Source organism: Pseudomonas sp. EL_65y_Pfl2_R96, from assembly GCF_963970905.1.
Classification (GTDB): Bacteria; Pseudomonadota; Gammaproteobacteria; order Pseudomonadales; family Pseudomonadaceae; genus Aquipseudomonas.
Genome location: NZ_CAXAQH010000001.1, coordinates 56,249 through 112,463, shown reverse-complemented (window position 1 = coordinate 112,463; position 56,215 = coordinate 56,249). Strand labels below are relative to the sequence as shown.

The 56,215-nt window shown below is 59.9% G+C and carries 56 protein-coding genes (2 of these 56 cut by a window edge); 39 read left to right on the top strand and 17 right to left on the bottom strand.

The annotated features are described in order from the left end of the window. The 17 genes from fliR to AACY49_RS00470 form a co-directional block, all read left to right on the top strand. Positions 1-334 carry the 3' portion of a flagellar biosynthetic protein FliR gene (gene fliR, locus AACY49_RS00550; RefSeq protein ID WP_339521356.1) on the top strand. Its footprint begins 449 nt before the window's first position, so 334 of the gene's 783 nt are visible here — the last part of the coding sequence; the start codon falls outside the window, past its left edge; the stop codon is at positions 332-334. 3 nt (positions 335-337) lie between these two features. Continuing rightward, positions 338-1,477: a flagellar biosynthesis protein FlhB gene (flhB, locus tag AACY49_RS00545; protein ID WP_258696947.1), complete on the top strand. Its 1,140-nt coding sequence runs from the start codon at positions 338-340 to the stop codon at positions 1,475-1,477. Between the two features lie 233 nt (positions 1,478-1,710). Next, the gene (gene flhA / locus AACY49_RS00540) at positions 1,711-3,840 is read left to right on the top strand and encodes a flagellar biosynthesis protein FlhA (RefSeq protein ID WP_258696946.1); all 2,130 of its coding nucleotides are present in this window, start codon (positions 1,711-1,713) and stop codon (positions 3,838-3,840) included. Positions 3,841-3,851: 11 nt separating this feature from the next. Next, entirely contained in the window at positions 3,852-5,177 is a 1,326-nt protein-coding gene (flhF, locus tag AACY49_RS00535) for a flagellar biosynthesis protein FlhF (protein WP_339521355.1), read from the top strand. 116 nt (positions 5,178-5,293) lie between these two features. Continuing rightward, complete coding sequence (gene fleN, locus AACY49_RS00530; protein WP_003222917.1) at positions 5,294-6,124, top strand: flagellar synthesis regulator FleN; 831 nt, start codon at positions 5,294-5,296, stop codon at positions 6,122-6,124. Next, positions 6,121-6,861: an RNA polymerase sigma factor FliA gene (gene fliA / locus AACY49_RS00525; protein ID WP_007894214.1), complete on the top strand. Its 741-nt coding sequence runs from the start codon at positions 6,121-6,123 to the stop codon at positions 6,859-6,861. The genes fleN and fliA overlap by 4 nt, the downstream gene beginning before the upstream one ends. A 167-nt stretch (positions 6,862-7,028) precedes the next feature. Then, positions 7,029-7,400: a chemotaxis response regulator CheY gene (locus AACY49_RS00520; protein ID WP_167331167.1), complete on the top strand. Its 372-nt coding sequence runs from the start codon at positions 7,029-7,031 to the stop codon at positions 7,398-7,400. 22 nt (positions 7,401-7,422) lie between these two features. Beyond that, positions 7,423-8,211 carry a protein phosphatase CheZ gene (locus AACY49_RS00515; RefSeq protein WP_258696944.1) on the top strand — a complete coding sequence of 263 codons (789 nt, stop codon included), beginning with the start codon at positions 7,423-7,425 and terminating at the stop codon, positions 8,209-8,211. A 55-nt stretch (positions 8,212-8,266) separates the two neighbouring features. Then, the gene (locus AACY49_RS00510) at positions 8,267-10,522 is read left to right on the top strand and encodes a chemotaxis protein CheA (RefSeq protein WP_339521354.1); all 2,256 of its coding nucleotides are present in this window, start codon (positions 8,267-8,269) and stop codon (positions 10,520-10,522) included. Positions 10,523-10,571: 49 nt separating this feature from the next. Continuing rightward, positions 10,572-11,702 (top strand): protein-glutamate methylesterase/protein-glutamine glutaminase, encoded by a 1,131-nt coding sequence (locus AACY49_RS00505; RefSeq protein ID WP_339521353.1) that lies wholly within the window; start codon positions 10,572-10,574, stop codon positions 11,700-11,702. Next, the gene (locus tag AACY49_RS00500) at positions 11,702-12,442 is read left to right on the top strand and encodes a flagellar motor protein (RefSeq protein WP_030130561.1); all 741 of its coding nucleotides are present in this window, start codon (positions 11,702-11,704) and stop codon (positions 12,440-12,442) included. Before AACY49_RS00505 ends, AACY49_RS00500 begins: the two co-directional genes overlap by 1 nt. A gap of 15 nt (positions 12,443-12,457) precedes the next feature. Then, a complete protein-coding gene (gene motD, locus AACY49_RS00495; protein ID WP_339521352.1) occupies positions 12,458-13,348 on the top strand; it encodes a flagellar motor protein MotD in 891 nt (296 codons plus the stop codon). A 43-nt stretch (positions 13,349-13,391) separates the two neighbouring features. Continuing rightward, entirely contained in the window at positions 13,392-14,180 is a 789-nt protein-coding gene (locus AACY49_RS00490) for a ParA family protein (protein WP_258696940.1), read from the top strand. Between the two features lie 120 nt (positions 14,181-14,300). After that, positions 14,301-15,167 (top strand): CheW domain-containing protein, encoded by an 867-nt coding sequence (locus AACY49_RS00485; RefSeq protein ID WP_339521351.1) that lies wholly within the window; start codon positions 14,301-14,303, stop codon positions 15,165-15,167. 88 nt (positions 15,168-15,255) lie between these two features. Further along, positions 15,256-15,741, top strand: a complete 486-nt coding sequence (locus tag AACY49_RS00480) for a chemotaxis protein CheW (RefSeq protein WP_258696938.1) — start codon at positions 15,256-15,258, stop codon at positions 15,739-15,741. Then, positions 15,742-16,134 (top strand): DUF2802 domain-containing protein, encoded by a 393-nt coding sequence (locus AACY49_RS00475; RefSeq protein WP_105339832.1) that lies wholly within the window; start codon positions 15,742-15,744, stop codon positions 16,132-16,134. A 282-nt stretch (positions 16,135-16,416) separates the two neighbouring features. Next, the gene (locus tag AACY49_RS00470; protein WP_339521350.1) at positions 16,417-16,914 is read left to right on the top strand and encodes a hypothetical protein; all 498 of its coding nucleotides are present in this window, start codon (positions 16,417-16,419) and stop codon (positions 16,912-16,914) included. A 52-nt stretch (positions 16,915-16,966) separates the two neighbouring features. Here AACY49_RS00470 and AACY49_RS00465 read toward each other — a convergent pair whose 3' ends face one another. Further along, on the bottom strand, positions 16,967-17,296 hold the full coding sequence (locus AACY49_RS00465; RefSeq protein WP_258696937.1) for an EscU/YscU/HrcU family type III secretion system export apparatus switch protein: 330 nt from the start codon (positions 17,294-17,296) through the stop codon (positions 16,967-16,969). Continuing rightward, positions 17,293-18,867 carry a flagellar hook-length control protein FliK gene (gene fliK, locus AACY49_RS00460; RefSeq protein WP_339521349.1) on the bottom strand — a complete coding sequence of 525 codons (1,575 nt, stop codon included), beginning with the start codon at positions 18,865-18,867 and terminating at the stop codon, positions 17,293-17,295. Before fliK ends, AACY49_RS00465 begins: the two co-directional genes overlap by 4 nt. A 197-nt stretch (positions 18,868-19,064) precedes the next feature. Between fliK and ccmA the strand changes: the two genes are divergently transcribed. From ccmA to AACY49_RS00410, 10 genes are all read left to right on the top strand, one after another. Further along, positions 19,065-19,700, top strand: coding sequence for a cytochrome c biogenesis heme-transporting ATPase CcmA (gene ccmA / locus AACY49_RS00455; protein WP_339521348.1), 636 nt, complete (start codon positions 19,065-19,067; stop codon positions 19,698-19,700). Then, the gene (gene ccmB, locus AACY49_RS00450; RefSeq protein WP_093225052.1) at positions 19,697-20,365 is read left to right on the top strand and encodes a heme exporter protein CcmB; all 669 of its coding nucleotides are present in this window, start codon (positions 19,697-19,699) and stop codon (positions 20,363-20,365) included. Before ccmA ends, ccmB begins: the two co-directional genes overlap by 4 nt. Before the next feature lie 78 nt (positions 20,366-20,443). After that, positions 20,444-21,199, top strand: coding sequence for a heme ABC transporter permease (locus tag AACY49_RS00445; protein ID WP_320391397.1), 756 nt, complete (start codon positions 20,444-20,446; stop codon positions 21,197-21,199). Beyond that, positions 21,196-21,372: a heme exporter protein CcmD gene (gene ccmD / locus AACY49_RS00440; protein ID WP_339521347.1), complete on the top strand. Its 177-nt coding sequence runs from the start codon at positions 21,196-21,198 to the stop codon at positions 21,370-21,372. The genes AACY49_RS00445 and ccmD overlap by 4 nt, the downstream gene beginning before the upstream one ends. After that, the gene (ccmE, locus tag AACY49_RS00435; RefSeq protein WP_258696933.1) at positions 21,369-21,824 is read left to right on the top strand and encodes a cytochrome c maturation protein CcmE; all 456 of its coding nucleotides are present in this window, start codon (positions 21,369-21,371) and stop codon (positions 21,822-21,824) included. The genes ccmD and ccmE overlap by 4 nt, the downstream gene beginning before the upstream one ends. A gap of 3 nt (positions 21,825-21,827) precedes the next feature. Next, positions 21,828-23,816 carry a heme lyase CcmF/NrfE family subunit gene (locus AACY49_RS00430; protein ID WP_258696932.1) on the top strand — a complete coding sequence of 663 codons (1,989 nt, stop codon included), beginning with the start codon at positions 21,828-21,830 and terminating at the stop codon, positions 23,814-23,816. Beyond that, complete coding sequence (locus tag AACY49_RS00425; protein ID WP_258696931.1) at positions 23,813-24,349, top strand: DsbE family thiol:disulfide interchange protein; 537 nt, start codon at positions 23,813-23,815, stop codon at positions 24,347-24,349. The genes AACY49_RS00430 and AACY49_RS00425 overlap by 4 nt, the downstream gene beginning before the upstream one ends. Further along, complete coding sequence (locus AACY49_RS00420) at positions 24,346-24,819, top strand: cytochrome c-type biogenesis protein (RefSeq protein ID WP_258696930.1); 474 nt, start codon at positions 24,346-24,348, stop codon at positions 24,817-24,819. The genes AACY49_RS00425 and AACY49_RS00420 overlap by 4 nt, the downstream gene beginning before the upstream one ends. Further along, the gene (ccmI, locus tag AACY49_RS00415) at positions 24,812-26,032 is read left to right on the top strand and encodes a c-type cytochrome biogenesis protein CcmI (protein WP_258696929.1); all 1,221 of its coding nucleotides are present in this window, start codon (positions 24,812-24,814) and stop codon (positions 26,030-26,032) included. The genes AACY49_RS00420 and ccmI overlap by 8 nt, the downstream gene beginning before the upstream one ends. A gap of 14 nt (positions 26,033-26,046) precedes the next feature. Next, a complete protein-coding gene (locus tag AACY49_RS00410; protein WP_258696928.1) occupies positions 26,047-26,442 on the top strand; it encodes a hypothetical protein in 396 nt (131 codons plus the stop codon). A 70-nt stretch (positions 26,443-26,512) separates the two neighbouring features. Here the strand turns inward: AACY49_RS00410 and AACY49_RS00405 are convergent, their stop codons facing one another. Then, entirely contained in the window at positions 26,513-27,400 is an 888-nt protein-coding gene (locus tag AACY49_RS00405; RefSeq protein WP_339521346.1) for a LysR family transcriptional regulator, read from the bottom strand. A gap of 164 nt (positions 27,401-27,564) precedes the next feature. Continuing rightward, a complete protein-coding gene (locus AACY49_RS00400; protein ID WP_339521345.1) occupies positions 27,565-28,770 on the bottom strand; it encodes an MFS transporter in 1,206 nt (401 codons plus the stop codon). 235 nt (positions 28,771-29,005) lie between these two features. Between AACY49_RS00400 and AACY49_RS00395 the strand changes: the two genes are divergently transcribed. Continuing rightward, positions 29,006-29,635 (top strand): hypothetical protein, encoded by a 630-nt coding sequence (locus tag AACY49_RS00395; RefSeq protein WP_258696925.1) that lies wholly within the window; start codon positions 29,006-29,008, stop codon positions 29,633-29,635. An 87-nt stretch (positions 29,636-29,722) separates the two neighbouring features. Here the strand turns inward: AACY49_RS00395 and AACY49_RS00390 are convergent, their stop codons facing one another. From AACY49_RS00390 to gcl, 8 genes are all read right to left on the bottom strand, one after another. Further along, positions 29,723-30,721 (bottom strand): sulfate ABC transporter substrate-binding protein, encoded by a 999-nt coding sequence (locus AACY49_RS00390; RefSeq protein ID WP_258696924.1) that lies wholly within the window; start codon positions 30,719-30,721, stop codon positions 29,723-29,725. A 215-nt stretch (positions 30,722-30,936) separates the two neighbouring features. Beyond that, on the bottom strand, positions 30,937-31,761 hold the full coding sequence (locus AACY49_RS00385) for an ion transporter (RefSeq protein ID WP_258696923.1): 825 nt from the start codon (positions 31,759-31,761) through the stop codon (positions 30,937-30,939). Between the two features lie 21 nt (positions 31,762-31,782). After that, the gene (locus AACY49_RS00380; RefSeq protein WP_258696922.1) at positions 31,783-32,697 is read right to left on the bottom strand and encodes an urea transporter; all 915 of its coding nucleotides are present in this window, start codon (positions 32,695-32,697) and stop codon (positions 31,783-31,785) included. Positions 32,698-32,838: 141 nt separating this feature from the next. Beyond that, on the bottom strand, positions 32,839-34,254 hold the full coding sequence (pyk, locus tag AACY49_RS00375) for a pyruvate kinase (protein WP_339521344.1): 1,416 nt from the start codon (positions 34,252-34,254) through the stop codon (positions 32,839-32,841). After that, a complete protein-coding gene (locus tag AACY49_RS00370) occupies positions 34,244-35,524 on the bottom strand; it encodes a glycerate kinase type-2 family protein (RefSeq protein WP_339521343.1) in 1,281 nt (426 codons plus the stop codon). Before AACY49_RS00370 ends, pyk begins: the two co-directional genes overlap by 11 nt. 163 nt (positions 35,525-35,687) lie before the next feature. Further along, on the bottom strand, positions 35,688-36,578 hold the full coding sequence (locus tag AACY49_RS00365) for a 2-hydroxy-3-oxopropionate reductase (protein ID WP_339521342.1): 891 nt from the start codon (positions 36,576-36,578) through the stop codon (positions 35,688-35,690). A gap of 153 nt (positions 36,579-36,731) precedes the next feature. After that, a complete protein-coding gene (gene hyi / locus AACY49_RS00360; protein WP_339521341.1) occupies positions 36,732-37,514 on the bottom strand; it encodes a hydroxypyruvate isomerase in 783 nt (260 codons plus the stop codon). 146 nt (positions 37,515-37,660) lie between these two features. Next, positions 37,661-39,436 carry a glyoxylate carboligase gene (gcl, locus tag AACY49_RS00355; protein ID WP_258696917.1) on the bottom strand — a complete coding sequence of 592 codons (1,776 nt, stop codon included), beginning with the start codon at positions 39,434-39,436 and terminating at the stop codon, positions 37,661-37,663. Between the two features lie 266 nt (positions 39,437-39,702). Here gcl and AACY49_RS00350 point away from each other — a divergent pair, with 266 nt between their 5' ends. Both AACY49_RS00350 and AACY49_RS00345 read left to right on the top strand, forming a co-directional pair. Next, on the top strand, positions 39,703-40,143 hold the full coding sequence (locus AACY49_RS00350) for a GlcG/HbpS family heme-binding protein (protein ID WP_258696916.1): 441 nt from the start codon (positions 39,703-39,705) through the stop codon (positions 40,141-40,143). A 211-nt stretch (positions 40,144-40,354) separates the two neighbouring features. Beyond that, positions 40,355-40,813, top strand: a complete 459-nt coding sequence (locus tag AACY49_RS00345; RefSeq protein WP_258696915.1) for an REP-associated tyrosine transposase — start codon at positions 40,355-40,357, stop codon at positions 40,811-40,813. Positions 40,814-40,938: 125 nt separating this feature from the next. Here AACY49_RS00345 and AACY49_RS00340 read toward each other — a convergent pair whose 3' ends face one another. Beyond that, positions 40,939-41,547, bottom strand: a complete 609-nt coding sequence (locus AACY49_RS00340; protein ID WP_258696914.1) for a TetR/AcrR family transcriptional regulator — start codon at positions 41,545-41,547, stop codon at positions 40,939-40,941. A gap of 134 nt (positions 41,548-41,681) precedes the next feature. Here AACY49_RS00340 and AACY49_RS00335 point away from each other — a divergent pair, with 134 nt between their 5' ends. Continuing rightward, the gene (locus AACY49_RS00335; RefSeq protein ID WP_258696913.1) at positions 41,682-42,596 is read left to right on the top strand and encodes a DUF808 domain-containing protein; all 915 of its coding nucleotides are present in this window, start codon (positions 41,682-41,684) and stop codon (positions 42,594-42,596) included. Positions 42,597-42,771: 175 nt separating this feature from the next. On the opposite strand, the gene AACY49_RS00330 is transcribed toward AACY49_RS00335, so the two are convergent. Beyond that, positions 42,772-43,560 carry an MlaA family lipoprotein gene (locus AACY49_RS00330; protein ID WP_258696912.1) on the bottom strand — a complete coding sequence of 263 codons (789 nt, stop codon included), beginning with the start codon at positions 43,558-43,560 and terminating at the stop codon, positions 42,772-42,774. Then, positions 43,553-44,851, bottom strand: a complete 1,299-nt coding sequence (locus AACY49_RS00325) for a serine/threonine protein kinase (RefSeq protein ID WP_258696911.1) — start codon at positions 44,849-44,851, stop codon at positions 43,553-43,555. The genes AACY49_RS00330 and AACY49_RS00325 overlap by 8 nt, the downstream gene beginning before the upstream one ends. Before the next feature lie 224 nt (positions 44,852-45,075). On the opposite strand from AACY49_RS00325, the gene AACY49_RS00320 reads away from it, so the two are divergent. Beyond that, the gene (locus tag AACY49_RS00320; RefSeq protein ID WP_258696910.1) at positions 45,076-45,444 is read left to right on the top strand and encodes a hypothetical protein; all 369 of its coding nucleotides are present in this window, start codon (positions 45,076-45,078) and stop codon (positions 45,442-45,444) included. 99 nt (positions 45,445-45,543) lie between these two features. Here the strand turns inward: AACY49_RS00320 and AACY49_RS00315 are convergent, their stop codons facing one another. Beyond that, a complete protein-coding gene (locus AACY49_RS00315; protein WP_258696909.1) occupies positions 45,544-47,139 on the bottom strand; it encodes a glycoside hydrolase family 17 protein in 1,596 nt (531 codons plus the stop codon). 286 nt (positions 47,140-47,425) lie between these two features. On the opposite strand from AACY49_RS00315, the gene AACY49_RS00310 reads away from it, so the two are divergent. The 3 genes from AACY49_RS00310 (at position 47,426) to AACY49_RS00300 (ending at position 50,539) form a co-directional block, all read left to right on the top strand. After that, positions 47,426-48,277: a glycine betaine ABC transporter substrate-binding protein gene (locus AACY49_RS00310; protein ID WP_258696908.1), complete on the top strand. Its 852-nt coding sequence runs from the start codon at positions 47,426-47,428 to the stop codon at positions 48,275-48,277. 295 nt (positions 48,278-48,572) lie between these two features. Next, the gene (locus AACY49_RS00305; RefSeq protein ID WP_007939152.1) at positions 48,573-48,884 is read left to right on the top strand and encodes a DUF485 domain-containing protein; all 312 of its coding nucleotides are present in this window, start codon (positions 48,573-48,575) and stop codon (positions 48,882-48,884) included. After that, complete coding sequence (locus tag AACY49_RS00300) at positions 48,881-50,539, top strand: cation acetate symporter (RefSeq protein ID WP_258696907.1); 1,659 nt, start codon at positions 48,881-48,883, stop codon at positions 50,537-50,539. Before AACY49_RS00305 ends, AACY49_RS00300 begins: the two co-directional genes overlap by 4 nt. Before the next feature lie 1,126 nt (positions 50,540-51,665). Here the strand turns inward: AACY49_RS00300 and gltA are convergent. Beyond that, positions 51,666-52,955 carry a citrate synthase gene (gene gltA / locus AACY49_RS00295; RefSeq protein ID WP_105339798.1) on the bottom strand — a complete coding sequence of 430 codons (1,290 nt, stop codon included), beginning with the start codon at positions 52,953-52,955 and terminating at the stop codon, positions 51,666-51,668. A gap of 363 nt (positions 52,956-53,318) precedes the next feature. On the opposite strand from gltA, the gene sdhC reads away from it, so the two are divergent. The 4 genes in view from sdhC to AACY49_RS00275 are tightly spaced (at most 11 nt apart) and all read left to right on the top strand, a layout consistent with a single transcriptional unit that may run on beyond the window. Beyond that, positions 53,319-53,693, top strand: coding sequence for a succinate dehydrogenase, cytochrome b556 subunit (gene sdhC, locus AACY49_RS00290; RefSeq protein WP_015096190.1), 375 nt, complete (start codon positions 53,319-53,321; stop codon positions 53,691-53,693). After that, positions 53,687-54,055: a succinate dehydrogenase, hydrophobic membrane anchor protein gene (gene sdhD / locus AACY49_RS00285; protein WP_003210573.1), complete on the top strand. Its 369-nt coding sequence runs from the start codon at positions 53,687-53,689 to the stop codon at positions 54,053-54,055. The genes sdhC and sdhD overlap by 7 nt, the downstream gene beginning before the upstream one ends. A 3-nt stretch (positions 54,056-54,058) precedes the next feature. Continuing rightward, a complete protein-coding gene (gene sdhA, locus AACY49_RS00280) occupies positions 54,059-55,831 on the top strand; it encodes a succinate dehydrogenase flavoprotein subunit (RefSeq protein WP_258696906.1) in 1,773 nt (590 codons plus the stop codon). 11 nt (positions 55,832-55,842) lie between these two features. After that, on the top strand, positions 55,843-56,215 hold the 5' portion of the coding sequence (locus tag AACY49_RS00275; protein WP_018925107.1) for a succinate dehydrogenase iron-sulfur subunit. It continues 332 nt past the right edge of the window; only the first 373 of its 705 coding nucleotides appear in the window; its start codon is at positions 55,843-55,845; its stop codon lies beyond the right edge, outside the window.

Sequence of the window (56,215 nt, the reverse complement as noted above, 5' to 3'; positions counted from 1 at the left end):
CGAAGTCCTCACCGAAAGCTTCACCACATTGCCGGTCGGTGGCGGGTTGATGGTCAATCATTTCTGGGAGCTGGCCGGCAAGCTTGGCTGGGTACTCGGTGCGGCGCTGTTGCTGGTGTTGCCGGCGATCACCGCGTTGCTGGTGGTCAACATTGCCTTTGGCGTGATGACCCGGGCGGCGCCGCAGTTGAACATTTTCTCGATCGGCTTCCCGCTGATCCTGGTGCTTGGGATGGTCATCCTCTGGATCGCCCTGGCGGACATTCTCAATCAGTATCAACCGCTGGCCTCCGAGGCCTTGCAGTTGTTACGCGAACTGGCACGGGCGCGCTGAGTCATGGCTGAGAGCGAAAGCGGTCAGGACAAAACAGAAGACCCCACGGAGAAGCGCAAAAAGGACTCCCGTGAGAAGGGCGAGATTGCGCGCTCCAAGGAACTCAACACCTTCGCGGTCATGCTCGCCGGTGCCGGCGGGTTGCTGATTTTCGGTGGCGCCCTGGCTCAGGATCTGATGGAGCTGATGCGCATGAACTTCTCGCTCTCGCGGGAGGTGATTCTGGATCAGCGCTCTATGGCGACTTATCTGCTGCACTCGGGGCAGATCGCTCTGTTGGCGGTTCAGCCGGTGATGATCACTTTGCTGTTGGCCGCGCTGATTGGCCCGATTTCTCTGGGGGGCTGGCTGTTCGCGGCTGGCTCCATGGCGCCCAAGTTCAGTCGTATGAACCCCGTCGCGGGCCTCAAGCGCATGTTCTCGACCAAGGCGCTGGTGGAGTTGCTCAAGGCCCTGGCGAAGTTTTTCATCGTGTTGTTCGTGGCGTTGGCGGTCTTGTCGTCGGACATTGACGATCTACTGCGCATCTCCCGCGAACCATTGGACATGGCGATCATTCACAGCCTGCAAGTGGTCGGTTGGAGCACCTTGTGGATGGCGTGCGGGCTGATCATCATCGCCGCGGTCGATGTGCCGGTGCAGCTCTGGGAAAGCCGCAACAAATTGTTGATGACCAAGCAGGAAATACGCGACGAGCACAAGGATCAGGAAGGGCGGCCAGAGGTCAAGCAGCGGATTCGCCAGCTTCAGCGCGAGATGTCTCAGCGGCGGATGATGGCCGCCATCCCCGAGGCTGACGTGGTCATCACCAACCCGACCCACTACGCCGTGGCGCTCAAGTACGATCCTGAAAAGGGCGGGGCGCCGATGCTGATCGCCAAGGGCAGCGACTTCCTGGCCTTGAAGATCCGCGAAATCGCCGTGGCCAACGAAGTGCTGCTGCTGGAGTCGCCTGCCCTGGCGCGTTCTATCTACTACTCCACGGAGCTGGAGCAGGAAATTCCTGGCGGGCTGTATCTGGCCGTGGCTCAGGTATTGGCTTACGTCTACCAGATCCGCCAATACCGCGCGGGCAAGGGCAAGCGCCCGGATCCGCTCAAGGATGATCTGCCGATTCCACCGGATCTGCGGCGCGATTCCTGATAGATCAAACGATCGCAGACTTCGGCAGCTCCTGCACGGATCGTGAGTTACCCGCGATGTTGCGGTGTGAACCTAATCCGTAGGCGCTACCGAAAGCTGCGATCTTTTGATCTTTTTGGGTCTGCATAAACCTCTATTTCAAGCCTCGGCAAAAGTTGGAAGGCTTCTTGCAATAGCCGCCCTGCGCCTGCTTCAGGCGTCAAAAGTTTGCTTTAAAGGAACGGGGAAAACCGGTGGATCGCTCTCAGTTAATCAACAGTGCCCGCACAAACGTTGCCGACCTCAGTCGGGGCAATATGGGTGTGCCGCTGTTGCTGCTGGTCATGCTGGCCATGATGATGTTGCCGGTGCCGCCGTTCCTGCTGGACGTGTTTTTCACGTTCAACATTGCCTTGTCCATCGTCGTGTTGCTGGTCTGCGTGTACGCCTTGCGGCCGCTGGATTTCGCCGTGTTCCCGACCATTCTGCTGGTGGCGACGTTGTTGCGACTGGCGCTTAACGTGGCCTCGACGCGGGTGGTGATGCTCCACGGTCAGGACGGCCATGCCGCCGCCGGTAAGGTGATTCAGGCCTTCGGTGAGGTGGTGATCGGCGGGAACTACGTGGTCGGTATCGTGGTGTTCGCGATTTTGATGATCATCAACTTCGTCGTGGTGACCAAGGGTGCCGGGCGGATTTCCGAGGTGAGCGCACGTTTCACCCTCGACGCAATGCCCGGTAAACAGATGGCCATCGACGCCGACTTGAACGCCGGCCTGATCGACCAGAACCAGGCGAAACTGCGCCGGATGGAAGTGGCTCAGGAAGCCGAGTTCTACGGTTCCATGGACGGTGCCAGCAAGTTCGTGCGCGGTGACGCCATCGCCGGCCTGCTGATTCTGTTCATCAACCTGATCGGCGGTATGGCGGTCGGTATCTTCCAGCACGGCATGAGCTTTGGCGATGCCGGTCGGGTATACGCCTTGTTGACCATTGGTGACGGTTTGGTGGCGCAATTGCCATCACTGCTGTTGTCGACCGCTGCCGCGATCATGGTGACCCGTGCTTCCGGTTCGGAAGACATGGGCAAGCAGATCAATCGTCAGATGTTCGCCTCGCCAAAAGCCTTGGCGGTGGCTGCTGGCTTGATGGCGGTGATGGGCCTGGTGCCTGGCATGCCGCACGTCTCCTTTCTGTCCATGGCGGCCCTGGCGGGCGGTGGCGCTTACTTGTTCTGGAAGAAACAGAACGCGGTCAAGGTCCAGGCTCTGCAAGAGGTCAAGCGTCAGCAGGAACTGCTGCCATCGCCGGCCCGTGCTCAGGAAACCAAGGAGCTTGGCTGGGACGACGTGACGCCGATCGACATGATTGGCCTGGAAGTCGGTTACCGTCTGATTCCGCTGGTGGATCGCAACCAGGGGGGGCAGTTGCTGGCACGGATCAAGGGGGTGCGTAAAAAGCTCTCACAGGACCTGGGCTTCCTGATGCCGACAGTGCATATCCGTGACAACCTCGACCTGGCGCCTAGCGCCTATCGCCTGACCCTGATGGGCGTGATCCTGGCCGAGGCCGAGATTTACCCGGACCGCGAACTGGCGATCAACCCGGGGCAGGTCTACGGTACGCTCAACGGCATCACCGCCAAAGATCCGGCTTTTGGTCTGGAAGCGGTCTGGATCGAAATCAGCCAGCGTGCCCAGGCGCAATCGCTCGGTTACACCGTGGTCGATGCCAGTACGGTAGTGGCGACCCACTTGAACCAGATTCTGTACAAGCACTCCAGCGAGCTGATCGGCCACGAAGAAGTCCAGCAACTCATGCAATTGCTGGCCAAAAGCTCACCGAAGCTGGCCGAAGAGCTGGTGCCGGGGGTGGTTTCGCTGTCGCAACTGCTCAAAGTCTTGCAGGCGTTGCTGGCCGAACAGGTGCCGGTACGGGACATTCGCAGCATCGCCGAAGCCATCGCGAACAACGCCGCCAAGAGTCAAGATACTGCCGCTTTGGTGGCGGCGGTGCGCGTCGGCGTATCCCGTGCAATCGTGCAAAGCATTGTAGGCACTGAGTCTGAGCTGCCTGTGATCACCTTGGAGCCAAGGTTGGAACAAATATTGCTCAATAGTCTTCAGAAGGCAGGACAAGGCTCGGAAGAGGGTGTTCTGCTGGAGCCAAGCATGGCAGAGAAACTGCAACGCTCGTTGATCGACGCGGCGCAGCGTCAGGAAATGCAAGGTCAACCGGTGATTCTGCTGGTAGCCGGCCCGGTTCGCGCGATGCTCTCGCGATTTGGCCGACTGGCAGTCCCGGGTTTGCATGTGTTGGCTTACCAGGAAATTCCTGACAACAAGCAAGTGACCATCGTTGCGACAGTAGGGCCCAACGGCTGAGGTAGTGGTTTATGCAAGTTAAGCGTTTTTTCGCCGCCGATATGCGTCAGGCCATGAAACTGGTTCGTGATGAGCTGGGCGCCGATGCCGCCATCATTGGCAACCGCCGGATCGCTGGCGGTGTCGAGCTGACGGCTGCCCTGGATTACAAATTGTCGGCGCTGGCCCCGCGTGTTCCGAACATGGAACTCGAGGATGAGCTGCGCAAGACCCAGTCGCGGATCGTCACCGCCCAGGCCGAACTGAGCCTGCGTAGCGATGGCGAGAGCGACAAGACCACCAACCGCCAGTTGTTCGCCGGTTTGCCGTTGACCGCCGCCGAGCCGCTGATCGAACCGACGCTGGCCGAGCCTCGGCGCCCTGCGCCCGCACCTGCCGCGGCGACCGGCGTGGACCCGCGTGCGTTCGATTCGATGCGTTTCGAACTCAATAGCCTGCGTGAACTGATGGAAGTGCAACTCGGTTCGCTGGCCTGGAATCAGCTGCAAGGCAGCCGTCCGGCCCAGGCCAACCTCTGGCGTCGCCTGCAGCGCATCGGCTTGTCCGGCCCGTTGTCGCGGGATCTGCTGGCGCTGATTACCGACATTGAAGAACCACGCCAGGCCTGGCGCATGTTGCTCGCGCACCTGGCGAGGATGATCGCCACCCCGGAAGTCGAGCCACTGGAAGAAGGCGGTGTGATTGCCATGGTCGGCCCGGCCGGCATGGGCAAGACCACCACGCTGGCCAAGCTCGCGGCCCGTTACGTGCTCAAGTACGGCGCGCAGAACATCGCACTGGTGAGCATGGACAGCTATCGCATCGGTGCTCAGGAACAGCTCAAGACCCTTGGTCGCATCCTCAATGTGTCGGTCACCCACGTCGATCCGGGCCAATCCCTGGTGCAGGCGCTGGAACCCTTGTTGCGCAAACGCGTGGTGCTGATCGATACCGCCGGCCTTCAAGCCAGCGACCCGGCACTGCGCATGCAACTCGAAAGCCTGGCCGGACGGGGCATCAAATCAAAAAATTATCTGGTCCTGGCAACCACCAGCCAGAAACAGGTTCTAACCGCCGCTTATCACAGTTACAAACGCTGCGGCCTCGCCGGCTGCATCCTGACTAAACTGGATGAAACGGCAAGCCTGGGCGAGGTGTTGAGCCTGGCCATCAGCCATGAGTTGCCGGTGGCTTACCTGACCGATGGCCCGCGGATTCCGGATGATTTGCATCTGCCGCGTCGTCATCACTTGGTCAGCCGCGCCGTTAGCGTGCAAATGCAGGAAGAACCCAGCGAAGAAGCCATGGCTGACATGTTCGCTGATATTTACCACAGCCCGACCAAGCGGGTTGGCTGAGGTATTAATGAACAGTTTTTGTACCTACATCGATGGTCTGCCATGCATTGTTCCAATGGTGAACGCGCAGCCAGTAATGTGGCCTCCGTCTAAGTAAGACAAGGTAAAGAAATAACATGGGCAGCATGCATCCCGTACAGGTGATCGCGGTGACCGGCGGCAAAGGTGGCGTCGGGAAGACTAACGTGTCAGTGAACTTGTCCCTGGCTCTAGCTGAGCTCGGCCGGCGCGTCATGCTGCTGGATGCCGATCTGGGGCTGGCGAACGTCGACGTCCTGTTGGGGCTGACACCCAAACGCACCCTGGCCGACGTGATCGAAGGCCGCTGTGAACTGCGCGACGTGCTGTTGCAGGGGCCTGGCGGTATCCGCATCGTCCCGGCCGCGTCCGGCACCCAGAGCATGGTTCATCTGAGCCCGGCCCAGCACGCCGGCCTGATCCAGGCCTTCAGCGACATCGGCGACAACCTCGACGTATTGGTGATCGACACCGCTGCGGGCATTGGTGACTCGGTGGTCAGCTTCGTGCGCGCAGCGCAAGAAGTCTTGCTGGTGGTGTGCGACGAACCGACCTCGATCACCGACGCCTACGCGCTGATCAAACTGCTTAACCGCGACTACGGCATGAATCGGTTTCGCGTCCTGGCCAACATGGCGCAGAGCCCGCAGGAAGGCCGCAACCTGTTCGCCAAGTTGACCAAGGTCACGGATCGTTTCCTCGACGTCGCGTTGCAATACGTCGGTGCGGTGCCTTACGACGAAAGCGTGCGCAAGGCCGTGCAGAAGCAGCGTGCCGTCTATGAAGCCTTTCCGCGTTCCAAGTGCGCCCTGGCGTTCAAGGCCATTGCGCAGAAGGTCGATACCTGGCCGCTGCCGGCCAACCCGCGTGGGCACCTGGAGTTTTTCGTCGAGCGCCTCGTGCAACAAACGGCAGGACCCGTGCTATGACAGCCAGCGGTTACAACCTTTACAAGAAGTCGGCGCGTGACGCGCAGTACGAACTGATCGAGCGTTACGCGCCACTGGTCAAACGCATTGCCTACCACTTGCTGGCCCGTTTGCCGGCCAGTGTCCAGGTTGAAGACCTGATCCAGGCCGGGATGATCGGCCTGCTTGAAGTATCGACCAAATACGACGCCAGCAAAGGCGCGAGTTTCGAGACGTACGCGGGCATACGAATCCGCGGCGCAATGCTTGATGAAGTGCGCAAGGGGGACTGGGCGCCACGTTCGGTTCACCGCAATACCCGCATGGTCAGCGACGCGATTCGCTCGATTGAAGCTAAAACCGGCCGTGATGCTAAAGATCACGAGGTTGCGGCCGAACTCCAATTGAGTCTCGACGATTATTACGGGATTTTGAACGACACCCTGGGCAGCCGGTTATTCAGTTTCGACGATCTGTTGCAGGACGGCGAACACGAAGGGCTGCATGAGGATGGCGCGAGTGCTCATCTCGAGCCGTCACGCGATCTGGAAGATGAACGCTTCCAGGCGGCGCTGGCGGACGCGATTGCCAATTTGCCGGAGCGTGAGCGACTGGTGTTGGCGCTGTACTACGACGAAGAGTTGAATCTCAAGGAAATCGGTGAGGTCCTGGGGGTCAGCGAATCGCGGGTCAGCCAGTTACACAGCCAGTGCGCGGCCCGTTTGCGGGGGCGTTTGGGGGAGTGGCGAGCGCGCTGAAGGCAGTGTGGGGACACTGCGAATGGAGCCTGTGTGGTGTTGAACTGCGCCGGTCTCGATCTGTTGTGCTCCAGACAGTCATTGAGTGCTTTGCCGGATTGATTGAAATGGCGCGTCCAGGTGCTGGGCGCGTTTAAGACTGCTTGGAGGTCGAATTGGACAAGAACATGAAAATCCTCATCGTTGATGACTTCTCAACGATGCGGCGGATCATAAAAAACCTGTTGCGTGACCTTGGGTTCACCAACACCGCCGAGGCCGATGACGGGCTGACCGGGTTGCCGATGCTGCAAAGCGGTAACTTCGATTTTCTGGTCACCGACTGGAACATGCCCGGTATGACCGGCATCGATCTGCTTCGTGCGGTGCGCGCCGATGAAAGGCTCAAGCACCTGCCGGTGCTGATGGTGACCGCTGAAGCCAAGCGCGAGCAGATCATCGAAGCGGCCCAGGCCGGTGTTAACGGCTATGTGGTCAAACCCTTCACGGCCCAGGCGTTGAAAGAAAAAATCGAGAAGATTTTCGAACGCATCGGTTGAGAAACTGCGCCACGGGGGAGCTATGGAGCATATCGAATCTTCACAGGGCGATTTTGAGTCGACCCTGAAAAAACACGCGGTCGAACTGGTCGAAAGCCTTGAAAAAGGCAAGTTCGGCGACGCTGTTCAACTGATCCATGAGCTCAACCAGACCCGTGACCGTGGCCTGTATCAGGAAGTGGGCAAGCTCACCCGCGAGCTGCATAGCGCGATCGTCAATTTCCAGATTGACCCGCACATGCCGCAAGCCGAGGAAGTGTCTCAGATCACGGATGCCACCGAGCGTCTGGGTTATGTGGTCAAGCTGACCGAGGCCGCGGCCAACCGCACCATGGACCTGGTGGAAAACGCCACGCCGCTGATCAACAGCCTGAGCGACGAAGCTCAGGCACTGAGCACGGATTGGGGACGGTTCATGCGTCGCGAGGTCGGGGCTGAAGAGTTCCGCGAACTGGCCCGGCGGGTCGACGGTTTCCTGACACGCAGCAGCGAAGACAATCGCGTTGTGTCGAGCAACCTCAACGACATTCTGCTGGCTCAGGATTACCAGGACCTCACCGGTCAGGTGATCAAACGCGTGACCCAATTGGTCACCGAAGTTGAAAGCAACCTGCTCAAGCTCGTGCTCATGGCCAGTCACGTCGACCGCTTTGCGGGTATCGAACATGACCGTGAAGCGATGCTGGCTGAAAAAGATCCGCAAAAACATCTCTCTCAGGGTGAAGGTCCGCAGATTCATGCCGATAAAAGAGAAGACGTTGTGTCCGGTCAGGACGATGTGGACGATTTGCTATCCAGCCTGGGATTTTAGAGTTTTAGAATTTTAGGTTTTTTAGGTTTTTAGACCTGTTAGGAGCACCCCCTTAATGAGCTTCGGCGCCGATGAAGAGATCCTTCAGGATTTCCTGGTTGAGGCCGGCGAGATTCTAGAGCAACTGTCCGAACAGCTGGTCGAGCTTGAAAGCCGGCCGGATGATGCGGACTTGCTCAATGCAATTTTTCGCGGTTTTCACACTGTAAAAGGGGGCGCCGGCTTCCTCCAGCTCAACGAGCTGGTGGAGTGCTGTCACATCGCCGAGAACGTGTTCGACATCCTGCGAAAGGGTGAGCGTCGCGTCGACTCGGAATTGATGGACGTGGTTCTCGAAGCGCTGGACGCGGTGAACAGCATGTTCAGCGAAGTCCGCGAACGCAGCCCGATCACGGCTGCCACGCCTGAATTGCTGGCCGCTCTGGCCCGTCTGGCCGAGCCGCAAACCGGTGATGAAGTGGCACCTGTCGCTGAGGCGGTGCAAGAGCCTGCCGCCGAAAGTGAATCCGGTGACATCACCGATAACGAATTCGAACAGTTGCTGGACTCGCTGAATGCCGTCAAGGCTCAGGCCGAGGCACCCGCCGCTGTTCCAGTACCGGCGCCGACCAGCGATGCGGCGGCCAGTGACGAAATCACCGATGCCGAATTCGAGTCGTTGCTCGATCAACTGCACGGCAAAGGCCAGTTCGCCGCCGATGCAGTGGCCGCGGCGCCCACCGCACCGGCAGCCCCGAAAGCGGCAGGCGATAGCTCCGACATCACCGATGACGAGTTCGAAGCACTGCTCGACCAGTTGCACGGCAAAGGCACCTTTGCGGTCGATGCGCTGGAATCGGCGATCGCTTCGGTCCCGACCCCGGCTGCGCCAACCGCTAAAGCGGCCGGCGGCGATCTGATCTCCGATCACGAATTCGAATCGCTGCTCGACGAATTGCACGGTAAAGGCAAGTTCACTGAAGTGGGCGCCGCTGTCGGGGCGACTGCCTCGGTCGCTGCACCCGTGGCCAAGGCTGCTGCGCCTGCACCTGTCGCCAAAGCGCCCGAGCCAAAAGCCGAAGCGCCAAAGCCTGCTGCTGCCGCGGCACCGGCTGCTGCTCGTGCCCCGGCCGCGCCGCCACCGGAAAAACCGGCCAGCGAAGCCGAGACCACCGTGCGGGTCGATACCGCGCGTCTCGACGAGATCATGAACATGGTCGGCGAGTTGGTACTGGTGCGTAACCGTCTGGTCCGTCTGGGCCTCAACAGCGGCGACGAAGCCATGTCCAAGGCCGTGTCGAACCTCGACGTGGTCACGGCCGACCTGCAAACCGCGGTCATGAAGACCCGGATGCAGCCGATCAAGAAAGTCTTCGGGCGCTTCCCGCGCCTGGTTCGCGACCTGGCGCGCCAGCTCAAGAAAGAGATCAACCTGGAACTCGTCGGCGAAGAAACCGACCTTGACAAAAACCTCGTCGAGGCCCTGGCCGACCCGCTGGTCCACTTGGTGCGCAACTCGGTCGACCACGGTATCGAAGAGCCGACTGATCGCGAAGCGATGGGCAAACCCCGCAGCGGCAAGGTGATCCTGTCCGCTGAACAGGAAGGCGACCACATCCTGCTGTCCATCTCCGATGATGGCAAGGGCATGGATGCCGATGTTCTGCGCGGTATCGCCGTGAAGAAAGGCCTGATGGACAAGGATGCAGCGGACCGTCTCAGCGAGTCCGATTGCTTCAACCTGATCTTCGCGCCGGGTTTCTCGACCAAGACCGAGATTTCCGACGTGTCCGGGCGCGGCGTGGGCATGGACGTGGTGAAAACCAAGATCGCCCAGCTCAACGGCACCATCAATATCTACTCGACCAAGGGCAAGGGCTCGAAGATCGTCATCAAGGTCCCGTTGACCCTGGCGATCATGCCGACGCTGATGGTCATGCTCGGCAACCAGGCGTTCGCGTTCCCGCTGGTGAACGTCAACGAGATTTTCCACCTCGACCTGTCGCGCACCAACGTGGTGGACGGCCAGGAAGTGGTGATCGTGCGGGACAAGGCGCTGCCACTGTTCTACCTCAAGCGCTGGCTGGTCAGCTCCGCCGCTCACGAAGAGCAGCGCGAAGGCCATGTGGTGATCCTTTCGGTGGGCACTCAGCGGATCGGCTTCGTCGTCGATCAACTGGTGGGTCAGGAAGAAGTGGTCATCAAGCCATTGGGCAAAATGCTCCAGGGAACCCCGGGCATGTCGGGCGCCACCATCACCGGTGACGGCCGTATTGCGCTGATTCTCGATGTTCCGAGCATGCTCAAGCGTTACGCCGCACGGCGTATTTGATTCTGGGGGAGCGGGGCGACTGAGCCTCGCCCCGTCTAATGGAGTGTTTATGGTAGTCAAGGTCCTGGTGGTGGACGATTCGGGGTTTTTCCGCCGCCGCGTCTCGGAAATTCTTGCAGCGGATTCGAATATCCAGGTCGTCGGTACGGCGACCAACGGAAAAGAGGCAATCGATCAGGCACTGGCCCTCAAGCCCGACGTGATCACCATGGACTACGAGATGCCGATGATGGATGGCATCACGGCGGTGCGGCACATCATGCAGCGCTGCCCGACCCCGGTGTTGATGTTCTCCTCGCTGACCCACGAAGGCGCCCGGGTAACCCTCGATGCGCTGGACGCCGGCGCGGTGGACTTCCTGCCGAAGAATTTCGAAGACATCTCCCGTAACCCGGAGAAGGTCAAGCAACTGCTGTGCGAGAAGATTCTCAGCATCTCGCGCAGTAACCGTCGTGTCAGTGCCTACACCCCTCCGGCTCCAGTAGCCGCGCCAGCCCCGACACCTGCGCCTTCGAGCGTCGGCAGTTACGGCAGCAGCGCGCCTGCGCGTCCGGCACCGGCACCGATTCCGGCTCGCAGCCATGCCGCGACGCCATCGTCGCCAGCGCCGAAACGCAAAGCCTACAAACTGGTCGCCATCGGCACCTCCACCGGTGGCCCGGTTGCGCTGCAACGGGTGCTGACGCAGTTACCGGCCAATTTCCCGGCACCGATCGTGTTGATCCAGCACATGCCGGCAGCCTTCACCAAGGCCTTCGCCGAGCGTCTGGACAAGCTGTGCCGCATCAGCGTCAAGGAAGCCGAGGATGGCGACATCCTGCGTCCGGGCCTGGCGCTGCTGGCACCGGGTGGCAAGCAGATGATGATCGACGGCCGTGGCGCGGTGAAAATCCTGCCGGGCGACGAGCGTCTGAACTACAAACCGTGCGTGGACATCACTTTCGGCTCCGCGGCCAAGTCCTACGGTGACAAAGTTCTGGCGGTGGTACTGACCGGCATGGGCGCCGACGGTCGTGAAGGCGCGCGTCTGCTCAAGCAGGGCGGCAGTGCGATCTGGGCTCAGGATGAAGCCAGCTGCGTGATCTACGGCATGCCGATGGCCATCGTCAAAGCCGAGCTCGCGGACGCGGTGTACAGCCTGGATGATATCGGCCGGCACCTGGTTGAGGCCTGCATCTGATGGATGTGCTCAGCCTGATCGGGATCATCATGGCGTTCGTCGCCATCATTGGCGGCAACTACCTTGAAGGCGGTCACCTCGGCGCGCTGGCCAACGGCCCGGCGGCGTTGATCGTACTCGGTGGGACCATCGGTGCGGCGCTGCTGCAATCGCCGATGAGCGCCTTCAAGCGCGCCATGCAGATTCTCGCCTGGATTCTTTTCCCCCCTCGCGTGGATCTGGCTGGTGGTATCGATCGCGTAGTGAACTGGAGCCTCACCGCCCGCAAGGAAGGTTTGCTCGGCCTGGAAGGGGTGGCCGACGCCGAACCCGACAGCTACTCGCGAAAAGGTCTGCAACTGCTGGTGGACGGCGCCGAGCCGGAAGCGATTCGCAGCATTCTGGAAGTGGATTTCTACACCCAGGAAAGCCGTGACATCGAGGCCGCCAAAGTCTTTGAAAGCATGGGCGGCTATGCGCCGACCATTGGCATCATCGGTGCGGTGATGGGCCTGATCCATGTCATGGGCAACCTGGGCGATCCGTCGCAACTGGGCAGCGGCATTGCCGTCGCCTTCGTCGCCACCATCTACGGCGTGGCCAGTGCCAACCTGATGCTGCTGCCGATTGCCGCCAAGCTCAAATCCATCGCGTTACGGCAGTCGCGTTATCGCGAGATGTTGCTGGAGGGGATTCTGTCGATCGCCGAAGGTGAAAACCCTCGCTCTATCGAGTTGAAGCTTCAGGGCTTCATGGATTGATGGGGGAAATGGATTATGGCTCGTCGCAGGCAACCTGAAGAACACGTCAATCACGAACGCTGGCTCGTTTCCTACGCCGACTTCATTACGTTGCTGTTCGCTTTCTTCGTGGTGATGTACTCGATTTCGTCGATCAACGAAGGCAAGTACAAGGTCATTTCCGAGGCGTTGATCGGGGTGTTTACCGACTCCGACCGCGCCCTCAAGCCGATTCCCATCGGCGAAGAGCGACCGCAGACCGTGACCCCGGCCAAGCCGCTGGTCAAGGACAGCGAACAGATCGACGCCGGCATTGCCGGTGCCAGCGACCCGCTCAAAAGCATTGCCGATGACATCAGCGCGGCGTTCGGCGACCTGATCAGCTCCAACCAGATGACCGTGCGCGGCAACGAGTTGTGGGTCGAGATCGAGCTCAATTCCAGCCTGTTGTTCGGCAGTGGCGACGCCATGCCCAGCGACATCGCGTTCAACATCATCGACAAGGTCGCCGCGATCCTCCGGCCGTTCGACAACCCGATCCACGTCGAAGGCTTCACCGACGATCAGCCGATCCGCACCGCGCAATACCCGACCAACTGGGAGCTGTCCTCGGCCCGTTCGGCGAGCATCGTGCGCATGCTGGCGATGCAGGGCGTGAACCCTGGCCGCTTGGCGTCGGTGGGTTATGGCGAATTCCAGCCAGTGGCCAATAACGCCACTGCCGAGGGTCGGGCGCGCAACCGTCGGGTGGTGCTGGTGGTGTCACGAAACCTCGATGTACGCCGCAGCCTCACCGGCACCGGAACCGCCAATGCGAAACCGGATGCCGCGTTGAAGCGTGCTGGCACACAAACTGCACCGACCCCGGTCAAGTCGCCGGGACGAGAGAGTGCCGTCAATTCTCCGTCACCCGCATTAATACGTTGAGCTATTTCTCGGTCGACCATTTCGACCGGGAGGAACAATCCGAATGAGAGTCTGGGCAGTCGCCAATCAAAAGGGTGGTGTCGGTAAAACCACTTCCTCCATCGCTTTAGCCGGTTTGCTGGCTGAGGCGGGCAAGCGTGTGGTCATGGTCGATCTCGATCCCCACGGCTCCATGACCAGCTACTTCGGTTACGACCCCGACAGCCTGGAACACAGCAGCTACGACCTGTTTCTGCACAAGGGCAGCGTGCCGCAAGGCTTGCCCGGTCAGTTGCTGATGCCCACCAGTGACGAGCGCATTTCCCTGTTGCCGTCGAGCACGGCGCTGGCAACCCTTGAGCGCCAGTCGCCGGGCCAGAGTGGTTTGGGCCTGGTGATCGCCAAGAGCCTGGCGCAACTCTGGCAGGACTTCGATTACGCCGTGATCGACAGCCCGCCGTTGCTCGGCGTGCTGATGGTCAATGCCTTGGCGGCGAGCCAGCAGTTGGTGATCCCGGTGCAGACCGAACACTTGGCCGTCAAAGGTCTGGAACGCATGGTCAACACCTTGGCGATGATCAACCGCTCGCGCAAACTGGCGCTGCCGTTCAACATCGTGCCGACCCTGTTTGACCGCCGCACCCAGGCTTCTCTCGGCACCCTTCGTGTGCTGCGCGACAAGTACCCGGAAGAAATCTGGCAAGGCTACATTCCGATCGATACCCGCTTGCGTGACGCGAGCCGGGCGGGGCTGACGCCTTCGCAATTCGACGGCAAGAGCCGTGGTGTCCTCGCGTACCGTGCACTGCTCAAGCATCTGCTGGCGCAGCAACTTGTTCCGCAGGTGGCTTGAGATGAACCCAATTATCCCTGTAGGAGCTGCCGCAGGCTGCGATCTTTTGATCTGGCTTTGTGGCGTCTTCGAAACCGTTAAAAGATCGCAGCCTTCGACAGCTCCTACGGAAGTGTTCCAGTGAATCGGCCGGTGCAGATCACCTCGCGCCCGCAACTGGCCCTCCAGTCCTATCTGGACGGCTTGCTGCAGGAAGCGACCGAAGAGTTGTTGCCAGAAATCGAGGTATTGCCCGAGGTTGTCGAGCCGCAAGCCTCTCTGAACGAGTTCCAGGCGGCGGTGCTCGAAGAGCAGGCTCGCGATGCGCAGAAACCCGCCGTGGTGGCAGCGCCAATCGTCGAGCCAGCGGTGAAAGCACCAGTGGCCGTGATCGAAGCGCCGACACCGATTCTGGCGCCCGTGTCGACGATTGCACCGTTGCTGCAAGCGTTGGTGCCGCCGGTGGTCGAGGTTCATCTGCCGCCGAGCAACACGCCGCCTCCGGTGGAAACCGATGGCCGTCCGGCCTGGGCTGCCGAGCCGTTCGAATGCCTGTTGTTCGACGTCGCCGGGTTGACCCTGGCGGTGCCGCTGGTGTGCCTGGGCTCGATTTATTCCCTGGCCGGGCACGAGCTGACGCCGCTGTTCGGTCAGCCGGAATGGTTCCTCGGGATCCTGCCGAGCCAGGCCGGCAACCTGAAAGTCCTGGACACCGCGCGCTGGGTCATGCCGGACCGCTACCGTGATGATTTCCGCCAGGGCCTGCAATACGTTATTTCGGTTCAGGGCTACGAATGGGGGCTGGCGGTGCATCAGGTCAGCCGCTCGTTGCGCCTGGACCCGAACGAAATCAAATGGAGAAGTCACCGGGGGCAGCGGCCATGGCTCGCCGGCACGGTGATTGAACACATGTGCGCTTTGCTCGATGTCGCCGCACTGGCCGAATTGATCGCCAGCGGCGGGGCGAAGCACATGGGCGGCAGTAAGCCGCTACACAAATCGACGTAACAGCCGACATAACAAGCAGGCGACGGCATTGTTGAATGCCGCCACACAGAACACACACCGCCAAGAGCGGTTTTTCGAGGGGTCAGGTATGAGCAGTCAAGCGACGAATGCAAAAGGTTCTGAAGATCCGATCCTGCAATGGGTGACCTTCAAACTGGACAATGAAACCTACGGCATCAACGTGATGCGCGTTCAGGAAGTCCTGCGCTACACCGAAATCGCTCCGGTGCCGGGTGCCCCGAGCTACGTGCTGGGCATCATCAACCTGCGCGGCAACGTGGTCACCGTGATCGACACCCGCCAGCGTTTCGGCCTGGGCACGGTCGACGTCAGCGACAACACCCGTATCGTCATCATTGAAGCCGACAAGCAAGTGGTCGGGATCATGGTCGACAGCGTGGCTGAAGTGGTTTACCTGCGTCAGTCGGAAATCGAGACCGCGCCGAACGTCGGTAACGAAGAGTCCGCCAAGTTCATTCAAGGCGTGTGCAACAAGAACAACGAATTGCTGATCCTGGTCGAGCTGGACAAGATGATGAGCGAAGAAGAATGGTCGGAACTGGAGAGTATCTGATTGATTCTTGAGGTGGCTGTGATTGTCCTGTTCCTCTTGTGGGCAGGCACGCTGGCGATGTTCCTGGCGTACATCCGCGCTCAAAGGCAGATCGCCGCGCAACAGGCCCAGGGCGATGCGTTGCGCGATCAGCGCATCAAGGACTTGGCCAAGCGCGTCGACGACTACCAGAACGGTAACGTGCGCATGGGTGAAGACCTGCACGAACTGCGCGCGGTCGTCGGCCCGTTGCCGGACAAACTGGCGCAGTTGGAGCAGCGTGATCCGTCGAGCCTTTCCTTCGCCCAGGCCGCGCGCCTGGTGGGGATGGGGGCCAGCGTCGATGAACTGACTCAGTCTTGCGGGTTGACCCAGGCTGAGGCGGAGTTGATGAGTAAGTTGCACAGAAACTGAGAAGAGCAAAAGATCAAAAGATCGCAGCCTTCGGCAGCTCCTACATGGGTTTACGTATTCCTGTAGGAGCTGCCGAAGGCTGCGATCTTTTGCTTTTAAACGCCAATGAATAATCCGTCCTCAGATAGGGATTACGTTGCCGTAGTCCTCTGCCTATAGTTTTTCCGGATTCCTCCGGCTTGTGATCGCGCCCCGCCATCGGTAACTTGATCATCAATTCAATGTTCCATCGCCGCTGGACAACGACGCTTGTTCCAGGCATGTACGGTGCCAAAGAGGCCTATGCTCGATATTCTACGTGGTACACCGCTGTGGGTTTATGCGGTCTTTTTTATTCTGACTTATTACGGTGTTCTTGCCTGCTTCAAGAATCATGAATCGAAAAGGTCTTTGCAGATTACCCCCGCGATATTCGTCGCCATTTCCTTGGCGTCGCTGAAACTCTCTCAAGGCGTTGCAATCCCGCTCTCGGCATATGCACTAGGTTTGTTGGCAGGGTGGATGCTGGCATTGCGCTTTTACTCGTACCACAACGTGGAACGCGAGGGGGAAAGTCTGGTGCTGGGTGGCACCATCAAGGTGCTAATTGTGTATTGGTGTTTCTTTGCCTGGCGTTACTACTGTGGATACCAGGCGGCTATATATCCAGAGCAGGCCAATGAGGTGCCGGTGGTGGCATGGTCTGGACTGGGGGCTGGGCTTATTAACGGGTTGATTGTCGGTCGTAGTCTCAGGCTGTTGTCTTTTTTTAAGTCCGCTAACGTGAAGGCGGGGAGTTGATGAGTAAGTTGCACAGAAACTGAGAAGAGCAAAAGATCAAAAGATAGCCCTGTCAGTAATCGTCCCCGCGATCGGTGACATCCTTCTCGACCATTGGTACATGCGGATCATGCCCCGCCGGAAACTTGCCCTTCAAATTCCACGCAAACGCAATAATCTCGGCAATCGTGCGATACAACTCCTCCGGAATGCTGTCCCCCAGTTCCATCCGCGCCAGCAGTTTCACCAGCTCGGCGTTTTCATAGATCGGCACCTCATAATCCCGGGCGATCCGCAGAATTTCTTCGGCCAGTTCTTCATCACCTTTGGCCGTGAGGGTCGGGGCGTGGGTGCCGTCGTATTTGAGGGCGATGGCCTGGCGTGGTGCGGTGGAATCGTTCATGCGGTTTCGTCGACCCAGCGTTGTTCGAGGCGGGTTTGAGGGCCTTGTGGCGGTGTGCCGAGGCGGCAGTCCAGATCGCCGACGTTCAGGCCTGACGCCAGCAGGCGTTCGCGCAGCCCGGCCAGATTGCTTTCGATCAGGCTTGCGGTGTACGGTCGTTCGGCCCAGAGCTGACTGGAGAGGCTGCCTTTGATCAACTGGGCCTGAATCTGCAACGGCCCCAACGGTTCCATGTCGAATGCCAGCTCGACGCGCCACAGCTGTTGCTTGGGTTCGCGTTCGTCGCGGCGTTCGTGCGGTTGTTCTTTCTCGGGCGCTTCTTCGCGCTGGAATTTGACCTGCAACGGCACGATGTCCTGCAGGTTGCGCATGGGGATTTCCAGCTGCCAGGTGCTGAGCAGTCGACCGTCGTCGGTGACGCCAGTCTGTTCCAGGCTCGACAGTTGATGGCTTTGCAGGCGCGAGACGGCCGCCGCGGCCAAACGCAGCAAGTGCTCCAGATCGCCTTCTCCGTCCTGGCTTTGCAGCAAGCGCGCGGGCAGGGGGAAGCTGGTCGGCTGCGGCTTGGCGCTGACTTGCCCGAGCATGCCGAGGGCGCTGCGCACGAAACTCGGCAGCGCCTGCGCCAGTGTATTGGCGGCGATGATTGCGTTGAGGTTGGTGTTGGCTGGCAGGCCCGGCGTCAGTTGTGCGATCAGCTTGAGCAGGTCGCCTTTCATGTCAGGCGTCAGCGTCGGGTTTTGTCCGGTCAGCAATTTGGCTTCGAGGAACAGGCCGCTGTTGGCCAACGCCTGGGCCAGGCCTTTAGGCGTACTCAGTTGCTGGACGTCCGGCAGGCCGGCGAGCAGTTTGTCTACGGCGGCGCGCAGGTCGCTGGAGGTCTGATCCGACGGCGGCAGGTTTTGCAGGACTTTGATCAAGCCATCCAGAGAACCCTGGCGACTTTGCTGGCTGACCAGTTGTTGGGTCACCGCCAGCTGCTCCTGACGGCTGCTCAATGGCACGAATTTCAGTGTCTGGGTGTCCTGCACCAAGGCGCTCAGCAAGGTGCCGATGCGCAGCGGCGTCGGGCTGTCGATGCTCAGCGTGCTGCCGCTCAGTGCGGTGTTGAGCAGGCTCACCATCGAACGAAACACCGTCGGCTGGCCTGGCACTTGCGGCATCACCTGAGAGGTCAGCACTTTGCCTTGCAGCAGGGTGCCGACCGGCAGTTGCGCCGTGTCGATGCGGGTGAGGGTGGCGACGCTGGAGGCGATGGCCTGTTGCACCGTGACCGCCAGATTACCCGCCGACGGCTGGGTAATCGCCAGGCTGGTGCCTTGGGGCAGCGGCTGGGTGCTGGTGGCCTGAACGGTAGCTTGGCGGCCGCTGTCGAGGGTGACTTTGAGTAACAGTTGAAAAGTCTGATCCGTCTGCTTGAGCGAGAGCACTTCAGCCTTGGCGGTTTGCCCAACGGAGATCAGGCCCTCCATCGGCGTCAGCAGCTTGAGTAGATCACCGCTCACCACCAGCGGCCGCGATGTCGCGGGCGTGGTCTGCGGCAGCGGGAGGATGTTCATTTCGCCTGTCATACGCGGACACAACCTGAGGAAATTGCACTCTTGAGAGTAAGGGACGGCATGTATAATGCCGCCCGTCTTTCGCTGAGTGGCGAAAACATTGCAATTGTTTGACGCAGCTCTCTAGAACAAGCCGTCATTGCATCTATGCTGCATCTCTTTAACGGCCGTGCCCGAGCCGACTTGAACCGTATAAGGCCCGTGATCTCTTGACCAGTCCTGTCCTGCAAACCGTTGCCCTTGCCTGTGAGCGAGACCTTCGGCTGCTCTTCGAAAATCTCGAATTGCGACTGGCCAGTGGCGAAATGTTACAGATCAGCGGCCCTAACGGCAGTGGCAAAACCAGCCTTTTGCGCCTGCTTTGCGGTTTGATGCACCCGACCGCCGGTCAAGTATTGCTCAACGGCCAGCCATTGAACGAGCAACGCGGCGAACTGGCGCGCAACCTGTTGTGGATCGGCCACGCCGCCGGGATCAAGGACCTGCTGACCCCCGAAGAAAACCTCAGTTGGCTTTGCGCCTTGCATCAACCGGCCTCCCATGAGGCGATCTGGCAGGCACTGGCGGCGGTGGGACTGCGCGGTTTCGAGGATGTTCCCTGCCACACCCTGTCTGCCGGCCAGCAACGTCGCGTGGCGTTGGCGCGGTTGTATCTGGACAGCCCGCCGCTGTGGATCCTCGATGAGCCGTTCACCGCGCTCGACAAACAAGGCGTGGCGCAACTCGAAGAACACCTGGCCGCGCACTGCGAGAGCGGAGGTATGGTCGTTCTGACCACTCACCACACCCTGACCCGGATGCCGGCCGGCTATCGTGACATTGATTTGGGGAACTGGGCCGTATGAGTGTTTTCGGCCTGTTGGTCGCCCGCGAGGCACGTTTGCTGTTCCGCCGTCCTGCGGAACTGGCCAATCCGCTCGTATTCTTCGCCATCGTCGTTTCGCTGTTCCCATTAGCGGTCGGCCCCGAGTCTCAATTGTTGCAAACCTTGTCTCCGGGACTGGTCTGGGTGGCGGCGCTTTTATCGGTTCTGCTCTCGCTGGACGGGCTTTTCCGCAGTGATTTCGAAGACGGATCCCTTGAACAGTGGGTCCTTTCGTCGCACCCTCTGCCTCTTCTGGTGCTGGCCAAGGTACTGGCACACTGGGCCTTTTCCGGCCTGGCACTGGTTTTGCTCGCGCCCTTGCTGGCGTTGATGCTCGGTTTGCCTGCCGCCTGTCTGCCGGTGTTGCTGCTTTCCTTATTGCTGGGTACACCGGTGCTGAGCCTGCTCGGCGCGGTGGGCGCGGCGCTGACGGTAGGATTGAAACGTGGTGGCCTGTTGCTGGCGCTGCTGATTCTGCCGCTGTACATCCCGGTGTTGATTCTTGGCAGTGGCGCCTTGCAGGCGGCATTGCAGGGCATGCCGGCGACTGGTTATCTCTTGTGGCTTGGTAGCCTGACCGCCCTGGCGATAACCCTTACACCTTTTGCAATAGCTGCTGGCCTGAAGATCAGCGTCGGCGAATAATGAGGTCTGGTCAATTATTGATCAGTAAAGACCCTTGGCTGCTTGGGACAACGAGCAGCACCCGTGATGGAAACAGCAATGAACTGGACCTGGTTTCATAAGCTCGGCTCACCCAAATGGTTTTACGGCATCAGCGGCAAACTGCTGCCGTGGCTGAGCGTCGCGGCGTTGCTGCTGATCGGCGTCGGCGTGGTCTGGGGCCTGGCCTTCGCGCCGCCGGACTACCAGCAAGGCAACAGCTTTCGCATCATCTATATCCACGTTCCCGCCGCCATGCTGGCGCAGTCCATCTATGTGATGCTGGCCGTGTGCGGCATTGTCGGGCTGGTGTGGAAAATGAAACTGGCCGACGTCGCCCTGCAATGCGCGGCGCCCATCGGTGCCTGGATGACCGCCGTGGCGCTGGTCACAGGTGCGATCTGGGGCAAACCGACCTGGGGTTCGTGGTGGGTCTGGGATGCGCGACTAACGTCCATGCTGATTCTGCTGTTTCTGTACTTCGGTCTTATTGCGCTGGGCAACGCCATCAGCAATCGTGACAGCGCGGCCAAGGCCTGCGCGGTGCTGGCGATCGTCGGCGTGATCAACATCCCGATCATCAAATACTCGGTGGAGTGGTGGAACACCCTGCACCAGGGCGCGACGTTCACCCTCACCGAAAAACCGGCGATGCCCGCCGAGATGTGGCTGCCACTGCTGCTGACGGCGCTGGGTTTCTACTGTTTCTTCGGCGCGGTGCTGTTGCTGCGCATGCGCCTTGAAGTGCTCAAGCGCGAAGCTCGGGCGAGCTGGGTGAAAACCGAAGTGCAGAACAGTCTGGAGGCCGCTCGATGAGTTTTGCTTCATTCGGCGACTTCCTCGCCATGGGCCATCATGCCCTGTATGTCTGGTCAGCCTATGGCATCTGCCTGGCGGTGCTGGCCCTCAACGTGGCGGCGCCGATCCTGGCCCGCAAGCGGTATCTGCAACAAGAGGCGCGTCGTTTGCGCCGGGAGAACGGCCAGTGAATCCGCTGCGTAAAAAGCGTCTTATCATCATTTTCGCGATCCTGCTCGGTGTCGGCGCCGCCGTCGGCCTGGCCTTGAGCGCCTTGAAGCAGAACATCAATCTGTTTTACACCCCGACCCAGATCGCCAACGGCGAAGCCCCGCACGACACGCGCATTCGCGCCGGCGGCATGGTCGAGAAAGGTTCGCTGCAACGTTCCGGCGATTCCCTGGACGTGAAGTTCATCGTCACCGACTTCAACAAATCCGTAACCATCAGCTACCGCGGCATCCTTCCGGACCTGTTCCGCGAAGGGCAGGGCATCGTTGCCCTCGGCAAGCTCAACGCCGACGGCGTGGTGGTGGCCGACGAAGTGCTGGCCAAGCACGACGAGAAGTACATGCCACCGGAAGTGACCAAGGCGTTGAAAGATAGTGGTCAATCCGCCCCTACACCCGCGAAGGAGGGTTGATCCATGACTTCCGGCATCTTCATACCAGAGCTGGGCCACCTGGCCATGATCCTCGCGCTGTGTTTCGCGCTGGTTCAAGCGGTGGTGCCATTGCTCGGTGCCTGGCGTGGCGATCGCTTGTGGATGAGCCTGGCCCAGCCGGCCGCGTGGGGGCAGTTCGCGTTTTTGCTGTTCGCCTTCGGTTGCCTGACTTACGCGTTCATGGTGGACGACTTCTCCGTCGCCTATGTGGCCAGCAACTCCAACAGCGCCTTGCCGTGGTATTACAAATTCAGCGCGGTATGGGGCGCTCACGAAGGTTCGTTGCTGCTGTGGGCGTTGATCCTCGGCGGCTGGACCTTCGCGGTGTCGGTGTTCTCCCGGCAGTTGCCGCAAGTGATGCTGGCCCGGGTGCTGGCAGTGATGGGCATGATCAGCACCGGTTTCCTGCTGTTCCTGATCATGACGTCCAACCCGTTCGCCCGGATCCTGCCGCAGATGCCGGCGGATGGGCGCGACCTTAATCCACTGCTGCAAGACATCGGCCTGATCGTTCACCCGCCGATGCTGTACATGGGCTATGTCGGTTTCTCCGTGGCGTTTTCCTTCGCCATCGCCGCGCTGCTGGGCGGTCGTCTCGATGCGGCGTGGGCGCGCTGGTCCCGTCCGTGGACCATCGTCGCCTGGGCCTTCCTCGGTATCGGCATTACGCTGGGCTCCTGGTGGGCCTACTACGAACTCGGCTGGGGCGGCTGGTGGTTCTGGGATCCGGTGGAAAACGCGTCCTTCATGCCTTGGCTGGTGGGCACGGCGCTGATTCACTCGTTGGCGGTCACGGAAAAACGTGGCGTGTTCAAGAGCTGGACGGTGTTGCTGGCCATCGCTGCGTTCTCGTTGAGCTTGCTCGGAACCTTCCTGGTGCGTTCCGGCGTGCTGACCTCGGTTCACGCCTTTGCGTCCGACCCTGAGCGCGGCGTGTTCATCCTGATATTCCTGCTGTTCGTGGTCGGTGGTTCGCTGACGCTGTTCGCTCTGCGCGCTCCGGTGGTCAAGAGCCATGTCGGCTTCAACCTCTGGTCCCGGGAAACCCTGCTGCTGGGCAATAACCTGGTGCTGGTGGTGGCCGCTTCGATGATCCTGCTGGGCACCTTGTACCCGCTGATTCTCGATGCGCTGACCGGCGCCAAGCTGTCGGTCGGCCCGCCGTACTTCAACGCGCTGTTCATTCCATTGATGGCGTTGCTGATGGTGGTGATGGCGGTCGGCATGCTGGTGCGCTGGAAAGACACCCCGGTCAAATGGCTGATGAGCATGCTGACCCCGGTGTTGCTCGGCAGTGCTGCGTTGGCCGTGGTGGCGGGCGTCGCTTATGGCGATTTCAACTGGGCGGTGCTGGCGACCTTCATGCTGGCTGCCTGGGTGTTGCTGGCCGGTGTGCGGGATATCTTCGACAAGACTCGCCACAAGGGCCTGATCAAAGGCCTGCCGACCCTGACCCGCAGCTATTGGGGCATGCAACTCGCCCATTTGGGTATCGCCGTGTGCGCGCTGGGTGTCGTGTTGTCGAGCCAGAACAGTGCCGAGCGTGATCTGCGCCTGGCGCCGGGTGAGTCCATGAGCCTGGCCGGTTATCAATTTGTGTTCGAAGGCGCCAAGCACTTCGAAGGGCCGAACTTCACGTCCGACAAGGGCACCGTACGGGTGATCAAGGGCGGCAAGGAAGTCAGCGTGCTGCACCCGGAAAAACGCCTCTACACCGTGCAGAACTCGGTGATGACCGAAGCCGGGATCGACGCCGGTTTCACCCGTGATCTTTACGTCGCCTTGGGCGAGCCGCTGGGCGAGGGCGCCTGGGCGGTCCGCGTGCACGTCAAACCGTTCGTGCGCTGGATCTGGTTCGGCGGGTTGCTCACTGGCTTGGGCGGGTTACTGGCGGCGCTGGATCGTCGTTATCGGGTCAAGGTGAAAAGCCGCGTGCGTGAAGCGCTCGGCATGACGGGAGCCACTGCATGAGACGTTGGTTGATGCTGTTGCCACTGGCGATTTTTCTGGTGGTTGCTGTTTTTCTGTATCGCGGGCTGTACCTGGACCCGGCCGAGTTGCCCTCGGCGATGATCAACAAACCGTTCCCGGAGTTTTCCCTGCCGTCGGTGCAGGGCGACAAAACCCTGAGCAAAGCAGACATTCTGGGTAAACCGGCACTGGTCAACGTCTGGGGCACCTGGTGCATTTCCTGCCGGGTCGAGCACCCGGTGTTGAACAAACTGGCCGAGAAGGGCGTGGTGATCTACGGCATCAACTACAAGGACACCAACGCGGACGCCTTGAAGTGGCTGGCCGAGTTCCACAACCCGTATCAACTGGACATCCGTGACGATGCCGGCACCCTGGGCCTGAACCTTGGCGTGTACGGTGCACCGGAAACCTTTTTCATCGACGCCAAGGGCATCATCCGCGACAAATTCGTCGGCGTGATCGACGAACAAGTCTGGCGCGAAAAACTGGCGGCCAAATATCAGGCGCTGGTCGACGAGGCCAAGCCATGAAGCGCTGGATTGCCGCCGCCGTGCTGGGTTTGAGCATGGCCGGTGTGGCCCACGCGGCCATCGACACCTATGAGTTCGCCAAAGAAGGCGACCGCGAGCGTTTTCGTGAGCTGACCAAGGAGCTGCGTTGCCCCAAGTGCCAGAATCAGGACATCGCCGACTCCAACGCACCGATCGCCGCCGACCTGCGCAAAGAGATTTTCCGCATGCTCGGCGAGGGCAAGGACAACCAGCAGATCATCGATTTCATGGTCGACCGCTACGGTGATTTCGTCCGCTACAAACCCGCGTTGAACGCTAAAACCGCATTGCTCTGGTTCGGCCCCGCTGGCCTGTTGCTGGGCGGTTTTGTAGTCATCGCCGTGATTATCCGCCGTCGTCGCGTGCAACGCACTGACAGCCCGGATGCGCTTTCCTTTGATGAGCGCGAGCGCCTCGACCACCTGTTGGATAAAACCAAGAATGATTGATTTCTGGCTCGCTGCAGGCCTGCTGCTCCTGATTGCCCTGAGTTTTCTGCTGATCCCCGTTCTGCGTGGTCGCCGCGCTCAGCTTGAAGAGGACCGCACGGCACTGAACGTCGCGCTTTATCAGGAGCGCGTGGCTGAGTTGCAGACTCAGCAGGAAGAGGGCGTGCTCAACGCCGAACAAATGGACACCGGCCGCGCCGAAGCTGCCCGTGAACTGCTCGCTGACACCGAGGGCGTCGAGGCGCCGCGTGTGTCGCGTCTGGGCAAACCATTGCCATTGCTGGCGGCGATTCTGGTACCGGTGCTGGGCCTTGGGCTGTACCTGCATTTCGGCGCCAGCGACAAAGTCGAGCTGACCCGCGAATTCGCTCAGGCGCCGCAGTCGATGGAAGAGATGACCCGTCGCCTGGAACGTGCGGTTGCCGCCCAACCGGATTCGGCCGAAGGCCTGTACTTCCTCGGCCGCACTTACATGGCTCAGGACCGTCCGGCCGATGCAGCGAAGATCTTCGAACGCACCGTGACGTTGGCCGGTCGTCAGCCGGAACTGCTCGGGCAGTGGGCTCAGGCCCAATACTTCGCCGATGGCAAGAAGTGGTCGGACAAGGTCCAGGCCCTGACCGACGAAGCGCTGAAAACCGATCCAAAGGAAGTCACCAGTCTCGGTCTGCTGGGCATCGCGGCCTTCGAAGGCGAGCGTTACCAGGCAGCCATCGACTATTGGAGTCGCCTGCTGGCGCAACTGCCGCCGGATGATCAATCCCGTGTCGCGCTGCAAGGCGGCATCGCTCGGGCCGCCGAGAAGCTGGAAGCCAGCGGTGGCAAGGTGGCTCAAGTTCAGGCTGAGGCTCCCGCTTCAGCCGCGAAGGTCGCCGCACTGCTCAAGGTCCGTGTCGATCTGGCGCCGGACTTGAAAGCCAAGGTCCAGCCCGGCGACAGCGTGTTCATCTTCGCCCGCGCCATCTCCGGTCCACCCGCACCACTGGCCGCCAAGCGTCTGACCGTTGCCGACCTGCCGGTGACCGTCGAGCTGGGCGATGCCGACGCAATGATGCCGCAGTTGAAACTGTCGAACTTCCCTGAAGTCCAACTGGTTGCGCGCATCTCCCGCGCCGGCCAACCGACTGCCGGCGAATGGATCGGTCGCAGCCAGCCCTTGGCCACCAGCACCACCGCGCAACAAAACCTGACCATCGACAGCCCGGATAAATAACAGGAAACGCGACCATGACCGCCATCGCTCGTATCACTCTCCTCAGTATGGTTTTGGGGCTAAGCGCTTGTGCGGTCCAGGAGCACGAACCCGAACGGTTGCCGCCGATTCCGCCCTCGCAGCCGAGCACCAAACCGACTACACCGAGCAAGCCGGGCACGCCGATCAAACCATCGAAACCGGTACCACGCACCTCCGCCAGCTTCGCCCCGCCACCGGGGGGTAATAGCCATTGGGACGCGAAACTCGGCGTTTACGTCCTCGACAATCAGACCAACACCTTCTACCGCCAGCGCACCTACTACCGCTGGAACAACGGCTGGAGCCGCTCGATCAGCCCGAACGGGCCGTGGGAAGAGACGGACATCCACGGTGTGCCGGGTGGGTTGGGTAGGCAATTCGGGCAGTGAATGGAAACGGCGATCCGAGGATCGCCGTTTTGCTTTTTGGGGTTTGAAAAGATCTTGATTGAGTGCCTCCTCAGGCTTCTTTTATCAGCAAGGTCTGGACGTAATCGACAAACGCCCGAGCCTTCGCGCTGGCCATTCTTCCCGTCGGAAACACCGCCCAAAGGTCCAGACTCGGCAAAGACCAATCGCTCATTATTGCCTTGACCGCACCGCTGGCCAGCTCCGGTGCAAACATCCACTCAGACGCCATGGTCAGCCCCTGATGCGCCAACACCGCTTCACGCAATCCCTCGGCGGCGTTTACGCGAATTCTGCCGTTGATGATCACCGATTGTTCTTCGCTGTCCTTGCTGAACTGCCAATGGGCGCCGCCGCCCAAGGTATAGACCACGGCCTGATGTTGGGTCAGGTCGGCAGGACAAGTGGGTTCGCCGCGTTCTTCGAAGTATGCCGGCGTACCCAGCACCACGCGCCGGCATTCGGCGATCTTGCGGGCGGTGAGGCCGGAGTCGTTCAAGGTGCCCATACGCAGGGCAACGTCGACGCCTTCTTCCACCAGATTGACGTTGCGATCATCCAGCATCAGGTCGATGTTCAACTGCGGGTTTTGATCGAGAAACGGCCCCAGGTGCGGAACGATGTGTAGCCGGCCAAAGGTTACCGCGGCGCAGATCCGCAGGTTACCGCTCAGGCCGGTGGCGGCACCGCGAGCTGCATTGTCGGCCTCGTCGGCTTCTTCGATGGCGCGTTTGGCCCGCTCGAAAAAGGCCAGCCCGGCCTCGGTGGGTGTCAGGCCGCGCGTCGAGCGCAACAGCAGCCGCACAGCGAGCCGTGTTTCCAGCTGCGCGATGGCTTTCGATACGGCGGGCTGGCCGATATTCAGGCGCCTGGCCGCAGCGGAAAACGAACCGGTTTCCACCACGTAGACGAAGGTTTCCATTGCGGCGAGGCGGTCCATCGTAAGTCCTTATGCAGGTCGTGTTAGTGCCGCAGATCGCGTGTGGGAGCGGCGGCTCGCGAAGATAGTGTGACATTCAGCGCAGAGGTTGACTGACCTGGCGCTTTCGCGAGCAAGCCCGCTCCCACGGGGTTTTGCGTTTGATCGCGGTGCTTTTAACGTTGTTACGCCGTCGCCAGTGCAGGCTTCCCTGAAGCACTCAAAAACCGTAACAGCGCCAGCAATGGAAACGCACTGCCGACAATCACGATCCACAACCAGCCGCCATGTTCGTACACCGCACTGGCCACCGATGAGCCAAACGCGCCGCCGATGAAGATGCTGGTCATGTACAGCGCATTCAGACGGCCGCGGCTTTTGGCGTCGAGGGCATAGACCGCACGCTGGCCGAGGACCATGTTCATCTGCACGCAGAAATCCAGCACCACCCCCGTCACCGCCAGGCCGATAACGCTGTAGGCCGGGTGGATGAAGGCTGGCAGAAAGCTCAGGCTGGCGAACAGCATCGCCAGCAGCGAGGCGAGGCGGGTATGGCCGGCATCGGCCAGTCGACCGGCGATGGGCGCGGCAATCGCGCCGATGGCACCGACCAAAGCAAAGATCGCGATCTGGGTTTGCGACAGGCCATGATTGCGCGCCAGTTCCAACGGTACAGCGGTCCAGAACAGGCTGAACGTGGCGAACATGCAACCCTGATAAAACGCCCGCTGACGCAAAACCGGTTGCTGGCGCAGCAGCGTCCAGAGCGAACCCAGTAACTGGCCATAAGAGGCGTTGTGATCAGGCTGGCGCTTGGGTACCGTCAGGGCCAGGACGATGCTGATCGCTGCCATCAACACCGCTGCAATGACGAACATTGCGCGCCAGCCGAAGTGGTCGGCCACTACGCTGGACACCGGCCGGGCCAGCAGAATTCCCAGTAGCAAACCACCCATGATGCCGCCGACCACGCGGCCGCGCGACGCTTCCGGCGTCAGGTGGGCGGCCAGCGGAATCAGGATCTGTACCGACACCGAACTGAACCCCACCAGCAGCGAAATCAGCAGGAAAACGTTCGGCTGATCGGTGAACGCCGCGCCCAGCAGACTGGCAATCGCCACCACGGTGGTGATGATCATCAAGCGACGGTTTTCCAGCAGATCACCCAGCGGCACCAGGAAGAACAGACCCAGCGCATAACCAATCTGCGTCAGCGAAACGATCAGGCTGGCCATGGTGTCGGTGAGGCCGATGTCCGGCGCGATCAGGCCGATGATCGGCTGGGCGTAGTAGATGTTGGCCACGATGGCGCCGCAGCAGAAGGCGAAGAGCAGCACCATGCCTCGGGTCATTGTCGCGGCACCGTGGGATACCTGAGTCGCTGGATTCATAACGTGGCTCGCTGAACAAGAAGGAATGCGCAGAGGCTAATTGGCTGGCTAGAGCGGCGGAAGAGGGTTTGGAGTGATAGTAATCATTCCTTTGCGGAATGAGTGACGCACGTGTGCGCTGCCTGTCGATGAACCATGCGTCCGAACACTGGGATCCGATGATACATTCACTTACATCCTCTTCGATAGCGTGCTTATGTTCTCTTATGCTCGATAAACTGGAAGGCACTCCAATATGAATGCGATGTTCCGACACCTGATCCGCGGCGCTTCAGTTGTTACCTTGATCGGCGTGTTCACGGCAGGTTTCGCTCAGGCCGCCGACGCACCGGGGATGCGCATAGGCGTGCGCGGCGAGATCACCGGCATCAGCGCAGACGTCATGAAAATCCACGTCAATAGCGGCGAAAATGTGGTGATCAACCTGACCAGGGACACCAAAACCCACGCCGTCACCCTGGCCAATATCGAAGACATCAAGCCCGGCAGCTACATCGGCTCGGCTGCCGTGCCCCAGGAAGATGGCACCCTCAAGGCCCTGGAAGTCCATGTGTTCCCGCCGGAGCTGGCCGGCAGCGGCGACGGCCATCGGCCTTTTGATCTGGTCAAGGGCAGCAGCATGACCAACGGCAGCGTGGGTGATCTGGTGGTCAGCAACGGCCGGGTTCTGACCGTCAACTACAAGGGTGGGCAGCAGACGATTCTGGTGCCGGAGGATGTGCCGATTGTGAACGTGGTGCCGGGTGATCGGAGCTTGCTGAAGGTGGGCGTGAAGATCGTGACGTTTGTGACCCAGAGTGCCGACGGGACACTCACCGCCCAATCGATTGCAGCGGGCAAGGACGGCATAACCCCGCCAATGTAACGGCATGACGCAATACCCCTCGCCACACAAGCATGCACCCACAAAAAAGGCGACCTTCACAGGTCGCCTTTTCGTTGGGTTCAGGCATTACTGACCGCTGTATATCTGATCGAAGATCCCACCATCATTGAAGTGAGTCTTCTGCACAGTGCGCCAGTCACCAAAGGTCTTCTCCACCGAAAGGAAGTCCACTTTCGGGAAGCGATCGGTGTACTTGGCCAACACGGCCGGATCACGTGGGCGCAGGTAGTTGGCAGCCGCAATCTCCTGACCTTCCGGCGACCACAGGTACTTCAAATATTCCTCAGCGGCAGCGCGAGTGCCTTTCTTCTCGACGACTTTGTCGACCACGGACACCGGTGGTTCAGCTTCAGCGGAAACACTCGGGTAAATCACTTCAAACTGATCACGACCAAACTCACGCGCAATCATTTCCGCTTCGTTTTCGAAGGTCACCAGCACGTCACCGATCTGGTTGGTCATGAACGTGGTGGTGGCTGCTCGGCCACCGGTATCCAGCACTGGCGCTTGTTTGAACAGTTTGCCGACGAAAGCTTTTGCCTTGTTTTCGTCACCGCCGTTTTTCAGCACATAGCCCCAGGCCGAGAGGTAGGTGTAGCGGCCGTTGCCCGAGGTTTTCGGGTTGGGGACGATCACCTGCACGCCGTCCTTGAGCAAGTCCGGCCAGTCTTTCAGGGCTTTCGGGTTGCCTTTGCGCACGATGAACACGGTCGCCGAGGTGAATGGCGCGCTGTTGTTCGGCAGGCGCGTGACCCAGTTGTCCGGGACCAGTTTGCCGTTATCCGCCAGGGCGTTGATGTCGGTGGCCATGTTCATGGTGATGACGTCAGCCGGCAGGCCATCGATCACTGAACGGGCCTGTTTGCTGGAACCGCCGAAGGACATCTGCAGCGTGATGTTCTCGTTGTGCTCGGCTTGCCAGTGTTTCTGGAAGGCAGCGTTGTAGTCCTTGTAGAAATCTCGCATCACGTCGTAGGAAACGTTAAGCAGGGTCGGTGCAGCCTGAGCCACGCTGCCCAAGGCCAGGCCAGCGGCCAGAAGTGAGGCGCCAAAGAGTTTTTTCACTGCGCATTCCTTGTCTTTTGTAGGAGCTGCCGCAGGCTGCGATCTTTTGATTTCGTTCTTGATCTTGAATAGCCGACACAAATCAAAGTCAAAAGATCGCAGCCTGCGGCAGCTTCTACGGGTTAGTTGTCAGTCATTGAAGAGCGGTTGCCACCGTTTTGCCAGCGACTATAGCCGGGCTCGCATAGTCGTTTAAAGATTAAAAAGCACTTTGCTTATTCCAGTTTCTTAAACAGCGCATTGCCGCAGCGGGAGCAGAACGCCGCGTTGTGTTCGTGACTGTTTTTCTGGCAGGTCGGGCAATCGTGTTGCAATTGTTCACCGCGCATGGCGTTGGCCAGTTCCGCGGTAAAGATCCCTGTTGGCACGGCGATGATCGAGTAACCGGTGATCATCACCAGCGACGAAACCACCTGACCCAACGGCGTCCTGGGCACGATGTCGCCAAAACCCACGGTAGTCAGCGTGACGATGGCCCAATAGATGCCTTTGGGGATGCTGGTGAAGCCGTGCTCCGGGCCTTCGATCACGTACATCAAGGTGCCGAACACCGTCACCAGGGTGCTGACGCTGAGCAGAAACACCACGATTTTCTGCTTGCTGCCGCGTAGCGCCAGCATCAGGTAGTTGGCTTGCTTCAGATACGGGCTGAGCTTGAGCACGCGGAAAATCCGCAGCATCCGAATGATCCGGATGATCAGCAGGTACTGTGCATCGCTGTAATACAGCGCGAGGACCCCGGGTACGATCGCCAGCAAATCCACCAGCCCGTAGAAGCTGAACGCGTAGCGCAGCGGCTTGGGCGAGCAGTACAGGCGCAGGCCGTATTCGATGACGAAAATGACGGTGAAGCCCCATTCGATGTACGCCAGCACAGCGGCGTAGTTCTGGTGAACGCTGTCGATACTGTCCAGCACCACGATCACCAGGCTGGCGAGGATGATCAACAGCAAGATGCTGTCGAAGCGCCGACCGGCCTGGGTATCGGTCTGGAAAATCATGACGTAAAGCGCTTCACGCCAGTTTTTGCTGCTGTCCATGGATAACGCCTGAATCGAGAATCAGCGAAGCCTAGGGTGATTCTCCCCGGTAGCGCAAGGCGCGCTGTCTATGGCGGCCTGACGCAGCACTCTGCAGCCTGCGCGAATCAGCCAGCAGGCAAGGATGAAGGGCGCGGTCAGCGCTGCCAGACCCAGTGCGGCAAATCCCGGCGTGAGCAACACTGCCAGCAGAATGCCGAGCAGCGGCAGCCACGGTTGGCGGCGTTGCGGGCTTAAGGCGAGGGCGGCGAGCAGCGGGTTGTAGCCGCTCAAGCCCTGCAAGGCGCTGGAGGTGTCGTGATGCAGCAAGGCGAAGCCAAGGCCGGCAGCGGAGCCGAGCAGCGCCCACAGGAAGGCGCGGCGGTCAGCGATCAGCAACCCGGCGGCAATCAGCGCGCCGGCCAGGGGATGACCGAGAAACATGACTTGCCCCAGGCCTTTCAATTCGGCGGCGAGCAGGTTGAGGGTGTTCAGTTCGATCAGCGGAGCGGGTTGCTGCGGTGCGGCAAAGCCGAGCAATAACCAACTCAACCCAACGAAAGGTGCGGTATAGGCCGGTAGACATTGATGATCGTCAGCGTCTTTGAGCCATTGCCGGGTGAGCATCGCGCTCAGGCCGCCACTGGCGATGATCAACGGTGGTAGCAGCGCTGACCAAGGGAAATAAAGGCTCAGCAGCAAGCCGAGCAAAACACCGTTGTAACTGAACAGCCCGGCCTGACGATCAGCCTTGGCATACCCGCGACGTTGCGCGGTGAGCAACCCGGCGACTCCTCCCAGTAACGCACCGCCGAGCAGGGCCGGCGCACTGAACAGGATCGCCAACAGACACAGCAGGCCGCACAGCGGATGGCGCTGGAGGAAGATCTGGCTGAAGCCGTTGAGCAGGGCGGTGGCCCAGTCGGGGCAGTGGGTGTGGAAGTGGTTGGCAGGCATGATGGGGGCAGTCAGTACAGATCGTTCCCACGCTCTGCGTGGGAATGCCTCAATGGACGCTCTGCGTCTGCTCTTGGGACGCGGAGCGTCCCGGGCTGCATTCCCACGCAGAGCGTGGGAACGATCATTGTGTGGGGGGAGTTAGATTAATGTCTCGATGCGCAACGAATTGGTCGACCCCGGCTGCCCGAACGGCACCCCAGCAGTAATCAGCAACGTATCCCCCCGCTGAGCCATCCCCTGTGCCTGGGCAATCTCCAGTGCCGTCGAGCACACTTCGTCCACCTGGCGCAGTCGATCATTGACTACCGAATGCACGCCCCACGCCACCGTCAAGCGTCGCGCGGTTTGCAAGTTCGGCGTCAGGTTGAGGATCGGCACCGTCGGCCGTTCCCGCGCCGCCCGCAGACTCGACGCGCCGGACTCGCTGTAATTCACCAGCACCGCCACCGGCAGTACGTTACTGATGCGGCGGATCGCGCAGCTGATCGCGTCCGACACCGTGGCTTCAGCCTTCGGCCGACTCACGTCCAGTTGGGTCTGATAGTCCGGACCGTTTTCCACCTGACGGATGATCTTGCTCATCATCTGCACAGCTTCCAGCGGGTACTCGCCGGACGCGGTTTCCGCCGACAGCATCACCGCGTCCGCACCTTCGGCCACCGCGTTGGCGACGTCAGTGACTTCGGCGCGGGTCGGGGCGGGAGAGAAGCGCATCGACTCCAGCATCTGCGTCGCCACCACCACCGGTTTGCCGAGTTGGCGGCAGGTGCTGATGATGTTTTTCTGAATCTGCGGCACGCTTTCGGCCGGCACTTCCACACCCAGGTCACCGCGCGCGACCATGATCGCATCGCTCAATTCGGCGATTTCCCGCAGTTGAGTCACGGCCGATGGCTTCTCGATCTTCGCCATCAAATAAGCCTTGTCGCCGATCAGTGCGCGAGCTTCGCGGATGTCTTCCGGGCGTTGCACGAACGACAGTGCGACCCAATCCACACCCAGCTCCAGACCGAAACTCAAGTCGCGACGGTCCTTGGCGGTCAGGGGGCTCAGGTCCAGCACGGCTTGCGGCACGTTGACGCCTTTGCGATCCGACAGCTCGCCGCCATTGAGCACCGTGGTGTCGATGGCGTCGGCGTACTTGGCCACCACTCGCAGGCGCAGCTTGCCGTCGTCCAGCAGCAGGTCCATGCCGGGCTCCAGAGCGGCGATGATTTCAGGATGGGGCAGGTTGACCCGGCGTTCATCCCCCGGTGTCGCATCCAGATCCAGACGCAATGCCTGGCCGCGATGCAGCTGCACTTTGCCCTGGGCGAATTTGCCGACTCGCAGTTTCGGGCCTTGCAGGTCCATCAGAATCCCCAAGGGGTAATTCAGCTGGCGCTCGACTTCACAAATCCACTGATAGCGCTGCGCGTGGTCGGCGTGATCGCCATGGCTGAAGTTCAGGCGAAAGATATTGACCCCGGCCTGCACCAATTCACGGATATCGTCGATCCCGTCGGTGGCCGGGCCAAGGGTAGCGAGGATTTTGACCTTCTTGTCAGGCGTCATGTTTAGGGCTCTCGAGAATCAAAATGGCGCGGAAGTCGTTGACGTTGGTGCGGGTCGGCTCGGTGACGATCAGGGCGTCCAGTGCCTCGAAATAACCGTAGCCATTGTTGTTGTCCAACTCGTCGCTGGCGCTCAAGCCAAGGGCGATGGCGCGGGCGTAGCTGTCCTGGGTCATGATCGCGCCGGCGTTGTCTTCGGAACCGTCGATACCGTCGGTGTCACCGGCCAGGGCGTAGACGCCGGGCAAGCCTTTGAGGCTGTCGGTCAGGCTCAGCAGGAATTCGGCGTTGCGCCCGCCACGACCATTGCCGCGCACGGTGACGGTGGTTTCGCCGCCGGACAGAATCACGCACGGTGCTGCCAGCGGCTGGCCGTGCTGGACGATCTGCCGGGCAATGCCGGCGTGGACTTTTGCCACGTCCCGGGATTCGCCTTCCAGGTCGCCGAGAATCAACGGACTGAAACCGGCCTGACGGGCTTTCACCGCTGCCGCTTCCAGCGATTGCTGTGGGCGGGCGATCAATTGGAAATGACTGCGGGCCAGGCTCGGATCGCCGGGTTTGACCGTTTCCGATTCCGGGCTTTGCAGCCAGTTGCGCACCGAGACCGGGACTTCGATGCCATAGCGCTTGAGGATCGCCAGCGCTTCGGACGAGGTGCTCGGGTCGGCCACCGTAGGGCCGGACGCGATGACCGTGGCGAGGTCGCCCGGTACATCGGAAATCGCATAGGTATAAACCGTGGCGGGCCAGCAGGCTTTGCCCAGACGACCGCCCTTGATCGCCGAGAGGTGCTTGCGCACGCAATTCATCTCGCCGATGGTCGCGCCGGATTTGAGCAGGGCTTTGTTGATCGATTGTTTGTCGGCCAGAGTGATACCGGCGGCGGGCAAGGCGAGCAGGGCAGAGCCGCCGCCGGACAGCAGGAAAATCACGCGGTCGTCTTCGCCCAGGTTGCTGACCAGCTCCAGCACCCGCTTGGCCACGGCCAGACCTGCGGCATCCGGCACCGGGTGCGCGGCTTCGACCACTTCGATTTTTTTGCACGGGGCGCCGTGGCCGTAGCGGGTCACCACAAGGCCAGACACTTCACCCTGCCAGCAGCGCTCGACCACCTGGGCCATGGCGGCTGCGGCTTTACCGGCGCCGATGACGATCACCCGGCCGCTGCGATCGGTTGGCAAATGAGCTTCGAGGACGTGCTGCGGATGGGCCGCGTCGATGGCTGTGGCAAACAGCTCGCGCAGCAGTTGTTGCGGATCGACCGACATGGCGGGCTCCCAGTCTTATTGTTTTGTTTAGCGCAAATGATCGTTCCCACGCTCTGCGTGGGAATGCCTCAACTGGACGCTCCGCGTCCGCTCGGCAGGGACGCGGAGCGTCCCGGGATGCATTCCCACGCAGAGCGTGGGAACGATCAGTAGGGGGCAGGTGTTATTTATCGCGAATCGAGAAATTCGCCATGTGTTCCAGGCCCTTGATCAGCGCCGAGTGGTCCCAGTTGCTGCCACCGATGGCCGCGCAGGTGCTGAACACTTGCTGGGTATTGGCGGTGTTTGGCAAGTTGATGCCCAATTCGCGTGCGCCGGCCAGGGCCAGGTTCAGGTCCTTCTGGTGCAGGCTGATACGGAAGCCCGGGTCGAAGGTGCCTTTGATCATGCGTTCGCCGTGAACTTCAAGGATCTTCGACGAGGCGAAGCCGCCCATCAGCGCTTCGCGTACTTTGGCTGGATCGGCGCCGTTTTTCGAGGCGAACAGCAGGGCTTCGGCCACAGCCTGGATGTTCAGCGCGACGATGATCTGGTTCGCCACTTTCGCGGTTTGCCCATCGCCGTTGCCACCGACCAGGGTGATGTTCTTGCCCATGGCCTGGAACAGCGGCAGGGCGCGTTCGAAGGCATCGGCTTCGCCGCCGACCATGATGCTCAGGGTCGCCGCCTTGGCGCCGACTTCACCGCCGGACACTGGCGCGTCGAGGTACTGCGTGCCTTTCTCGTTGATCTTGGCAGCGAAGGCTTTGGTGGCGGTCGGCGAGATCGAGCTCATGTCGATCACGATTTTGCCTTTGCTCACGCCTGCGGCAACGCCGTCGGCGCGGAACAGCACGTCATCGACCTGCGGGGTATCCGGGACCATGACGATGATGAATTCGGCTTCCTGGGCGACTTCTTTCGGGTTCGCCAGCGCGATGGCGCCAGCGGCCATCAGGTCGGCAGGGGCGGCGTCGTGGTGCGCCGACAGGAACAGGCTGTGACCGGCTTTCTGCAGGTTCAACGCCATTGGGTGGCCCATGATGCCGGTGCCGATAAATCCGATTTTAGCCATGAGAAAATCCTCTTGTTTTTGTTGCTGCTTCAAGCAAATAGGGAGACCGCTTTCTGTGGGAGCGAGCCTGCTCGCGATAGCGGTGTGCCAGGCAACATGGATGTTGAATGTGCCGGCCTCTTCGCGAGCAGGCTCGCTCCCACAGGTTTTGCGTCAAATCGCGTTATGGGTTTTCAACCAGCCCAGACCCGCTTCGGTGGTGGTCAGCGGCTTGTATTCACAGCCAACCCAACCCTGATAGCCGATGCGGTCCAGGTGTTCGAACAGGAAGCGGTAATTGATTTCACCGGTGCCCGGTTCGTTGCGCCCTGGGTTGTCGGCCAACTGGATGTGGTTGATCTCGTCCAGGTGCGCAGCCATGGTGCGGGCCAGGTCACCCTCCATGATTTGCATGTGATAAATGTCGTATTGCAGGAACAGGTTGGCGCTGCCGACCTGTTCGCGAATCGACAGGGCTTGCGCCGTGTTGTTCAAGTAGAAGCCCGGGATGTCACGGGTGTTGATCGCTTCCATCACCAGTTTGATGCCCGCCGCTTGCAGCTTGTCGGCTGCGTACTTGAGGTTGGCGACAAAGGTCTTTTCCACGGTGGCATCATCGACACCTTGTGGACGAATACCGGCCAGGCAGTTGATCTGGGTGTTGCCCAGCACGTTGGCGTAAGCGATGGCCAGATCGACACCGGCGCGGAATTCTTCGATCCGATCCGGCAAGCACGCGATACCGCGCTCGCCCTTGGCCCAGTCACCGGCCGGCAGGTTGAACAGCACCTGGGTCAGGCCGTTGGCATCGAGCCTGGTTTTGATTTCGGCGGAGCTGAAGTCGTAGGGGAACAGGTATTCGACACCACTGAAGCCGGCCTTGGCGGCAGCGTCGAAACGGGCAAGAAAATCCTGCTCGGTGAACAGCATGGACAGGTTGGCTGCGAAACGCGGCATGGTGGTCTCCCGTATATGTGTGAGGGCTGATCGTTCCCACGCTCTGCGTGGGAATGCCGCCCCGGACGCTCTGCGTCCAGCCGTTATGTGACGCGGAGCGTCACTGGATGCATTCCCACGCAGAGCGTGGGAACGATCAACGATCATCAATCGAGCAACGAAATCGCCGTTGGCGCGTCGTTGCCAACCAGCGCCAAGTCTTCGAATTCGTTGACGGCGTTGATCTCGGTGCCCATGGAAATGTTGGTCACGCGCTCCAGAATGATCTCGACGATCACCGGCACCTTGAACTCCTCGATCAGTTCCTGAGCCTTGCGCAGGGCAGGCTGGATCTGGTCCGGTTCGAATACCCGCAGCGCCTTGCAACCCAGGCCTTCGGCGACAGCGACGTGGTCGACACCGTAACCGTTGAGTTCCGGAGCGTTGAGGTTGTCGAAGGACAGCTGCACGCAGTAGTCCATGTCGAAGCCGCGCTGAGCCTGACGGATCAGTCCCAGGTACGAGTTGTTCACGACAACGTGGATGTACGGCAGCTTGAACTGCGCGCCCACTGCCAGTTCTTCGATCATGAACTGGAAGTCGTAGTCGCCCGAGAGCGCCACCACTTTGCGGGTCGGCTCAGCCTTGACCACACCGAGGGCTGCCGGAATCGTCCAGCCCAACGGGCCGGCCTGACCGCAGTTGATCCAGTGACGCGGTTTGTAGACGTGCAGGAACTGCGCGCCGGCAATCTGCGACAGACCGATAGTGCTGACGTAGCAAGTGTCCTTGCCGAACACTTGGTTCATCTCTTCGTACACGCGCTGCGGCTTGACCGGCACGTTATCGAAGTGAGTCTTGCGCTGCAGGCTGGCTTTACGCTGCTGGCAGTCTTGCAGCCAGGCGCTGCGGTTTTTCAGCTTGCCGGCGGCTTGCCATTCGCGAGCGACTTCGATGAACACGGTCAACGCGGCAGCGGCGTCGGAAACGATGCCCAGGTCCGGGGTGAACACGCGACCGATCTGGGTCGGTTCGATGTCGACGTGAATGAACTTGCGACCCTCGGTGTAAACGTCGACCGAACCGGTGTGACGGTTAGCCCAACGGTTACCGATACCCAGCACCATGTCGGACTTCAGCATCGTCGCGTTGCCGTAGCGGTGCGAGGTTTGCAGACCGACCATGCCGACCATCAGCGGGTGATCGTCCGGGATAGTGCCCCAGCCCATCAGGGTCGGGATTACCGGAATACCGGTCAGCTCAGCGAACTCCACCAGCAACTCGCTGGCGTCGGCATTGATGATGCCGCCACCGGCGACCAGCAATGGGCGCTCAGCCTGATCAAGCATGGCCAGAGCCTTCTCGATCTGCACGCGATTAGCCGTCGGCTTGGCCAGCGGCAGCGGCTCATAGGCGTCGATGTCGAATTCGATTTCAGCCATCTGCACGTCGAACGGCAGGTCGATCAGCACTGGGCCTGGGCGGCCGGAGCGCATTTCATAGAACGCTTTCTGGAACGCATAAGGCACCTGGCCCGGCTCCATGACGGTGGTCGACCACTTGGTGACCGGCTTGACGATGCTGGTGATGTCGACGGCCTGGAAGTCTTCCTTGTGCATGCGGGCCCGTGGTGCCTGGCCGGTGATGCACAGGATCGGGATCGAGTCGGCCGAGGCGCTGTAGAGCCCGGTGACCATGTCGGTGCCGGCCGGGCCGGACGTGCCGATGCACACGCCGATGTTGCCGGCCTTGGTGCGGGTGTAGCCCTCGGCCATGTGCGAGGCGCCTTCAACGTGGCGAGCGAGGACGTGATCGATGCCACCGACCTTCTGCAAGGCGGAGTACAGCGGGTTGATCGCGGCGCCCGGGATGCCAAAAGCGGTATCGACCCCTTCACGGCGCATCACCAGAACGGCGGCTTCGATTGCTCTCATTTTGCTCATGGTTTTGTGCCTCTTACGTTTTGTAATTGTATACAAGTGGCTTTGCGCAGAGTGTATTCACGGCGGACGGCGCAGGTCAATCCATTTTCTCAAGCAGCTGTTTCATTCGTCGGAAGCCTCGTGAAGTGTGGTTTTTCGTCGAAAATGGCGTTTTTCTAGAATTATTGTATACAAATAAACTACTTATTGTGCTCTATTTGTCGCATCGGATTGCGCAATACAAAACAGTCCAACGGCTTTCCCAATAACAAAATGAGGACGGCACCATGAGCGCTTTAACCTTGAACATCGCAGTCAACCTGGCCAATCAGGCCATCTCCGCAGGCCGTGCAATCTCTGCCGCGCCATTGACCGTTGCGGTGCTGGACGCCGGCGGGCACTTGATAACGCTGCAACGCGAAGACGGCGCGAGCCTGCTGCGCCCGCAGATCGCCATTGGCAAAGCCTGGGGCGCGATCGCCCTGGGCAAAGGCTCACGGCTGCTGGCTCAAGACGCCCAACAACGCCCGGCCTTCTTCGCCGCGCTGAATAGCCTGGGGCAGGGCAGCGTCGTCCCGGTACCGGGCGGCGTGTTGATTCGGGATCAGGACGGGAGTGTGTTGGGGGCGGTGGGCATCAGCGGCGATTTGTCTGATGTTGATGAGCAGTGTGCGATCAGGGCGATCGAGGCGCAGGGGTTGAGGGCGGATGCGGGGGTGGTTGGTTGATCTTCAGGGTCTGATCGAATGTCATCGCGGGCAAGCCCGCTCCCACAGGTTCCTGCTGGTGAACACAGAATCTGTGAACACCTTCGATCCTTGTGGGAGCGGGCTTGCCCGCGATGGCGGCCTCATGGACACATCCAGATAACGGATTGTCGCGGTCTATGGGCCGCTCAGGTCTAGTCTTCCGATGAATCCATCATGAAGGGGCAACGGATTGCCTGATCTTCCTGCTTCACATCGCCTGCGAACGGGCCGCTATGCCGAACCCAATCGAATCTACTTACTGACTACCAATACACTTGATCGCGAGCCGGTTTTTGCGGATTTCGCATTGGGCAGATTGGTTGTTCATCAATTTCGCCAAGCACAAAACACAGGGTTAGTGAACTCACTGGCATGGGTCGTTATGCCTGATCACTTCCACTGGCTTGTCGAATTGAAAAAATGTTCGCTCAGTAATCTGATGCGTCAAACCAAGTCATTGATTGTTCGAGAGGTGAATCTTTCCAGCAATCGAAATGGGCCACTTTGGCAGCAGGGCTATCACGATCGGGCATTGAGGCGAGAGGAGGACTTGGTGAAGATGGCGCGGTATGTTGTCGCTAACCCTTTGCGGGCAGGGCTCGTTGAACGACTGGGCGACTATCCGCTGTGGGATGCTATTTGGGTTTGATCGAGTTCCTAGTCGCCTTCATCGCGGGCAAGCCCGCTCCCACAAGAATCGAGAGTGTTCACAGATTTTGTGTACACCAAGAGATTCTGTGGGAGCGGGCTTGCCCGCGATGGCCGTGCCGCGATTTATCGGTCGGGCTCACACCCCTTGAGCACCAACCGGATAATCGTCTGCGCCGCCGCTTCATAGTCGGCTTCATCCAGCTTGGCCTTGCCGGTCACCGCAGAGATCTGCCAGTCGAAGTCGGCGTAGGTCTGGGTCGCGGCCCAGATGCTGAACATCAAGTGGTTGGGGTCGATCGGGGCGATCTGGCCGCGGTCGATCCAGGTCTGGATGCAGTCGATGTTGTGCCTGGCCTGGCCGTTGAGCTGCTCGACCAGGTCGGGGCTCAAGTGCGGGGCGCCGTGCATGATTTCGCTGGCGAATACCTTGGAGGCGAAGGGCAGATCACGGGAGATGCGGATTTTCGAGCGAATGTAGCCGCTCAGCACTTCGCTGGGCACACCGTCGGCGTTGAACGGTGTCGAGGCCTGCAGGATTGGCTCGATGATGCTTTCCAGGACCTCGCGGTAGAGGTTTTCCTTGGATTTGAAGTAGTAGTAGACGTTGGGCTTGGGCAGCCCCGCCTTGGCCGCGATGTCACTGGTTTTGGTCGCAGCGAAGCCCTTGTCGGCAAATTCTTCACTGGCGGCACGCAGGATCAGTTCTTTGTTGCGCTCGCGGATAGTGCTCATAAACCAGGGGGTTCCTTGCCTGTTCTGGCGGTTGCGCATGGTAGCACCGGCCTCGCGCGGCGCTCAAGAATGCCCCGTGTGGCCTCGGGTCGCGTTATGCTGCGCGCCATTCACTCAAGAAGGAAACCCGATTCATGGCAGGAAGCAGTTTGCTGGTGCTGATCGACGACATCGCCACCGTACTGGACGACGTGGCGTTGATGACCAAAATGGCCGCGAAGAAGACCGCCGGTGTACTGGGCGACGATCTGGCGCTCAACGCCCAGCAGGTTTCCGGCGTGCGTGCCGAGCGGGAAATCCCGGTGGTATGGGCGGTGGCCAAGGGCTCGTTCCTCAACAAGCTGATCCTGGTGCCGTCGGCGTTGGCCATCAGCGCGTTCATTCCGTGGCTGGTCACGCCGTTGTTGATGGTCGGTGGCGCGTACCTGTGCTTCGAAGGCTTCGAGAAACTCGCCCACAAATTCCTGCATAGCCAAGCCGAAGATCAGGCCGAACACGCAGAGCTGGTCGAGGCTGTGGCCAACCCGGCGGTGGATCTGGTGGCGTTCGAGAAGGACAAGATCAAAGGGGCGATCCGTACCGACTTCATTCTCTCGGCGGAAATCATTGCCATCACCCTGGGCACTGTGACTGATGCATCGCTGACCCAACAAGTGATCGTGCTCTCGGGCATCGCCATCGTCATGACCATCGGCGTGTACGGGCTGGTGGCGGGCATCGTCAAACTCGACGACCTCGGTCTGTGGCTGACCCGGAAGCCCGGCCAGATGGCCAAAAGCATCGGCGGCGGGATTCTGCGTGCGGCGCCGTACATGATGAAAAGCCTGTCGGTAATCGGCACGGCGGCGATGTTTTTGGTCGGCGGCGGGATTCTGACCCACGGCGTGCCGGTGGTTCATCACTGGATCGAGGGTATCACCGCAGGTGCTGGTGGGGCCGGATTTATCGTGCCGACGTTGCTGAATGCGGTGGCCGGGATTGTGGCGGGTGCGGCGGTGTTGGTTGGGGTGATGGCTGTCAGCAAGATCTGGAAAACGGTAAAGGCCTGAACCTGTGGGAGCGAGCTTGCTCGCGATGAGGTCATAACATTCGCCATCAATGTTGACTGTTAGACCGCTATCGCGAGCAGGCTCGCTCCCACAGTAGGTTGGCGGTGCTTGGAACATCGCGCATAAAAAAGGCCATTCGATCTGCATCGAATGGCCTTTTTTGTTGCCGACGACGTTACTCGGCGATCTGCAGTTTGCGTGCCTCGGTATACACGTAACGCACTTTTTCATACTCGAACGGTGTGTTCAGCTGGCCGTAGCGGAAGCCGTTCTGATAGCGCTTGTCGATACCGCGCAGTACCCAGATTTCCGGGTGGTTGGAGCTGACTTCGGAAACGTTCAGGAAGTTGATCGCCGATTCGCCGGTGTAATCGACCGCCAGGCCCGCGGTGTCACGCAGGTTCGACGGGCCGAGGATCGGCAGCACGAAGTAGGCGCCGCCCGGTACGCCGTAGAAACCCAGGGTCTGGCCGAAGTCTTCGCTCTGGCGCGGCACCCCCATGGCGGTGGCCGGGTCCCACAGGCCGGCGACACCGATGGTGGTGTTGAGCAGCAGGCGTGCGGTAGTTTCCATCGAGCGCTGCCCCTTGAATTGCAGCAGGCTGTTCACCAGGTTCGGCACGTCACCGAGGTTGTTGAAGAAGTTGCTGACGCCGGTGCGCAGGAAACTTGGGGTGACGTAGCGATAGCCGTTGACCACGGGCAGGAACACCCATTGGTCGAAACGGTAGTTGAAGTGGTAGACGCGGCGGTTCCACTCTTCCAGCGGGTCATAGACGTTCAGCGCATTGAGCGTCGAGCGTTCGAATTCGCGCTGATCCAGCCCCGGGTTGAATTTGAGTTTGCTCAGCGGTTCCTTGAAACCGTCTTTATCGACCACCACCGGGGCGTTGGCTTTGCTGTTGTCGGCATTGGCGACGCCTGCACAGAGTAACGCTGCGATCAGCAGGGGGTATTTAGCCACGGAAAAACTCCAGCATGGCGTCGCTGTTGACGCGATAGTTGAGGTTGCCGCAATGGCCGCCCAATGGATAAACAGTCAAGCGGTCGCCAAAGGTCCGGCGCAGAAACCCTAGGTCGCCAGGGCCGAGAATCACGTCGTCGGCGTTGTGCATGACGGCGATTTTCGGGCTGTCGTGCAGGTAGTCCTTGAGCGCATACAAGCTGACCTGATCGATCAGTTGCAGCAGGCTGCCGCCGTCAGTGCGGGCGCGCCACATCGGGATGACCTGCTCGGTGATGTAGCAGTCGAAGTCGCATTGCAGTGCGCGTTTGAGGAACGGTGTGAGGGTGGTGCCTTCGGTGATCGGGTATTTCGGTGGCGTGATCAGGCCGCGACGGTTGATCAGGTCCGAGGTGAAGGCGATGTCCGCCGCCGAGAAACGGAACGAGGTGCCGATCAGCATGGCCATCTGTTCGTTGCTCAGGTGCTGCTTGGACTGCTGGAAGTCGTAGAGCAAGGCATCGTTGAGGTCGATGTAGCCCTTCTGCTGGAAGTAACGGGTCAGTTTGTCCAGCACCAGCTCATAGAAAGTGGTGGTGTTATTGATGCCCTTCACCTCTGTCTGTACCAGTTTGTCCAGGTTGGTGACCGAGGTGTAAAGGTTGACCGGCGGGTTGAGCAGCAAGACTTTCTTGAAATTGAAGCTGCGACGGGTTTCATCCAGATGCGCAACAAACGCCGCATCCAGTGCGCCGAGGCTGTAACCGGTCAGGAAATAATCGGTAACCGGCAATTTCGGGTTCTGCGCCCGCACAGCCTGCATCACCCGGTACATGTCTTCGGCATCTTCCTTGGTCACGCCCGGTGTAGCGAAGCGCGAGGCGGCGGTCATGAAGTCGAAGCTGGTGGGCGACGACAGCTGCACCACGTGATAGCCGGCCTTGTAGTAGAGCTTTTTCAGGTACTCGTTAAGGGTACTGTCATAGCGTGCACCAGTGCCGGAGATCAGGAAGATCAACGGAGCAGCTTTATCTTGCGTGGCGATGCGGTAGGTGAGCTTCTTTACCGGCCAGAAGTTGTCCGGCAGGCTGAATTCACGCTCCGGGCGCAAGGTGACACTGCGGTCCGACTGATTGATGTCTTCGTCCAGCGGCAATTCCGGGCGCAAATCCGGTGGTGTCGTGGCAATGGTCGCCTCGAACGGATTGGTCAGGGGATAGCCATAGCTGGCGGCGTCAATGTCGGCCGCCAGTACGGACGCACTTAAAATCAAGCCGCCAAACAGGGCGGCGAAGCGCAAGGAACGGAGCATGACTAGATCCCTTAGAGGAAGGTGCCGGATGAAGTTCGCAGGCTATGACCATCGGATTTGCGTCAAAGTGCCATGCATCGGCACCAAAACAGGCTGATTTCGGAGCAACGGTAGCGGGACGATACACTTTGCAGTGATTGGCTGGCCAGTTAACTGTTGTTAGCGCTTGCGTAAGGCTGTCGGGAGATTAAGCTGGCCGCCGATTTCGTTTATTGGAGTGTTTCATGTCCCGCCGTCTGCCCGTGATTCTGCTGCTCGTTCTTCTGCCATTGTGGCTGGCCGCCAGTTATGGCGCCCGTTATGGCTTCATGGAGGATGCTCAATGGGTCGGCATCTGCGTTGACGAGGCCAGTCGCTGGGAATGTCAGATTCGTTCGAATCTGGGCTTGATGATTCATTTCAAGGTGCTGGGCTGGACGGCAGTGGCCGCCGCCGTGATCGGTTTTGTGCTGCCGGAGCGAGCGGGGTGGTGGTTGGCGGTGCTGGCGCTGGTGTTCGGGTTTCCGGCGCTGGCGTTGTACACCACCACGTTGGCGGTGTTTGCGGTGGTGATTGCTGCTTTGCGTTTGGTCCGGGCGTCCCGCGGGGTTTGATAGTCCGTCATCGCGAGCAGGCTCGCTCCCACATTCGACCGCATCCAGCATGAGAACGCGGTTAACGGTGGGAGCGAGGGCCGGTTGCCGCGCTGAAGATCAGCCCTTGCGAACCCGCAGGCTGCGCCACAACGCCGCCACCATCAACACACTCACCAGCGCCCAGCCCCAGGCCTGCTGGTTCTGCAAACCTTCTTGATACAGCTGCGGCGCAATGCCGGCGCCTATGATAAAGGTCAGCAGGGCGATTTCCCGACGTGGCACGCTCACCGGACGGCACAGGTACACCAGCGCCGGCAGGATGAACGCGACACTCGGGAAGCTGCGATAACGCGGGTCGAACACCAGCTCCAGCATCATTACCGCCGCGGCAAAACCTGCCGCTGCCAGCCACCAGCCGGCTCGACGTTCCAGTGCATTGAAGGCGCGTTCACGCCAACCGGTGCGGGCGCTCAAGGTCAGCGCGGCATGGGCCAGCACCAACAGATTCAACCCCGTCAGCAAGGCAACCCACAACCATTCACTGGCAAACCGGGTGGTAACGCGGGCCAGATCACCCCAGGCGCCAATCGAACAGGCCGCCAACGCACCGAGCAGCGGCAGAACCAACGCCGCGCGGGTGCTGCGAACGCGACCGCCGAGGATCAGTGTGCCGATGAAGATCAAGCCACCCAGCGCCAGCCATTGCGACCAGTACGGTACGTTCGAGACCGGCCCGGCGAGCACGCCCTTGTCCTGGCGATCGGCATCGAACAGTCCCCAATAACCGCCCACCGCACCTTCGCTGGCGCGTTTCCAGGGCTGGTCGAACGCCTCGATCAGGTTGTAATGCCAGCCTTGCTGCTCAGCCATGGCGACAAAACCGCGAATGAACTTGGCTTCATTGACCCGGCTCGGCAAGGCGGTTTCGCGCTGACGGCCTTCGCTTGGCCAGCCGGTTTCGCCAATCAGCACGTCCTTGGGCGCAAATTTGTTGCCGAACACCTGACGTACTTCGGCCACATGCTGTAGCGCGGCGTCGATGTTCGATGGCTCGTCTTCCCAGTACGGCAGCAAATGAATGGTCAAAAAGTCCACCGCCGGGGCGACTTCCGGGTGCTTGAGCCAGAACTCCCAGACGTCGGCGTAGGTCACCGGTTGTTTGACCTGGCTTTTGACTTTGTTAATCAGCGTCGCCAACTGCGCGCCGGTGACTTCCTTGCGCAGCAGGGTTTCGTTGCCGACGATTACCGAGGTCACTACATCCGCGTTGGCATTGGCCGAGGCGATCAGCAGATCGACTTCCTTGGCGGTGTCCACCGGGTTGCTGTTGACCCAGGCGCCGATCATCAGCTTCAAGCCGTGTTTGCGTGCCAGATCGGGCAGAGCCTCGAGGCCGGTCATGGAATAGGTGCGAATGCATTCGAAACGGGTTGCCAGCAGCGCGAGGTCAGCGTCCATGCGCTCGGGGCGCAGTTTGAACGGCACATCGAATGGCGATTGGTCTTTGTCGAACGGGGTGTAGGAGGCGCATTGCAGCTTGTGCGTCGCGCTGGCCGCGTCCGGCAGGATCACCGGTTTGCCGAGGCCATACCAGAAGCCACCGAGGGCAAAAAACCCCAGCAGGCAAGCGAAGAGATAAGCCAAAAAAGGAAAGCGGGATGTCGCGGGCATGGTCAGGCCGTCTGGGAGCAAAGTCGCGCATGTTACCTGCATTTGTCCCGTGCTTGGTGGCCTGCATAATTTTGACATGCAAAGTTTGGGCGGGGTTGGCGTGCGTACTTTCACGGGGCACGATTAATGGCGTTCTGATGTCGTTTCTCGATGCCTTGAGGTCGCTGACAGAGCAGGTCACTGTTGGCGTCAGGTTGATGATCGACACGTCAGTACTCCACTGACGATCGAGCGAGTTTGCGGTCGGCGTGATGGGGGCGCTGTGCACCATAAAAATACGTTGAGCGACTCGGCATCCGTCGAGTGCAGCACTTTCGGGGAAGTAACGATGAAGATGCGACGACTCTTGGGCGCAGGTGCCGCTTTGGTGCTGGCGATCAGTTCTACCGTAGCCAGCGCTGAAGGCAAGGCAGTAACGATCGGTTATGTCGACGGTTGGTCGGACAGCGTCGCCACGACCAACGTGGCTGCTGAAGTGATCAAACAGAAGCTCGGTTATGACGTGAAACTGCAAGCGGTTGCCACCGGGATCATGTGGCAAGGTGTGGCCACCGGCAAACTCGACGCCATGCTGTCGGCGTGGCTGCCTGTGACTCACGGCGAATACTGGGCGAAGAACAAGGATCAGGTCGTCGACTACGGCCCGAACTTCAAGGATGCGAAAATCGGTCTGATCGTGCCGGAGTACGTCAAGGCCCAGTCGATTGCGGATCTGAAAACCGACGAGAGCTTCAAGGGCCGTATCGTCGGCATCGACGCCGGTTCAGGCGTGATGCTCAAGACCGATCAGGCCATCAAGGATTACGGTCTGGACAATTACACCCTCAAGGCCAGTTCCGGCGCCGGTATGATTGCCGAGCTGACCCGTGCCGAGAAGAAAAACGAATCCATTGCCGTCACCGGTTGGGTGCCGCACTGGATGTTCGCCAAGTGGAAACTGCGCTTCCTGGAAGACCCGAAAGGCGTTTATGGCGCGGCTGAAACCGTGAACAGCATCGGTAGCAAAGAACTGGCAACCAAAGCGCCTGAAGTTGCGAAGTTCCTGAAGAACTTCCAGTGGGCGTCGAAAGACGAAATCGGCGAAGTCATGTTGGCGATTCAGGACGGCGCCAAACCTGAAGCCGCAGCGAAAGACTGGGTGGCCAAACACCCGGATCGCGTTGCCGACTGGACCAAATGATTTGACTTGAAGCGTCTGGTCAGCACCTCTCAAGGCCCCTTGGCTTAAATGCCAAGGGGCTTTTTGCTTTTCCCTGTGGGAGCGAGCCTGCTCGCGATTGCAATGTATCAGTCGGCATTGATGTTAACTGACACACCGTAATCGCGAGCAGGCTCGCTCCCACATTGTTTAACGCCTGCTGGGAAATGGCGAGTCTGTCATGTCGTTCTAATACTAAGGTCGTCTGGAACCTGTCCGGCAGCCGCATAGAGTAGATAGCGTTCCAACTAAAATCTGTGCTGCGAGGATAAAAACAATGAACGACAGCATTTACCTCTCGATTCAAAACAGCCCACGCTTCAAGGAGCTGGTTAGCAAGAGGGAACGATTCGCCTGGATTCTTTCAGCGATCATGCTTGGGCTGTACTCCGGATTCATCCTTTTGATTGCTTACGGGCCGCATATTCTGGGCGCGAAAATCAGCCCTGAGTCATCGATTACCTGGGGTATTCCGATCGGTGTCGGGCTGATTGTTTCGGCCTTTGTCCTGACAGGCATCTACGTGCGACGCGCCAATGGCGAATTCGACGACTTGAACAATGCGATTCTCAAGGAGGCTCAGCAATGATCCGGCGTCTAATGGCTCTATTGAGCATCGCAGCCTTCGCACCTGGCGCCTGGGCGGCTGAAGCCCTGACGGGCGCGGTACAGAAACAACCGCTCAACGTTTCCGCGATCCTGATGTTCGTGGTGTTCGTGGGGGCAACCCTGTGCATCACCTACTGGGCGTCCAAGCGCAACAAATCGGCGGCCGACTACTATGCGGCGGGCGGCAAGATCACCGGGTTCCAGAACGGTCTGGCGATTGCCGGTGACTACATGTCCGCGGCGTCTTTCCTGGGGATTTCCGCCCTGGTGTTCACCTCCGGCTACGACGGCCTGATCTATTCGATCGGCTTCCTGGTGGGTTGGCCGATCATTCTGTTCCTGATCGCCGAGCGTCTGCGTAACCTGGGCAAGTACACCTTTGCCGACGTGGCGTCCTATCGCTTGGGGCAAACCCAGATCCGCTCGCTGTCGGCGTGCGGCTCGCTGGTGGTGGTGGCGTTCTACCTGATCGCGCAAATGGTCGGTGCCGGCAAGCTGATTCAGCTGCTGTTCGGCTTGGACTACCACGTTGCGGTGATCCTGGTGGGCATCCTGATGTGCCTGTACGTGCTGTTCGGCGGCATGCTGGCGACCACTTGGGTGCAGATCATCAAGGCGGTGCTGTTGCTGTCCGGTGCCTCGTTCATGGCGCTGATGGTGATGAAACACGTCAACTTCGATTTCAACGCGCTGTTCTCCGAGGCGATCAAGGTTCACCCTAAAGGTGAAGCGATCATGAGCCCGGGCGGTCTGGTGAAAGATCCGGTCTCGGCGTTCTCCCTCGGCCTGGCACTGATGTTCGGTACCGCTGGCCTGCCGCATATTCTGATGCGCTTCTTCACCGTGAGTGACGCGAAAGAAGCGCGTAAAAGCGTGCTGTATGCAACCGGCTTCATTGGCTACTTCTACATCCTGACGTTCATCATCGGTTTCGGTGCGATCCTGTTGGTCAGCACCAATCCGGTCTTTAAAGATGCGGCTGGTGCGCTGTTGGGCGGCAACAACATGGCGGCGGTGCATTTGGCCAACGCGGTGGGTGGCAGTATCTTCCTGGGCTTCATCTCGGCGGTAGCGTTCGCGACCATCCTGGCGGTGGTGGCCGGCCTGACCCTGGCGGGTGCCTCGGCGGTGTCCCATGATCTGTATGCCAGCGTGATCAAGAAGGGCAAGGCCAACGAGAAGGACGAGATCCGTGTCTCGAAAATCACCACCATCGCCCTGGCGGTGCTGGCGATCGGCCTGGGCATTCTGTTCGAGAAGCAGAACATCGCGTTCATGGTGGGCCTGGCGTTCTCCATCGCGGCGAGCTGCAACTTCCCGGTGCTGTTGCTTTCCATGTACTGGAAGAAGTTGACGACTCGCGGTGCGATGGTCGGCGGCTGGCTGGGTCTGGTCAGTGCTGTTGGCTTGATGGTGCTGGGGCCAACCATTTGGGTGCAGATCCTGGGTCACGAGAAGGCGATCTTCCCGTATGAATACCCGGCGCTGTTCTCCATGGCCATTGCGTTTGTCGGGATCTGGTTCTTCTCGGTCACTGACAAGTCCGCCGAGGGCGTGAACGAGCGGGCGCTGTTCTTCCCGCAGTTCGTTCGTTCGCAGACCGGGTTGGGGGCGAGTGGGGCGGTTGCGCACTAAGGCTTCTATATATAAGCCGCGCTAAAACGAATGCCCCGGTCGAGAGATCGGGGCATTTTTTTATTGGGCGGTTATCGCACTGTGTATGGCTTTTTCGCGGAGGTGGTCTGCTCTTTGATCGAGTACATATCCGTTTCTGCGGTAGCGCTGGCTGGCAGTTATTGCCCCTTGTAGGAGCGAGGCTTGCCTGCGATGGCGGCCTGATAGCCGACCTGGATTTCTGATGGTGTACATATCCGTTTCTGCGGTAACTGCCACTTATGGTTCCGCTCTTACAGCGGGTCACTTTTGGCAAACGCCCCAAAAGTAACCAAAAGGTCTTGCCCCACCATTCGGTGCCTCGCTTCGGCTCGGCATGCCCTCACTCCGGCATTGCTCCGGGGGCCCGCCGCCATCGGCCATCCATGGCCGGGGGCGGCTACCGCGGCATCCTTGCCGCGGTGCCCCCTGCGCAATACCTGCGTTCGGCCTCTGGGAAAGGGGCAGACAGATCAAGATCAAAAGCCAAAGCAACAGCAACAGCAAGATCAATAGCTTCGCGAGCAGGCTCGCTCCCACAGTTGGACTGGGTACATCCGGGGGACGATTGGTCGGTTGACAGGCCGCCATCGCAGCGATGCGGCGACCCGGCAAGCCAGCTCCCACAAAAAATCAGAGCACATCCAAAATCAGAGCACGTCCGCCTTGCCTTTCACCACTCAACAGGTCGAGCGTTAGCTCGCCTGCAGCTTTTGATCTTGACGCACCGCCCCCTCGAGAGGCCGAGTGGAGGTTCTGCGCAGTGGGCAACCCGGCATGGATGCCGGGTTAGCCGCGCACGGCCATGGATGGCCGATCGCGGCGGGCCCACGGAGCAGGACCGGAGCGAGGGCACCCTGAGCCTAGGCGAAGGGCCGAACGACAGGGGCAAGAGCCCTTTGGTTACTTTGGGGCTTTTCCAAAGTGACCCGCTGTAAGAGCGGAACCATTAGCCGCCGTTACCGCAGAAAAGGATATGTACGCAACCAAAGAACCCGGTCGGCCCTCAGGCCGCCGCGTCACTCAATGTCAGGCACAAACAAAAACGGCCTCTATCTAAATAGAGGCCGTTTCCGGTACAGCTCAAGACGTTATCGCAAGACAGGTCTTATTTGCGGTCTTCAAGCCGGGTGATGTCACGCGACTCGTAGCCGGTGTACAACTGGCGCGGGCGGCCGATCTTGTACGGGCTGGAGAGCATTTCTTTCCAGTGGGAGATCCAGCCGACGGTCCGCGCCAGGGCGAAGATCACGGTGAACATGCTGGTTGGAATGCCGATCGCCTTGAGGATGATCCCCGAGTAGAAGTCGACGTTCGGATACAGCGAGCGTTCGATGAAGTACGGGTCGGTCAGGGCGATCTCTTCCAGGCGCATGGCCAGTTCGAGTTGCGGATCGTTGGTGATGCCCAGTTCTTTCAGTACTTCGTCGCAGGTCTGCTTCATGACGGTGGCGCGTGGGTCGCGGTTTTTGTAAACCCGGTGACCGAAGCCCATCAGTTTGAACGGATCGTTCTTGTCCTTGGCCTTGGCGATGTACTTGTCGATGTTCGAGACATCGCCAATTTCATCGAGCATGGTCAGCACGGCTTCGTTCGCACCGCCGTGGGCAGGGCCCCACAGTGCGGCGATACCGGCGGCGATACAGGCGAACGGGTTGGCACCCGACGAACCGGCCAGACGTACGGTGGAGGTCGATGCGTTCTGCTCGTGGTCGGCATGGAGGATGAAGATCCGGTCCATGGCCTTGGCGAGTACCGGGCTGATCGGTTTGATCTCGCACGGGGTGTTGAACATCATGTGCAGGAAGTTTTCCGCGTACGACAGGTCGTTGCGCGGGTACATCATGGGTTGGCCCATGGAGTACTTGTAAACCATTGCGGCCAGGGTCGGCATCTTGGCAACCAGGCGGATCGCGGAGATTTCGCGATGCTGCGGGTTATTGATGTCGAGGGAGTCGTGGTAGAACGCCGAGAGGGCGCCCACTACGCCGCACATGACGGCCATCGGGTGGGCGTCGCGACGGAAGCCGTTGAAGAAGGTCTTCAATTGCTCGTGAACCATGGTGTGGTTCTTCACGGTGCCGACGAACTGGGCCTTCTGTTCTGCGGTCGGCAATTCACCGTTGAGCAGCAGATAGCAGGTTTCCAGGTAGTCCGACTTTTCAGCCAGCTGTTCGATCGGGTAGCCGCGGTGCAGCAGAATGCCGTTGTCGCCGTCGATATAGGTGATCTTCGACTCGCAGGAGGCGGTCGACATGAAACCAGGGTCAAAGGTGAAGCGGCCCGTGGCCGTCAGGCCCCGAACGTCGATAACATCGGGACCAACGGTGCCGGTTAAAATGGGCAGCTCGACGGGGGCTGCGCCCTCGATGATCAACTGCGCTTTTTTGTCAGCCATGTGGCCTCCTATTTATGCTTGAAATCATCAGACAGACCCCCCACGCAGGGCCCGCACCACTATAGTGAGATAAATTTGAATGTCAATTTGCCTAAAGTCTTGCTCCAGAAGGCTTTAACCGGACTTTTTCCTCGAAATTGACTGCCATTTACGCCTTTTATCTGACTTGTGCAATCAGCTATTAGGGGAAGGTGAACGCGTTGTCATTAGTAGCCTAACTGTCTATACTCGGCCACCGACCGCCAGGGGCTTTTGGGCCTGCTTTATTGGGGGTCGCATCCCTGGGTGGTGGTTACCTGACCAGTGCACTCCCCAACAACTTTGCCCTGATTGTTAGGGGCTCTTCAGTGTGAAAAAAAAGCCGTGAAAAGCCAACGACCTGTAAACCTAGACCTAAGGACCATCAAACTCCCCATCACCGGCGTTACGTCGTTTCTTCACCGTGTTTCCGGCATCATCCTCTTCCTGGGCCTTGGCTTCATGCTGTATGCATTGGGCAAGTCTCTGGGTTCCGAGGAAGGTTTTGCCGAGGTGAAGGCATGCTTGACCAGTCCGCTGGCCAAGTTCGTAGCATGGGGCCTCCTGTCCGCTCTTCTGTATCACCTGGTAGCCGGCGTGCGCCACTTGATCATGGATATGGGCATCGGCGAGACGCTTGAAGGCGGCCGCCTGGGCTCGAAAATTATCATCGCCGTTTCCGTGGTGTTGATCGTTCTGGCAGGAGTTTGGATATGGTAACCAGCGTTACGAACCTTTCGCGTTCGGGCCTCTATGACTGGATGGCGCAACGTGTGTCTGCGGTTGTTCTCGCGGCTTATTTCATCTTCCTGATCGGATACCTCGCGGCGAATCCTGGCATTGGCTACGCCCAATGGCATGGCCTGTTCGCCCACAACGGGATGCGTATCTTCAGTCTGCTGGCCCTTGTGGCCCTGGGCGCTCACGCCTGGGTCGGCATGTGGACCATCGCGACCGACTACCTGACGCCGATGGCGCTGGGCAAGTCCGCGACTGCAGTACGTTTCCTTTTCCAGGCGGTATGCGGCGTTGCGATGTTCGCTTACTTCGTCTGGGGTGTGCAGATTCTCTGGGGTATCTGATCCATGGCTAACATTCCAACGATTTCTTTCGACGCCATCATTATTGGTGGCGGCGGTGCCGGTATGCGCGCTGCGCTGCAACTGGCACAAGGCGGTCACAAGACTGCCGTGATCACCAAGGTTTTCCCGACCCGTTCGCACACCGTATCGGCCCAGGGCGGCATCACCTGCGCCATCGCGTCGGCCGACCCGAACGATGACTGGCGCTGGCACATGTACGATACCGTCAAGGGTTCCGACTACATCGGTGACCAGGACGCGATCGAATACATGTGTCAGGAAGGCCCGGCTGCCGTTTACGAGCTGGACCACATGGGTATGCCATTCTCGCGTACCGAGCAAGGTCGTATCTACCAGCGTCCGTTCGGCGGTCAGTCGAAGGATTACGGTAAGGGTGGCCAGGCTGCCCGTACTTGCGCTGCGTCCGACCGTACCGGTCACGCGCTGCTGCACACCCTTTATCAGGGCAACCTGAAAGCCGGCACCACGTTCCTGAACGAGTACTACGCTGTTGACCTGGTGAAAAACCAGGATGGCGCTTTTGTCGGTGTGATTGCCATCTGCATCGAAACCGGCGAAACCACCTACATCCGTGCCAAGGCTACCGTTCTGGCCACCGGCGGTGCAGGTCGTATCTATGCGTCCACCACCAACGCCCTGATCAACACCGGTGACGGCGTCGGCATGGCTCTGCGTGCTGGCGTACCGGTACAAGACATCGAAATGTGGCAGTTCCACCCGACCGGTATCGCCGGCGCTGGTGTACTGGTTACCGAAGGTTGCCGTGGTGAAGGTGGTTACCTGATCAACAAGCACGGCGAGCGTTTCATGGAGCGTTATGCTCCGAACGCCAAAGACCTTGCAGGTCGTGATGTTGTTGCCCGTTCGATGGTTAAAGAAATCATCGCCGGCAACGGCTGTGGCCCGAATGGCGACCACGTAATGCTCAAACTCGACCACTTGGGCGAGGAAGTGCTGCACAGCCGTCTGCCAGGCATCTGCGAACTGTCGAAAACTTTTGCGCACGTTGACCCGGTCGTCGCTCCGGTTCCGGTTGTTCCGACCTGCCACTATATGATGGGCGGCGTTGCCACCAACATTCATGGCCAGGCAATCACCCAGAACGACGAAGGTGTCGACGCCATCATCCCAGGTCTGTTCGCCGTGGGCGAAGTGGCTTGCGTATCGGTTCACGGTGCCAACCGTCTGGGCGGCAACTCGTTGCTCGACCTGGTGGTATTCGGCCGCGCTGCCGGCCTGCACCTGGAAAAGGCGCTGACCGACGGCATCGAATACGACGACGCTACCCAAGCCGATATCGAAGCTGCCCTGTCGCGTCTGAACGCTCTGAACAACCGTACCGAAGGCGAAGACGTGGCTACCCTGCGTCGCGAGCTGCAGAACTGCATGCAGAACTACTTCGGTGTATTCCGTACCGGCGAATACATGCAGAAGGGTATTGCCCAACTGGCTGACCTGCGCAAGCGCATCGCCAACGTGAAGATCAACGATAAGTCGCAGGCTTTCAACACTGCACGTATCGAAGCGCTGGAACTGCAGAACCTGCTGGAAGTGGCCGAAGCTACCGCCATCGCTGCAGAAGTACGCAAAGAGTCCCGCGGTGCTCACGCCCGTGAAGACTTCGAAGACCGTGACGACGAAAACTGGCTGTGCCACACCCTGTACTTCCCGGGTGAGAAGCGCGTTGCCAAGCGTGCAGTGAACTTCTCGCCGAAGACTGTTCCGACTTTTGAACCTAAGATTCGGACTTATTAAGGGTGGCCGCCATGTTGCAAGTCAGTGTTTATCGTTACAACCCTGATCAGGACGCTGCGCCGTTCATGCAGGAATTCCAGGTTGATACCGGTGGTAAAGACCTGATGGTGCTGGACGTGCTGGCCCTGATCAAAGAGCAGGACGAAGGTTTCTCCTATCGTCGCTCTTGCCGTGAAGGTGTTTGCGGTTCCGACGGCATGAACATCAACGGCAAAAACGGTCTGGCGTGCATCACGCCGCTGTCTGCCGTCGTAAAAGGTAACAAGCTGATCGTTCGTCCGCTGCCAGGTTTGCCGGTTATCCGTGACCTGGTCGTCGATATGAGCATCTTCTACAAGCAATACGAAAAGGTGAAGCCATACCTGCAGAACGACACGCCGGCTC

What these genes read in the sequence shown, in the direction of transcription:
- flhB (WP_258696947.1), top strand. Translation starts at nt 338, where the DNA reads ATGGCTGAGAGCGAAAGCGGTCAGGACAAAACAGAAGACCCCACGGAG.
- flhF (WP_339521355.1), top strand. Translation starts at nt 3,852, where the DNA reads ATGCAAGTTAAGCGTTTTTTCGCCGCCGATATGCGTCAGGCCATGAAA.
- fleN (WP_003222917.1), top strand. Translation starts at nt 5,294, where the DNA reads ATGGGCAGCATGCATCCCGTACAGGTGATCGCGGTGACCGGCGGCAAA.
- fliA (WP_007894214.1), top strand. Translation starts at nt 6,121, where the DNA reads ATGACAGCCAGCGGTTACAACCTTTACAAGAAGTCGGCGCGTGACGCG.
- AACY49_RS00520 (WP_167331167.1), top strand. Translation starts at nt 7,029, where the DNA reads ATGAAAATCCTCATCGTTGATGACTTCTCAACGATGCGGCGGATCATA.
- AACY49_RS00515 (WP_258696944.1), top strand. Translation starts at nt 7,423, where the DNA reads ATGGAGCATATCGAATCTTCACAGGGCGATTTTGAGTCGACCCTGAAA.
- AACY49_RS00510 (WP_339521354.1), top strand. Translation starts at nt 8,267, where the DNA reads ATGAGCTTCGGCGCCGATGAAGAGATCCTTCAGGATTTCCTGGTTGAG.
- AACY49_RS00505 (WP_339521353.1), top strand. Translation starts at nt 10,572, where the DNA reads ATGGTAGTCAAGGTCCTGGTGGTGGACGATTCGGGGTTTTTCCGCCGC.
- AACY49_RS00500 (WP_030130561.1), top strand. Translation starts at nt 11,702, where the DNA reads ATGGATGTGCTCAGCCTGATCGGGATCATCATGGCGTTCGTCGCCATC.
- motD (WP_339521352.1), top strand. Translation starts at nt 12,458, where the DNA reads ATGGCTCGTCGCAGGCAACCTGAAGAACACGTCAATCACGAACGCTGG.
- AACY49_RS00490 (WP_258696940.1), top strand. Translation starts at nt 13,392, where the DNA reads ATGAGAGTCTGGGCAGTCGCCAATCAAAAGGGTGGTGTCGGTAAAACC.
- AACY49_RS00480 (WP_258696938.1), top strand. Translation starts at nt 15,256, where the DNA reads ATGAGCAGTCAAGCGACGAATGCAAAAGGTTCTGAAGATCCGATCCTG.
- AACY49_RS00470 (WP_339521350.1), top strand. Translation starts at nt 16,417, where the DNA reads ATGCTCGATATTCTACGTGGTACACCGCTGTGGGTTTATGCGGTCTTT.
- AACY49_RS00465 (WP_258696937.1), bottom strand. Translation starts at nt 17,296, where the DNA reads ATGAACGATTCCACCGCACCACGCCAGGCCATCGCCCTCAAATACGAC.
- fliK (WP_339521349.1), bottom strand. Translation starts at nt 18,867, where the DNA reads ATGACAGGCGAAATGAACATCCTCCCGCTGCCGCAGACCACGCCCGCG.
- ccmB (WP_093225052.1), top strand. Translation starts at nt 19,697, where the DNA reads ATGAGTGTTTTCGGCCTGTTGGTCGCCCGCGAGGCACGTTTGCTGTTC.
- AACY49_RS00445 (WP_320391397.1), top strand. Translation starts at nt 20,444, where the DNA reads ATGAACTGGACCTGGTTTCATAAGCTCGGCTCACCCAAATGGTTTTAC.
- ccmD (WP_339521347.1), top strand. Translation starts at nt 21,196, where the DNA reads ATGAGTTTTGCTTCATTCGGCGACTTCCTCGCCATGGGCCATCATGCC.
- AACY49_RS00430 (WP_258696932.1), top strand. Translation starts at nt 21,828, where the DNA reads ATGACTTCCGGCATCTTCATACCAGAGCTGGGCCACCTGGCCATGATC.
- AACY49_RS00425 (WP_258696931.1), top strand. Translation starts at nt 23,813, where the DNA reads ATGAGACGTTGGTTGATGCTGTTGCCACTGGCGATTTTTCTGGTGGTT.
- AACY49_RS00420 (WP_258696930.1), top strand. Translation starts at nt 24,346, where the DNA reads ATGAAGCGCTGGATTGCCGCCGCCGTGCTGGGTTTGAGCATGGCCGGT.
- ccmI (WP_258696929.1), top strand. Translation starts at nt 24,812, where the DNA reads ATGATTGATTTCTGGCTCGCTGCAGGCCTGCTGCTCCTGATTGCCCTG.
- AACY49_RS00410 (WP_258696928.1), top strand. Translation starts at nt 26,047, where the DNA reads ATGACCGCCATCGCTCGTATCACTCTCCTCAGTATGGTTTTGGGGCTA.
- AACY49_RS00405 (WP_339521346.1), bottom strand. Translation starts at nt 27,400, where the DNA reads ATGGACCGCCTCGCCGCAATGGAAACCTTCGTCTACGTGGTGGAAACC.
- AACY49_RS00400 (WP_339521345.1), bottom strand. Translation starts at nt 28,770, where the DNA reads ATGAATCCAGCGACTCAGGTATCCCACGGTGCCGCGACAATGACCCGA.
- AACY49_RS00395 (WP_258696925.1), top strand. Translation starts at nt 29,006, where the DNA reads ATGAATGCGATGTTCCGACACCTGATCCGCGGCGCTTCAGTTGTTACC.
- AACY49_RS00385 (WP_258696923.1), bottom strand. Translation starts at nt 31,761, where the DNA reads ATGGACAGCAGCAAAAACTGGCGTGAAGCGCTTTACGTCATGATTTTC.
- AACY49_RS00380 (WP_258696922.1), bottom strand. Translation starts at nt 32,697, where the DNA reads ATGCCTGCCAACCACTTCCACACCCACTGCCCCGACTGGGCCACCGCC.
- pyk (WP_339521344.1), bottom strand. Translation starts at nt 34,254, where the DNA reads ATGACGCCTGACAAGAAGGTCAAAATCCTCGCTACCCTTGGCCCGGCC.
- AACY49_RS00370 (WP_339521343.1), bottom strand. Translation starts at nt 35,524, where the DNA reads ATGTCGGTCGATCCGCAACAACTGCTGCGCGAGCTGTTTGCCACAGCC.
- AACY49_RS00365 (WP_339521342.1), bottom strand. Translation starts at nt 36,578, where the DNA reads ATGGCTAAAATCGGATTTATCGGCACCGGCATCATGGGCCACCCAATG.
- hyi (WP_339521341.1), bottom strand. Translation starts at nt 37,514, where the DNA reads ATGCCGCGTTTCGCAGCCAACCTGTCCATGCTGTTCACCGAGCAGGAT.
- gcl (WP_258696917.1), bottom strand. Translation starts at nt 39,436, where the DNA reads ATGAGCAAAATGAGAGCAATCGAAGCCGCCGTTCTGGTGATGCGCCGT.
- AACY49_RS00350 (WP_258696916.1), top strand. Translation starts at nt 39,703, where the DNA reads ATGAGCGCTTTAACCTTGAACATCGCAGTCAACCTGGCCAATCAGGCC.
- AACY49_RS00340 (WP_258696914.1), bottom strand. Translation starts at nt 41,547, where the DNA reads ATGAGCACTATCCGCGAGCGCAACAAAGAACTGATCCTGCGTGCCGCC.
- AACY49_RS00335 (WP_258696913.1), top strand. Translation starts at nt 41,682, where the DNA reads ATGGCAGGAAGCAGTTTGCTGGTGCTGATCGACGACATCGCCACCGTA.
- AACY49_RS00325 (WP_258696911.1), bottom strand. Translation starts at nt 44,851, where the DNA reads ATGCTCCGTTCCTTGCGCTTCGCCGCCCTGTTTGGCGGCTTGATTTTA.
- AACY49_RS00320 (WP_258696910.1), top strand. Translation starts at nt 45,076, where the DNA reads ATGTCCCGCCGTCTGCCCGTGATTCTGCTGCTCGTTCTTCTGCCATTG.
- AACY49_RS00315 (WP_258696909.1), bottom strand. Translation starts at nt 47,139, where the DNA reads ATGCAGGTAACATGCGCGACTTTGCTCCCAGACGGCCTGACCATGCCC.
- AACY49_RS00310 (WP_258696908.1), top strand. Translation starts at nt 47,426, where the DNA reads ATGAAGATGCGACGACTCTTGGGCGCAGGTGCCGCTTTGGTGCTGGCG.
- AACY49_RS00305 (WP_007939152.1), top strand. Translation starts at nt 48,573, where the DNA reads ATGAACGACAGCATTTACCTCTCGATTCAAAACAGCCCACGCTTCAAG.
- AACY49_RS00300 (WP_258696907.1), top strand. Translation starts at nt 48,881, where the DNA reads ATGATCCGGCGTCTAATGGCTCTATTGAGCATCGCAGCCTTCGCACCT.
- gltA (WP_105339798.1), bottom strand. Translation starts at nt 52,955, where the DNA reads ATGGCTGACAAAAAAGCGCAGTTGATCATCGAGGGCGCAGCCCCCGTC.
- sdhD (WP_003210573.1), top strand. Translation starts at nt 53,687, where the DNA reads ATGGTAACCAGCGTTACGAACCTTTCGCGTTCGGGCCTCTATGACTGG.
- sdhA (WP_258696906.1), top strand. Translation starts at nt 54,059, where the DNA reads ATGGCTAACATTCCAACGATTTCTTTCGACGCCATCATTATTGGTGGC.